Source organism: Streptomyces sp. NBC_01525, from assembly GCF_045040405.1.
Taxonomy (GTDB): Bacteria; Actinomycetota; Actinomycetes; order Streptomycetales; family Streptomycetaceae; genus Streptomyces; species Streptomyces benahoarensis.
This window is the reverse complement of record NZ_CP109397.1, coordinates 3105001-3162671: the sequence shown is the minus strand read 5'-3', so window position 1 is coordinate 3162671 and position 57671 is coordinate 3105001. Positions and strand designations below refer to the sequence as shown.

General features: G+C 72.7%; 40 protein-coding genes, 8 tRNA genes and 1 riboswitch. Of the genes, 26 read left to right on the top strand and 22 right to left on the bottom strand.

Annotated elements, in window-relative coordinates; all coding sequences use genetic code 11:
• Nucleotides 1–146 precede the first annotated feature (146 nt).
• Nucleotides 147–1625: a N,N-dimethylformamidase beta subunit family domain-containing protein gene (locus OG422_RS14065; protein ID WP_143944718.1), complete on the top strand. Its 1479-nt coding sequence runs from the start codon at nt 147–149 to the stop codon at nt 1623–1625.
• A 192-nt stretch (nt 1626–1817) separates the two neighbouring features.
• Here the strand turns inward: OG422_RS14065 and OG422_RS14060 are convergent, their stop codons facing one another.
• Complete coding sequence (locus tag OG422_RS14060) at nt 1818–2741, bottom strand: LysR family transcriptional regulator (protein WP_405743094.1); 924 nt, start codon at nt 2739–2741, stop codon at nt 1818–1820.
• A gap of 100 nt (nt 2742–2841) precedes the next feature.
• Between OG422_RS14060 and OG422_RS14055 the strand changes: the two genes are divergently transcribed.
• Nucleotides 2842–4083: an MFS transporter gene (locus tag OG422_RS14055; RefSeq protein WP_405743092.1), complete on the top strand. Its 1242-nt coding sequence runs from the start codon at nt 2842–2844 to the stop codon at nt 4081–4083.
• 81 nt (nt 4084–4164) lie between these two features.
• Nucleotides 4165–5064 (top strand): phosphoribosylaminoimidazolesuccinocarboxamide synthase, encoded by a 900-nt coding sequence (locus OG422_RS14050; RefSeq protein WP_405743090.1) that lies wholly within the window; start codon nt 4165–4167, stop codon nt 5062–5064.
• 51 nt (nt 5065–5115) lie between these two features.
• Here OG422_RS14050 and OG422_RS14045 read toward each other — a convergent pair.
• The 4 genes from OG422_RS14045 to OG422_RS14030 form a co-directional block, all read right to left on the bottom strand.
• Nucleotides 5116–5188, bottom strand: a tRNA-Gly gene (locus OG422_RS14045).
• Nucleotides 5189–5395: 207 nt separating this feature from the next.
• Nucleotides 5396–5468, bottom strand: a tRNA-Gly gene (locus OG422_RS14040).
• 89 nt (nt 5469–5557) lie between these two features.
• Nucleotides 5558–5629 (bottom strand) — tRNA-Gly (locus OG422_RS14035).
• Nucleotides 5630–5746: 117 nt separating this feature from the next.
• The gene (locus tag OG422_RS14030) at nt 5747–6067 is read right to left on the bottom strand and encodes an Lsr2 family protein (protein ID WP_143942054.1); all 321 of its coding nucleotides are present in this window, start codon (nt 6065–6067) and stop codon (nt 5747–5749) included.
• 300 nt (nt 6068–6367) lie between these two features.
• On the opposite strand from OG422_RS14030, the gene purS reads away from it, so the two are divergent.
• The 3 genes from purS to purL are packed head-to-tail and all read left to right on the top strand — an operon-like array spanning nt 6368 to nt 9566.
• Complete coding sequence (gene purS / locus OG422_RS14025) at nt 6368–6619, top strand: phosphoribosylformylglycinamidine synthase subunit PurS (RefSeq protein WP_030284318.1); 252 nt, start codon at nt 6368–6370, stop codon at nt 6617–6619.
• Nucleotides 6616–7320, top strand: a complete 705-nt coding sequence (purQ, locus tag OG422_RS14020; RefSeq protein WP_143942053.1) for a phosphoribosylformylglycinamidine synthase subunit PurQ — start codon at nt 6616–6618, stop codon at nt 7318–7320. The genes purS and purQ overlap by 4 nt, the downstream gene beginning before the upstream one ends.
• Nucleotides 7317–9566 (top strand): phosphoribosylformylglycinamidine synthase subunit PurL, encoded by a 2250-nt coding sequence (purL, locus tag OG422_RS14015; RefSeq protein ID WP_143942052.1) that lies wholly within the window; start codon nt 7317–7319, stop codon nt 9564–9566. The genes purQ and purL overlap by 4 nt, the downstream gene beginning before the upstream one ends.
• Nucleotides 9567–9690: 124 nt before the next feature.
• Here the strand turns inward: purL and OG422_RS14010 are convergent, their stop codons facing one another.
• Together OG422_RS14010 and OG422_RS14005 are read right to left on the bottom strand one after the other, a co-directional pair.
• On the bottom strand, nt 9691–10110 hold the full coding sequence (locus OG422_RS14010; protein WP_405743087.1) for a hypothetical protein: 420 nt from the start codon (nt 10108–10110) through the stop codon (nt 9691–9693).
• A 15-nt stretch (nt 10111–10125) separates the two neighbouring features.
• Nucleotides 10126–10503, bottom strand: coding sequence for a hypothetical protein (locus OG422_RS14005; RefSeq protein ID WP_405743085.1), 378 nt, complete (start codon nt 10501–10503; stop codon nt 10126–10128).
• A gap of 485 nt (nt 10504–10988) precedes the next feature.
• Here OG422_RS14005 and OG422_RS14000 point away from each other — a divergent pair, with 485 nt between their 5' ends.
• The 3 genes from OG422_RS14000 to purM all read left to right on the top strand — a co-directional run bounded on the left by OG422_RS14000 (nt 10989) and on the right by purM (nt 14767).
• The gene (locus OG422_RS14000; RefSeq protein WP_405743083.1) at nt 10989–11777 is read left to right on the top strand and encodes a sterol carrier family protein; all 789 of its coding nucleotides are present in this window, start codon (nt 10989–10991) and stop codon (nt 11775–11777) included.
• A gap of 309 nt (nt 11778–12086) precedes the next feature.
• A complete protein-coding gene (gene purF / locus OG422_RS13995; protein ID WP_405743081.1) occupies nt 12087–13646 on the top strand; it encodes an amidophosphoribosyltransferase in 1560 nt (519 codons plus the stop codon).
• Nucleotides 13647–13678: 32 nt separating this feature from the next.
• Nucleotides 13679–14767, top strand: coding sequence for a phosphoribosylformylglycinamidine cyclo-ligase (gene purM / locus OG422_RS13990; protein WP_143942048.1), 1089 nt, complete (start codon nt 13679–13681; stop codon nt 14765–14767).
• 151 nt (nt 14768–14918) lie between these two features.
• On the opposite strand, the gene OG422_RS13985 is transcribed toward purM, so the two are convergent.
• Both OG422_RS13985 and OG422_RS13980 read right to left on the bottom strand, forming a co-directional pair.
• Entirely contained in the window at nt 14919–15173 is a 255-nt protein-coding gene (locus OG422_RS13985; protein WP_143942047.1) for a DUF3073 domain-containing protein, read from the bottom strand.
• A gap of 407 nt (nt 15174–15580) precedes the next feature.
• On the bottom strand, nt 15581–16723 hold the full coding sequence (locus OG422_RS13980) for a Glu/Leu/Phe/Val dehydrogenase dimerization domain-containing protein (protein WP_143942046.1): 1143 nt from the start codon (nt 16721–16723) through the stop codon (nt 15581–15583).
• Between the two features lie 205 nt (nt 16724–16928).
• Between OG422_RS13980 and OG422_RS13975 the strand changes: the two genes are divergently transcribed.
• Nucleotides 16929–17768: a hypothetical protein gene (locus OG422_RS13975; protein WP_143942045.1), complete on the top strand. Its 840-nt coding sequence runs from the start codon at nt 16929–16931 to the stop codon at nt 17766–17768.
• A gap of 611 nt (nt 17769–18379) precedes the next feature.
• Complete coding sequence (gene bldC / locus OG422_RS13970) at nt 18380–18586, top strand: developmental transcriptional regulator BldC (protein WP_003980577.1); 207 nt, start codon at nt 18380–18382, stop codon at nt 18584–18586.
• A 917-nt stretch (nt 18587–19503) separates the two neighbouring features.
• On the opposite strand, the gene OG422_RS13965 is transcribed toward bldC, so the two are convergent.
• Together OG422_RS13965 and hrpA are read right to left on the bottom strand one after the other, a co-directional pair.
• Nucleotides 19504–19578 (bottom strand) — tRNA-Asp (locus OG422_RS13965).
• 225 nt (nt 19579–19803) lie between these two features.
• The gene (hrpA, locus tag OG422_RS13960) at nt 19804–23925 is read right to left on the bottom strand and encodes an ATP-dependent RNA helicase HrpA (protein ID WP_405743077.1); all 4122 of its coding nucleotides are present in this window, start codon (nt 23923–23925) and stop codon (nt 19804–19806) included.
• Nucleotides 23926–24153: 228 nt separating this feature from the next.
• Here hrpA and OG422_RS13955 point away from each other — a divergent pair, with 228 nt between their 5' ends.
• The gene (locus OG422_RS13955) at nt 24154–25227 is read left to right on the top strand and encodes an ABC transporter permease (protein ID WP_405743075.1); all 1074 of its coding nucleotides are present in this window, start codon (nt 24154–24156) and stop codon (nt 25225–25227) included.
• A gap of 75 nt (nt 25228–25302) precedes the next feature.
• Here the strand turns inward: OG422_RS13955 and OG422_RS13950 are convergent.
• The 3 genes from OG422_RS13950 to OG422_RS13940 all read right to left on the bottom strand — a co-directional run bounded on the left by OG422_RS13950 (nt 25303) and on the right by OG422_RS13940 (nt 25575).
• Nucleotides 25303–25376, bottom strand: a tRNA-Phe gene (locus OG422_RS13950).
• Between the two features lie 4 nt (nt 25377–25380).
• Nucleotides 25381–25455: transfer RNA gene (locus OG422_RS13945), tRNA-Asp, on the bottom strand.
• Nucleotides 25456–25502: 47 nt separating this feature from the next.
• Nucleotides 25503–25575: transfer RNA gene (locus OG422_RS13940), tRNA-Glu, on the bottom strand.
• A gap of 208 nt (nt 25576–25783) precedes the next feature.
• Here OG422_RS13940 and OG422_RS13935 point away from each other — a divergent pair.
• From OG422_RS13935 to OG422_RS13915, 5 genes are all read left to right on the top strand, one after another.
• Nucleotides 25784–26134 carry a metallopeptidase family protein gene (locus OG422_RS13935; protein WP_405743073.1) on the top strand — a complete coding sequence of 117 codons (351 nt, stop codon included), beginning with the start codon at nt 25784–25786 and terminating at the stop codon, nt 26132–26134.
• Between the two features lie 320 nt (nt 26135–26454).
• On the top strand, nt 26455–26982 hold the full coding sequence (locus tag OG422_RS13930; protein ID WP_405743071.1) for a hypothetical protein: 528 nt from the start codon (nt 26455–26457) through the stop codon (nt 26980–26982).
• Between the two features lie 226 nt (nt 26983–27208).
• The gene (locus OG422_RS13925) at nt 27209–29482 is read left to right on the top strand and encodes a DEAD/DEAH box helicase (RefSeq protein WP_405743069.1); all 2274 of its coding nucleotides are present in this window, start codon (nt 27209–27211) and stop codon (nt 29480–29482) included.
• Nucleotides 29483–29688: 206 nt separating this feature from the next.
• Nucleotides 29689–29761, top strand: a tRNA-Lys gene (locus OG422_RS13920).
• Between the two features lie 256 nt (nt 29762–30017).
• Nucleotides 30018–31160 (top strand): PP2C family protein-serine/threonine phosphatase, encoded by a 1143-nt coding sequence (locus OG422_RS13915; RefSeq protein WP_405747782.1) that lies wholly within the window; start codon nt 30018–30020, stop codon nt 31158–31160.
• A gap of 177 nt (nt 31161–31337) precedes the next feature.
• Here OG422_RS13915 and OG422_RS13910 read toward each other — a convergent pair whose 3' ends face one another.
• Complete coding sequence (locus OG422_RS13910; RefSeq protein WP_405743067.1) at nt 31338–32444, bottom strand: DUF2332 domain-containing protein; 1107 nt, start codon at nt 32442–32444, stop codon at nt 31338–31340.
• Between the two features lie 385 nt (nt 32445–32829).
• Nucleotides 32830–32983: riboswitch (cyclic di-AMP (ydaO/yuaA leader) on the top strand.
• Between the two features lie 12 nt (nt 32984–32995).
• On the opposite strand from OG422_RS13910, the gene OG422_RS13905 reads away from it, so the two are divergent.
• The 3 genes from OG422_RS13905 (at nt 32996) to OG422_RS13895 (ending at nt 36593) form a co-directional block, all read left to right on the top strand.
• Nucleotides 32996–34156, top strand: a complete 1161-nt coding sequence (locus OG422_RS13905) for a M23 family metallopeptidase (protein WP_405743065.1) — start codon at nt 32996–32998, stop codon at nt 34154–34156.
• Nucleotides 34157–34397: 241 nt separating this feature from the next.
• Complete coding sequence (locus OG422_RS13900; protein WP_405743063.1) at nt 34398–35339, top strand: aldo/keto reductase; 942 nt, start codon at nt 34398–34400, stop codon at nt 35337–35339.
• Nucleotides 35340–35468: 129 nt separating this feature from the next.
• Nucleotides 35469–36593, top strand: coding sequence for a protein kinase family protein (locus tag OG422_RS13895; RefSeq protein WP_405743061.1), 1125 nt, complete (start codon nt 35469–35471; stop codon nt 36591–36593).
• A gap of 348 nt (nt 36594–36941) precedes the next feature.
• On the opposite strand, the gene OG422_RS13890 is transcribed toward OG422_RS13895, so the two are convergent.
• Entirely contained in the window at nt 36942–37244 is a 303-nt protein-coding gene (locus tag OG422_RS13890) for a hypothetical protein (RefSeq protein ID WP_405743059.1), read from the bottom strand.
• Nucleotides 37245–37483: 239 nt separating this feature from the next.
• Between OG422_RS13890 and OG422_RS13885 the strand changes: the two genes are divergently transcribed.
• Nucleotides 37484–38434 (top strand): YDG/SRA domain-containing protein, encoded by a 951-nt coding sequence (locus tag OG422_RS13885; protein ID WP_405743057.1) that lies wholly within the window; start codon nt 37484–37486, stop codon nt 38432–38434.
• A gap of 71 nt (nt 38435–38505) precedes the next feature.
• Here the strand turns inward: OG422_RS13885 and trmB are convergent, their stop codons facing one another.
• Complete coding sequence (trmB, locus tag OG422_RS13880) at nt 38506–39411, bottom strand: tRNA (guanosine(46)-N7)-methyltransferase TrmB (protein WP_405743055.1); 906 nt, start codon at nt 39409–39411, stop codon at nt 38506–38508.
• A gap of 767 nt (nt 39412–40178) precedes the next feature.
• Between trmB and OG422_RS13875 the strand changes: the two genes are divergently transcribed.
• Nucleotides 40179–41915, top strand: a complete 1737-nt coding sequence (locus OG422_RS13875; protein WP_405743053.1) for a PQQ-binding-like beta-propeller repeat protein — start codon at nt 40179–40181, stop codon at nt 41913–41915.
• Between the two features lie 89 nt (nt 41916–42004).
• Here OG422_RS13875 and lhgO read toward each other — a convergent pair whose 3' ends face one another.
• The gene (gene lhgO / locus OG422_RS13870; protein WP_143944022.1) at nt 42005–43213 is read right to left on the bottom strand and encodes an L-2-hydroxyglutarate oxidase; all 1209 of its coding nucleotides are present in this window, start codon (nt 43211–43213) and stop codon (nt 42005–42007) included.
• A 326-nt stretch (nt 43214–43539) separates the two neighbouring features.
• Entirely contained in the window at nt 43540–44988 is a 1449-nt protein-coding gene (locus tag OG422_RS13865) for an MFS transporter (RefSeq protein WP_405743051.1), read from the bottom strand.
• Nucleotides 44989–45696: 708 nt separating this feature from the next.
• Here OG422_RS13865 and OG422_RS13860 point away from each other — a divergent pair.
• Nucleotides 45697–47778, top strand: coding sequence for an asparagine synthase-related protein (locus OG422_RS13860; RefSeq protein WP_405743049.1), 2082 nt, complete (start codon nt 45697–45699; stop codon nt 47776–47778).
• Between the two features lie 45 nt (nt 47779–47823).
• On the opposite strand, the gene OG422_RS13855 is transcribed toward OG422_RS13860, so the two are convergent.
• Together OG422_RS13855 and OG422_RS13850 are read right to left on the bottom strand one after the other, a co-directional pair.
• Nucleotides 47824–49773, bottom strand: coding sequence for a sigma-70 family RNA polymerase sigma factor (locus OG422_RS13855; RefSeq protein WP_405743047.1), 1950 nt, complete (start codon nt 49771–49773; stop codon nt 47824–47826).
• A gap of 223 nt (nt 49774–49996) precedes the next feature.
• Entirely contained in the window at nt 49997–50884 is an 888-nt protein-coding gene (locus tag OG422_RS13850) for a TetR/AcrR family transcriptional regulator (RefSeq protein WP_405743045.1), read from the bottom strand.
• A gap of 442 nt (nt 50885–51326) precedes the next feature.
• Here OG422_RS13850 and OG422_RS13845 point away from each other — a divergent pair, with 442 nt between their 5' ends.
• Nucleotides 51327–52706 carry an NAD(P)/FAD-dependent oxidoreductase gene (locus OG422_RS13845; protein WP_405747780.1) on the top strand — a complete coding sequence of 460 codons (1380 nt, stop codon included), beginning with the start codon at nt 51327–51329 and terminating at the stop codon, nt 52704–52706.
• Between the two features lie 323 nt (nt 52707–53029).
• On the top strand, nt 53030–54838 hold the full coding sequence (locus OG422_RS13840) for a SpoIIE family protein phosphatase (protein WP_405743043.1): 1809 nt from the start codon (nt 53030–53032) through the stop codon (nt 54836–54838).
• Between the two features lie 132 nt (nt 54839–54970).
• Here the strand turns inward: OG422_RS13840 and OG422_RS13835 are convergent, their stop codons facing one another.
• A complete protein-coding gene (locus OG422_RS13835) occupies nt 54971–56275 on the bottom strand; it encodes an MFS transporter (RefSeq protein WP_405743042.1) in 1305 nt (434 codons plus the stop codon).
• 215 nt (nt 56276–56490) lie between these two features.
• Here OG422_RS13835 and OG422_RS13830 point away from each other — a divergent pair, with 215 nt between their 5' ends.
• Nucleotides 56491–57048 carry a MarR family winged helix-turn-helix transcriptional regulator gene (locus tag OG422_RS13830; protein ID WP_405743040.1) on the top strand — a complete coding sequence of 186 codons (558 nt, stop codon included), beginning with the start codon at nt 56491–56493 and terminating at the stop codon, nt 57046–57048.
• The last annotated feature ends 623 nt before the right edge of the window (nt 57049–57671 follow it).

The window sequence follows — 57671 nt, the reverse complement described above, 5'->3', positions numbered from 1 at the left end:
TCGGTTCGGAGGAACTCCGCGGCGCCGGTCCCGCACGCCGTAGCGGCCCTGTGCGGGCGGCCCGTGACGCCGGCCCGCCGCAGGTGCCCGGCCGGCGGTGTACGGAACCAGGCCGGCCCACGGGGGACGCGGGAGGGGAGCTGATGGTGGGGACGGATCAGATCAGGCGCTGGGAATCGGGCGCCCTCGCCCACGCGGTGACGGACCCGTTCGGCCAGGGCCCACTGCCCTGGCTGCGCGGCAGCGAGACCTACTTCGACTCCGGCCACCTCGTGCCCTGGTACGTCGAGCAGGCCACCGTCCACGGCGACCCGCGGGTCCCGCCGCCCCGTAAGCACAACGGCCCGCGCACCGCCGACGACGTCCACCGGCAGATCAAGGGGTTCGCCACCACCGGCGCGGTCGCCCCGGGTGAGGCCATCGACTTCCGGGTCTCCGTCGACCCACCGCAGCCGTTCAGCATCGACATCTACCGCATCGGCCACTACGGCGGCGCCGGCGCCTTCAAGATCACCACCAGCCCGCGGCTCTCCGGCATCGTCCAGCCCGCCCCGCTCGCCGCCGAGCGCACCGTCTCCTGCCACCACTGGTGGCTCTCCTGGCGCCTCCAGGTCCCCACGTACTGGAATCTCGGCGCGTACGTCGCCGTCCTGACCACCGAGGACGGCTACCGCAGCCACATCCCCTTCACCGTCCGCGACGACCACCCCGCCGACCTGCTGCTTCTCCTGCCCGACATCACCTGGCAGGCGTACAACCTCTACCCGGAGGACGGCCGCACCGGCGCCAGCCTCTACCACGCCTGGGACGAGGACGGCGCGCTCCTCGGCGAGGGGCAGGCCGCCACCACCGTCTCCTTCGACCGCCCCTACGCCGGTGCCGGACTGCCCCTCCACGTCGGCCACGCCTACGACTTCATCCGCTGGGCCGAGCGATACGGCTACGACCTCGCCTACGCCGACGCCCGCGATCTGCACGCCGGACGCGTCGACCCGTCCCGCTACCGCGGCCTGATCTTCCCCGGCCACGACGAGTACTGGACGGCGCCGATGCGGCGCACCGTCGAGCGCGCCCGTGACCACGGCACCTCGCTGGTCTTCCTCTCCGCCAACACCATGTACTGGAAGGTCGACCTCTCCCCGTCGCCCTCCGGCCCCGGCGCGCTGCTCAGCTGCCGCAAACGCCAGGGCCCGGGCCGCCCCGCCCTCTGGCGCGAGGCCGGTGACCCGGAACAGCGGCTGATGGGCGTTCAGTACGCGGGCCGGGTGCCGGAGCCCGCGCCCCTCGTCGTCCGCAACGGCGCCCACTGGCTGTGGGAGGCCACCGGCGCGGGCGAGGGCGACGCGCTGCCCGGCCTGGTCGCGGGCGAGGCCGACCGCTACTTCCCGCGCACCAGCCTCCCCGAGCACACCGACCGCGTGCTGCTCGCCCACTCCCCGTACCGCGACGCCGAAGGCCACCGCCGCCACCAGGAGACCTCGCTCTACCGCGCCCCCAGCGGCGCCCTGGTCTTCGCCTCCGGCACCTTCGCCTGGTCACCGGCGCTGGATCGCCCCGGCCACGTCGACCCCCGCGTCCAACGCGCCACGGCCAACCTCCTGGACCGCATCTGCAAGCGGGACTGAATCCGCAACGGGACCGACGGCCGTCACGGGACCGACGGGACCGACGTCACGGGACCGGCGAATGCGGCCGGTGAACGGGACCGGGCCGAGGCCCGCGCCACCGGCCCCGGCGAGCCCACTCCGCGCTGCCTCCCCGGCGAGCCCCCGCCCGCGCAGCGCCCGCCCCTCCCGGAAGCCCCTCGGCCAGGGCTCTCACCCCACCCCCGGCCCCCGCTCCAGGAACGGCGCCATCTCCCGCGCCAGCGCCACCGTCAGCGCCCGGAAGATCCGCACGTCGGGATGGGGGTCCCCGGTCCGCGTCGCCAGCACGCTGTGCGCGGGCGCCGCGTCCAGCACCGGTACGTACACCGCCCCGGGCCACGGGTAGTACCGCGCGAACGACGCCAGCCCGGAGCCCGCCCCGCGCCCGGCGGCCACGCTGGTCAGCACGTCCTGAGGGGTCAGCGCGCAGTCCGGCGCGCGCCGCTCGCCCGCGTCGAAGTACAGGTAGTCCGTGAACGGCCGCGGGGTGTGGCGCGGCAGTCGCAGATACGGCAGATCCAGGACGTCGGCGACGCGCAGCCCCTCCCGCCGCGCGTCCGCGAACACCGAACCCGCCGGTACCGCCACGATCCGCCGCTCCGTCGTCAGCACGTCCACGTCGATGCCCTCGGCCTCGATCGCCGGGCGGACGAACGCGACGTCCACCCGGTCCTCGCGCAGCGCGCTGCAGTGCTCCGTGAAGTTCAGCTGGACCAGCCGCAGCGGCACCTCGGGCCGCGCCCGCCGGAAGGCGTTGACCGCGGCGGGCGTCACCTCCGCCGAGCCGTGGCCCATCACGCCGACGCGCAGCGCCCGCGCGGCCGGACCGTTGTCGAGGGCCGCCTCGGTGACGTCCTCGACCGCCGCGTTCACCGCCGCCAGCAGCGTCCGGGCGTGCGACACCAGCCGCCGCCCCGCCGCCGTCGGCACCACCGTGCCCCGGCCGCGCTCCAGCAGCCGGGCCCCGAACTCCCGCTCCAGCTGCTGGACGTGCCCGGTCACCGCGGCCGGTGACAGGAACAGCCGGGCCGCCGCCCGGCCGAAGTGGCCCTCCTCGACCACCGCCAGAAAAGAAGACAGCCGCCGCAGATCCATGGCGCAACGATACGGCCGACCACCCCCGGTGGCTCGTACGCATTCACGATTCCTGAACGCCTGCGGCGCCCGCCCCGGGGCCTCCCGTAGAACGGCCGGTATGACGACGCCTTCCCTCCGGACCGACGCGCCCGCCGCCCCGGCACCCCCGGCCGCCGGGCCCCGCCACTGGCTGCGCGCGGGCTGGCTGATGACCGCGTCCGGCTGGAGCGCCAACCAGTTCTCCGCCCTCCTCGGCGCCTACCGCACCGACCTGGGCCTGACCAACGCCACCACCACCGGCCTCTTCGCGGTCTACGTCCTCGGCCTGATCCCCGGCCTGCTGCTCGCCGGACCGGCCGCCGACCGCCGCGGGCGCCGCCCGGTCACCTTCGCCGCGCTCGCCCTGTCCGTTCTGGCAACCTGCCTGTTGATGGCCGGTCCGTCCGCCGCCTGGCTGCTGTGGCCCGGCCGCTTCCTCACCGGGCTCGGCGCCGGCACGCTGCTCACCGCGGGCAGCGTCTGGATCAAGGAGCTGTCCGCCGCCCCGTACGGCACCGCCCCCACCCCGGGCGCCGCCGCCCGCCGCTCCGGTCTCTTCCTCTCCGCCGGTTTCGCCTCCGGCGGCCTGGCCGCCGCCTGCATCGCCGAGTGGGCGCCGCACCCGATGGTGCTCGCCTACGTCCCGCACCTCGTCCTCGCCGCGGCCGCCGCCCTCGGCGCGGCCCGCACCCCGGAGACCGTCACCGCCCACCGCCCGTCAGGCCCCGCCGTACCGCCGCCCGCCGAGCCCGGCCCCGCCCCGTCCACCACGGCCTTCCGCCGCCTCGTCGCCCCCATGGCCCCCTGGGTCTTCGCCGCCCCGACCATCGCCTTCGCGACCCTCCCGGGGCTGGTCGACGCCGGCCTCGACGGCTGGCGCACCGTCTACGCGGGCCTCGCCACCGCCGTCACCCCCGGCACCGGCATCCTCGTCGCCCCGCTCGCCCGCCGCCTCGCCGCCCGGCACCGCATGGCCACCGCGTTCTGCGGCCTGGCCGCCATCGCCGCCGGTCTGCTCGTCGGCGCCCTCGCGGTGGCCCGCATCGACCCCGCGCTGGGCCTGCTCGCCGCGGTCCTCCTCGGCGGCGGCTACGGCCTCAGCGTCGCGTACGGCCTCACCGAGGTCGCCGCCCTCACCCCGCCCCACCGGCTGGCCCGCCGCACCGCCCGCTTCTGGGCCCTGTGCTACCTGGGCTTCTGCGCACCGTACGCGGTCACCCTGCTCACCGGCGCCTGGTCGCCGTCGGCCGTCCTGACCGGCGGCGCGGTGCTCGCCCTGCTGACGCTCGCCATCCTCGTCCGGAACGCCGCCCGCACCTGACCGGGCGGCCCCGGCACGGCGCCCTTCCTCCGCGTACGGGAGAATCGTCAGGACTCCTGGACCAACCTACGCGGAGGCAGCGTGTCCGGTTTTGTAGAAAAGCCCGAGCCCTTGCAGGTGCCCGGCCTCACCCACCTTCACACCGGCAAGGTGCGTGACCTCTACCAGAACGCCGACGGCGAACTGATCATGGTCGCCAGTGACCGCATCTCTGTGTACGACTGGGTGTTGCCCACCGAGATCCCGGACAAGGGCCGCGTCCTCACCCAGCTCTCCCTGTGGTGGTTCGACCAGCTCGCCGACCTCGCCCCGAACCACGTCCTCTCCACGGAGCTGCCGCCCGGCGCCCCCGCCGACTGGGAGGGCCGCACCCTCGTCTGCACCTCGCTGGAGATGGCCCCCGTCGAGTGCGTCGCCCGCGGCTACCTCACCGGCTCCGGCCTCGCCGAGTACCGGCAGTCCCGCACCGTCTGCGGTCTGGCGCTCCCCGAGGGCCTCGTCGACGGCTCCGAACTGCCCGCCCCGATCTTCACCCCGGCCACCAAGGCGGCCGTCGGCGACCACGACGAGAACGTCTCGTACGAGGAGGTCGCCCGCCAGGTCGGCCCGGAGACCGCCGCCCGGCTGCGCCGCGCCACCCTCGACATCTACGCCCGCGCCCGCGACATCGCCCGTGGCCGCGGCATCCTCCTCGCCGACACCAAGTTCGAGTTCGGCTTCAAGGACGGCGAAATGGTCCTGGCCGACGAGGTCCTGACGCCCGACTCGTCGCGCTTCTGGCCGGCCGACCTGTGGCGGCCGGGCCAGGCCCAGCCCTCCTTCGACAAGCAGTTCGTCCGCGACCATCTGACGTCCCCGGCGTCCGGCTGGGACCGCAACGGCGAACTCGCGCCCCCCGGCCTCCCGCAGGACGTCGTCGACGCCACCCGCGCCAAGTACATCGAGGCGTACGAGCGACTGACCGGCCTCACCTGGTCCTGACGCACGACAAAAGCCCCGGCCGGTGTTTCCACCGGCCGGGGCCTTTCGCTGAGCGGACGACGAGGCTCGAACTCGCGACCTCAACCTTGGCAAGGTTGCGCTCTACCAACTGAGCTACGTCCGCATGCTCCGTGCGAATCCGGCGACCGTTTCCGGCCCCGCCGCGCGGTGCGGGGACCACTATAGCCAATGAATGTGCCCCGGCGAACCACCCCGGGATCCGTGTCGCACGGCCCGCCGTTTTTCTGTGTCCGCCGCCACATCTCGACGGAGGCGGCGACCCATGACAAAGGCCCCGGCCGGTGTTTCCACCGGCCGGGGCCTTTCGCTGAGCGGACGACGAGGCTCGAACTCGCGACCTCAACCTTGGCAAGGTTGCGCTCTACCAACTGAGCTACGTCCGCAGGCATCCACCCGGCTTTCACCGAGCGGCGCGACAGCTACTCTACCTGATCGAAAAGACTGCTTGAGTCCAAAGACCGAGAACTGTCAGAGCGGGTGACAGGGATTGCACACTGCGCCTCCCTCTTGGAAAGAGGGCGCTCTACTACTGAGCTACACCCGCGTGACTCCTCGGGGCCCGGCCCTTCGGCCTCGCCCCTCGGCGCGCTCCAGACTCTAGCTGATCAATGGGGGTGCCGTGCAAGTCGGCTCCGCGCGGGCCCCGGGCCCGCGCGCGGCTTCAGTGGTTGGCCGCGCTGAACGCCTCGTAGACCTTCTTCGGGATGCGGCCGCGCGGCGGCACCTCCATCTGGTGCGAGCGGGCCCAGGCCCGGACCGCCGCCGGGTCGGGCGTCACCGACGTGCGGTGGTACGCCTTGCCGGACCTGGCCCGCTTGCGGCCCGCCTCGACGAACGGCTCCAGGGTGTCGCGCAGTTTCTTCGCATTGGCGGGATTGAGGTCGATCTCGTACGACTTCCCGTCCAATCCGAAGGCGACCGTCTCTGCGGCTTCTCCTCCGTCGATGTCGTCGGAGAGCGTTACCACTACGCGCTGCGCCACGGATATCGGTCCTTTCGTGCAGCAACCCCGTGTTGACGTGGGGTGTTGCTTCGGATCCTGTTGATAGGGATCAATGCTTTTTCATTTGTACAGCGGTGGGCAATGCATTGTGAAGCCCAGTTAATTTCTTCAGCGTGTCATGTCGCAATCCGGACGGTGGATCTTTTCGAGGATTTTCCCCGGTGTGTACGCCCGGCCGATACCGCACCGTGAGGGGACGATCACTTATCTATGCGCGTAGAATCTCGCACACGGTAGTGTGAGGGAACCGCCTTACGCACCACACCACCGGGAGTGCCAGTGGCACGCGTCGTAGTCGACGTCATGCTCAAGCCGGAGATCCTCGACCCGCAGGGGCAGGCGGTGCAGCGCGCACTGCCACGCCTGGGATTCGAGGGCATCGCCGACGTCCGTCAGGGCAAGCGTTTCGAACTTGAGGTGGAGGGTCCGGCCGACGACGCCGCCCTCGCCCGCATCCGCGAGATGGCCGAGACCTTCCTCGCCAACACCGTCATCGAGGACTTCACCGTCCGTGTCGAGGCCGGATCATGACTGCACGCATCGGCGTCGTGACGTTCCCCGGGACGCTCGACGACCGTGACACCCAGCGCGCCGTCCGGGTCGCCGGGGCCGAGGCGGTGCCGCTGTGGCACCGGGACAAGGACCTCAAGCAGGTCGACGCCGTGGTGCTGCCCGGCGGTTTCTCGTACGGCGACTACCTGCGGGCCGGGGCGATCTCCCGGTTCTCGCCGGTGATGGAGTCCGTCATCGCGCAGGCGAAGGACGGCATGCCCGTCCTCGGTATCTGCAACGGCTTCCAGGTGCTCACCGAGACGCATCTGCTGCCCGGCGCGATGCTGCGCAACGAGAGCCTGCACTTCGTCTGCCGTGAGCAGAAGCTGCGGGTGGAGAACGCGGACACCGCCTGGACCACCGACTACACCGCGGGCCAGGAGATCTCCATCCCGCTGAAGAACATCGACGGCCGCTACGTCGCCGATGCGCGCACGCTCGACATGCTGGAGGCCGAGGGCCGCGTCGCCTTCCGCTACCTGACCGACGGCGAAGCCGCCGACGGATACGGCAACCCCAACGGCTCGCTCCGCGACATTGCCGGAATCACCAACGAGGCGGGCAACGTCGTCGGCCTCATGCCGCACCCCGAGCACGCCGTGGAACCGCTGATCGGCACGGGCCGCACCGACGGCCTCGGGTTCTTCACCTCGATCCTGAAGAAGTTGGTCAACGCATGACGCTGGACACGGTCAAGCACGCCGCGGAGACCCCTGAGGCCGAGCAGCCCTGGGCCGAACTGGGGCTGAAGCAGGACGAGTACGCGCGCATCCGCGAGATCCTGGACCGCCGCCCGACCGGCGCCGAGCTCGCCATGTACTCCGTCATGTGGTCCGAGCACTGCTCCTACAAGAGCAGCAAGGTCCATCTGAAGCAGTTCGGTGAGAAGGTCCCCGAGAACGACGCGATGCTCGTCGGCATCGGTGAGAACGCCGGTGTCGTCGACGTCGGCCAGGGCTACGCCGTCACGTTCAAGGTGGAGTCGCACAACCACCCCAGCTACATCGAGCCGTACCAGGGCGCGGCCACCGGCATCGGCGGCATCGTCCGCGACATCCTCGCCATGGGCGCCCGTCCGGTCGCGGTCGTCGACCCGCTGCGGTTCGGCGCCGCCGACCACCCCGACACCAAGCGCGTCCTGCCGGGCGTCGTCGCGGGCATCGGCGGCTACGGCAACTGCCTGGGCCTGCCCAACATCGGCGGCGAGGTCGTCTTCGACGCCTGCTACCAGGGCAATCCGCTGGTCAACGCCGGTTGCATCGGCGTGATGAAGCACGAGGACATCCACCTGGCGAAGGCGTCGGGCGCCGGTAACAAGGTCATCCTCTACGGTGCCCGCACCGGCGGCGACGGCATCGGCGGCGTCTCCGTGCTCGCCTCCGAGACCTTCGACGACACGAAGCCCACGAAGCGCCCGGCAGTCCAGGTCGGTGACCCCTTCCAGGAGAAGCTGCTCATCGAGTGCACCCTGGAGGTCTTCAAGGAGCAGCTGGTCGCCGGTATCCAGGACCTCGGCGGCGCCGGTCTGTCCTGTGCCACCAGCGAGCTGGCGTCGGCCGGTTCCGGCGGTATGCGCGTCGAGCTGGACACCGTCCCGCTGCGTGACTCCTCCCTCTCGCCCGAGGAAATCCTCATGAGCGAGTCGCAGGAGCGCATGTGCGCGATCGTCGAGCCGGACAAGGTCGGCCGCTTCCTGGAGATCTGCGAGAAGTGGGACGTCATCGCCACCGTGATCGGTGAGGTGACGGACGGCACCCGGCTGGAGATCTTCTGGCACGGCGAGCAGATCGTGGACGTCCCGCCGCGCTCGGTCGCCCACGAGGGCCCGACCTACCACCGGCCGTACGCCCGCCCCGACTGGCAGGACGCCCTCCAGGCCGACGACGCGGGCAAGCTGGCCCGGCCCGCCACCCCGGAGGAGCTGCGCGCGCAGATCCTCCAGGTCGTGGCGTCGCCGAACCAGGCGTCGAAGGCGTGGATCACCGATCAGTACGACCGGTTCGTGCAGGGCAACACCGTCCTCGCGCAGCCGGAGGACTCCGGCATGATCCGCATCGACGCGGAGACCAACCTGGGTGTCGCCCTCGCGACGGACGGCAACGGCCGCTACGCCAAGCTCGACCCGTACGCGGGCGCGCAGCTGGCGCTGGCCGAGGCGTACCGCAACGTCGCCGCGACGGGCGCCAAGCCGCTGGCCGTCTCCGACTGCCTGAACTTCGGCTCGCCCGAGGACCCGGCGGTGATGTGGCAGTTCGCCGAGGCCACCCGCGGTCTCGCCGATGCCTGCCAGACCCTGGGCACCCCGGTGACCGGCGGCAACGTCTCGCTGTACAACCAGACCGGCGAGGTGGCGATCCACCCGACGCCGGTGGTCGCGGTGCTCGGCGTCATCGACGACGTGAACCGCCGGACGCCGGTGGCGTTCGCCGAGGAGGGGCAGCTGATCTACCTCTTGGGCGACACCGCCGAGGAGCTGGGCGGTTCGGCCTGGTCGCAGGTGGTCCACGACCATCTCGGCGGTCTGCCGCCCAAGGTCGACCTGGAGCGCGAGCGGCTGCTGGCGGAGATCTTGATCTCGGCCTCCCGCGACGGCATGGCCGACGCGGCGCACGACCTCTCCGACGGCGGTCTGATCCAGGCGCTGGTGGAGTCGTGCCTGCGCGGCGGCAAGGGCGCCCGGCTGGTCGTCCCGGAGGGCGTCGACCCGTTCGTCTTCCTCTTCTCCGAGTCCGCGGGCCGCGCCGTCGTCTCGGTGCCGCGGAGCGAGGAGCTGCGCTTCACCGACATGTGCGGGGCGCGCGGTCTGCCGGCCACCCGCATCGGTGTGGTCGACGGGGACGCGATCGACGTCCAGGGCCAGTTCAGCATCGCGCTGAGCGAGCTGCGGACGGCGCACGAGGCGACGATCCCGGGCCTGATCGCCTGATCGACGGCCCGGCCGCACAGCGCGGAACGGAAACGACGAGGGCGCCCGCCGGTCACCGGCGGGCGCCCTGTCGTGTGGCGCGGTGGCTCAGCCCTGCGCGGGCCTCACCGCCGCGCCGGGTGCCTCACTCCTTGTCGCAGTGCTTCCCCTCGCAGGGCTTGTCGCACTCCTTGTCCTTGCAGGGCTTCTCCGTGACCTGGACGGTGGCTTCGGCCGGTTCGGAGCGGACGCCGTCTGCGGTGGCCACCGCGGTGTTGGTGATCGTGCCGCGCTCCGCGTCCTCCTGGGTGACGGTGTAGCTGCCGGTGCAGGTGGTGGTCCCACCCGGGTCCAGCGTGGTCGCCAGGCAGGTGATCCCCGAGACCCGGTCGTCGGCGACGGTGACGCCGGTGATCGTGGTGTTCCCGGAGTTCCGGACGACGTAACGGTAGGTGACGGTGTCACCGGCCTGGTACGGGTGCGACGCGTCGACGACCTTCTCGATCTCCAGGCCGGGCTGGTTGGGAACGACGTCGATCACCGCGGTGTCCGGCGGCGATTCCACGGTCGTGCCGTCGGACTACTGCCACTGGTCGAACGAGGTCACCAGGCCCTGGTTGGCGGGGAGGGCGTGGTTGTAGAGCACCGCCGCGGACCGGTCGTTCCCGGCGTCGGTCAGGTTCAGATAGCCGTGCGGCGCGCCGTTGCTCGGCGGTACGGGACCGACCTGGTTCGGCGGGCAGCCGCCGAGCGGATGCGTCCCCGGGCCGGGGGCGGTGCCCGTGGGCGCGCCGGTCAGGCATGCGTTCCCGAAGCCCTCGAACTCCGGGTCCGCCGTGGCCCCGGTGAACGTCTCGTTCACCAGCGGTACGCCCACCCCCTGGGCCTGGGCGGCGGTGACGGGCATCCCGAGTACCGCGGCCACCATGCTGAGGACGCCCAGCACGGCCACGGCCATCGGCGGACCCGTCCGTTCCACCCGCCTTCGCCATATGCCCGATATCTGCGTTTCAGCATCATGCGGGGAACGTAGAGATTTCTCCCTTTTGCGGGCATCAGTACACACACTTACCTCTGCTTTATCCACGCCCATGGTGGTACGGACCCGCTTTTGTCGGACCGGTTCGCCGAGGCGCCGCGGCAGGGCATCGGGGCCTCCCGCTCGCCGCGGCGGCAGCGCCGAACGGCCCGCTGTTCGCATGGTGTTCGGGGCCCTCCGGTGCACCGGTGCCCGCACCGCCGGGGCGTTTCCGCGGGGCACGGCGGTCGTGGAGTTCCCGCTCCGCTCTTCCCGGTAGGGCGGCGGCACGCGATTCCCCAGACGTTTCTTCTCGGTGCTGCTCCGGCGAGCGGCGGATAAGGCCGAGCGCGGTTTTCCGCGGCGGGTCCGGGAGGGCGGAATCCCCCCGCCGATTGTCAGTGGTGCCGCCTACGCTGAAGCACATGTCACCCGCCGCCCGCGCCCGCCGGTACGACGGCAAGAAGACCCGCGCCGCCGTCATGGCCCAGCTCGATCACGTACGCGCCGCCGTACGCGCGCTCACGCCCGAGCAGTTCGCCCTGCCGACGCGCCTGGGGGAGTGGACGGTGCGCGAGCTGGTCGCGCATCTCTCCCTGGCCACCGGCAGCGTGGCGCGCGGCCTCGCGGAGCCGCCGCCCGCCCGGGCGGAGGCCGTCCCGGCACAGTGGCCCCACGCGTCCGCCGCCTTCGCCGCGTCGGTCGACGCACGCACCCGCGCCCTGGCCGCCGCCCACGACCCGGTGGAGCTGCTGGAGCGCACCGCCGAGGAGCTCGCCCGCGTCGTCCCGGCGGACCCCGCCGAGCGGGTGGTCGCCGTCCGGCCCGCCGCCATGCGGCTCGCCGATGTCCTGGCCACCCGCTGCGTCGAGCTGATCGTGCACACCGACGATCTGGCCGCGGCGACCGGCACCGAGATCCCGTACGACCGCCAGGCCCTCGCCACCGCCACCCGCCTGCTGGCCGACGCGCTGGCGGCCGCGGCGCCGGGCGGATCGGTCGAGGTCCGGGTGCCGCCGTTCGCCGTCGTGCAGTGCGTCGAAGGCCCCCGCCACACCCGGGGCACCCCGCCGAACGTCGTCGAGACCGACCCGCTGACATGGATACGCCTGGCCGCCGGCCGTACGTCCTGGGCCGAGGCGAGGGAAGCGGCCCGCGTCACCGCCAGCGGGGAGCGCGCCGACATCGGCGGATATCTGCCGATCCTGTCCTGAACGGCCGCTGCCGCCCCGGCGTAGCGCATCTCACACGGGCCCGCGGGAGCCCGCGCGGGCCGCGACGGCGGGGCGTATCCCGCGCGCGTACCGCGGCCGCGCCCCGGCCGGTGCGACCACCCGGGCCCGTACCGCCCGAGGCCATACGCCCCAAGGGCTCCGGCCCCCTCGTCGCCCGGTGCGCGGCCCCGGCGGACGGGCGGCGCACCGGCCTGGCGCGCAGGCATCTCGCACCGCTCCCGCGCGGGCATCCGGCCCACCGGCCGTCCCCGGTTCGGATGAATCAGCGACCTGCCCTAGACTGAAGGTGTGCCTCGTGGTGACGGACGACTCAGCCACGACCTGCTCCCCGGCGAGAAGGGCCCCCAGGACGCTTGCGGCGTCTTCGGGGTCTGGGCTCCGGGTGAAGAGGTCGCCAAACTCACCTATTTCGGGCTGTACGCGCTGCAGCACCGTGGACAGGAGTCCGCGGGCATCGCAGTGAGCAACGGCTCGCAGATCCTCGTTTTCAAGGACATGGGCCTGGTGTCCCAGGTCTTCGACGAGACCTCGCTCGGTTCCCTCCAGGGCCACATCGCCGTGGGCCATGCCCGCTACTCCACCACCGGTGCCTCGGTGTGGGAGAACGCCCAGCCGACGTTCCGTGCCACCGCGCACGGCTCGATCGCGCTCGGCCACAACGGCAACCTGGTGAACACCGCCGAGCTGGCGGATCTGGTCGCGGCGCTGCCCCGTGAGGGTGGCCGCGCGACTCAGGTCGCGGCCACCAACGACACCGACCTGGTCACGGCGCTGCTCGCCGGTCAGGTCGATGAGGACGGCAAGCCGCTGACCGTCGAGGAGGCCACGCCGCGCGTCCTCCCGCAGGTCAAGGGCGCCTTCTCGCTCTGCTTCATGGACGAGCACACGCTCTACGCCGCCCGTGACCCGCAGGGCATCCGCCCGCTGGTCCTCGGCCGTCTGGAGCGCGGCTGGGTGGTCGCCTCCGAGACCGCCGCGCTGGACATCTGCGGCGCGTCCTTCATCCGGGAGATCGAGCCCGGCGAGATGGTCGCCATCGACGAGAACGGCCTGCGCTCCACGCGCTTCGCCGAGGCCCGCCCCAAGGGCTGCGTCTTCGAGTACGTCTACCTCGCCCGCCCGGACACCGACATCGCCGGCCGCAACGTCTACCTCTCCCGCGTGGAGATGGGCCGCAAGCTGGCCGCCGAGGCGCCCGCCGAGGCCGATCTGGTCATAGCGACGCCCGAGTCCGGCACCCCGGCGGCCGTCGGCTACGCCGAGGCCAGCGGCATCCCGTACGGCTCCGGTCTGGTCAAGAACTCCTACGTCGGCCGGACCTTCATCCAGCCCTCGCAGACCATCCGGCAGCTCGGCATCCGCCTCAAGCTCAACCCGCTCAAGGAAGTCATCCGCGGCAAGCGCCTGGTGGTCGTCGACGACTCCATCGTCCGCGGCAACACCCAGCGTGCCCTGGTCCGCATGTTGCGCGAGGCGGGCGCCGAGGAGATCCACATCCGGATCTCCTCGCCGCCCATCAAGTGGCCGTGCTTCTTCGGTATCGACTTCGCCACCCGCGCCGAGCTGATCGCCAACGGCCTGACGGTCGACGAGATCGGCAAGTCGCTGGGCGCCGACTCCCTGGCGTACATCTCCATCGACGGCATGATCGAGGCGACCACCATCGCCAAGCCGAACCTCTGCCGCGCCTGCTTCGACGGCGAGTACCCGATGGAGCTGCCCGATCCGGAGTTGCTCGGCAAGCACCTCCTGGAATCGGAGACCGCGGGCGGGGCCAAGCCGGACCTCGACGGCGTCGGGACGCTGACGGCCGGTGTCGGTGGCGCCGATGCGCTGCGCCGCCCGTAGCCCGCACACCCACCACACGAAAGTTCTGGGCCATGCCTCCTGAGTCCTCCGAGCCCGCGCGCACCAGCGGGGCCAGCTACGCGGCCGCCGGTGTCGACATCGAAGCGGGCGACCGCGCCGTCGACCTCATGAAGGAGTGGGTGAAGAAGGCCACCCGCCCCGAGGTCGTCGGCGGGCTCGGCGGCTTCGCCGGCCTCTTCGACGCCTCCGCCCTCAAGCGGTACGAGCGCCCGCTGCTCGCCTCCGCCACCGACGGCGTCGGCACCAAGGTCGACATCGCCCGCAAGATGGGCGTCTACGACACCATCGGTCACGACCTCGTCGGCATGGTCGTCGACGACCTGGTCGTCTGCGGTGCCGAACCGCTCTTCATGACCGACTACATCTGCGTCGGCAAGGTCTACCCCGAGCGGGTCGCGGCGATCGTCAAGGGCATCGCCGAGGGCTGCGTCCTCGCCGGCTGTGCCCTGGTCGGCGGCGAGACCGCGGAGCACCCCGGTCTGCTCGGCGTGGACGAGTTCGACGTCGCGGGCGCCGGCACCGGCGTCGTCGAGGCCGATCAGGTCCTCGGCGCCGACCGCATCCGCAGCGGCGACGCGGTGATCGCGATGGCGTCCTCCGGACTCCACTCCAACGGCTACTCGCTCGTCCGCCACGTCCTCTTCGACCGCGCGGGTCTCGCTCTCGACCGTGAGATCCCCGAGTTCGGCCGCACCCTCGGTGAGGAGCTGCTGGAGCCCACCAAGATCTACTCGCTGGACTGCCTGGCCCTCACCCGCACGGCGCCGGTGCACGCCTTCTCGCACATCACCGGCGGCGGTCTGGCCAACAACCTCGCCCGCGTCATCCCCGACGGACTGCACGCCACCGTCGACCGCTCCACCTGGACCCCGGGCGCGGTCTTCGACCTGGTGGGCTCGGCCGGTGCGGTCGAGCGCCTGGAGCTGGAGAAGACCCTGAACATGGGCGTCGGCATGATCGCCGTCGTCCCCCAGGAGTCCGTGGACGTCGCCCTGACCACCCTCGCCGACCGCGGCCTGGACGCCTGGGTCAGCGGTGAGATCGTCGAGCGCGGCGACCACGCCGAAGCGGTGACCCTGACCGGTGACTACGCGGGCTGACGCGCAGGTCGCCGGGGCAGCACAGAACCCGGTCCGAGGTGAGATACCCCGGACCGGGTCCGTGGAGAAGCTGTGCGCGCCGTGAACGCATACACAGAGGCCCGCAGAACAACCGCGGGTGGATTCCCGCGGAAGTGTCTACGGTGCGTCGTCAGGCGCGGCGACGATGCTGGGACGAATCCTTCTCGTCCTCGTCATCGTCGTCGTTATACAGGTCGGCGTACCGCGCGTACGGGTCGTCGTCCTCGTCATCCTCGAACGGCTCGCCGTTCGGCGGCTGCTGTGCCGGTTGTTCCGGCGATGCACCCAGCTCTTCGGCCAGGCGTGAGAGATCAGTCCCACCGCTGTTGTACTTCAGCTGGCGGGCGACCTTCGTCTGCTTGGCCTTGGCCCGGCCGCGCCCCATGGCTCGACCCCCTCAACGACGGGGCTCGACGGCCCCAGAGTCTTGACACGCGTTCATGATTCAGAGCGGACTCTCGACAGAGAGACCGGTCCGTAGGGCTTCAACGGTACCTGCTTCTGCGGCCATACGGTACGTCGCCCGCATCACCCGCCGCTCGGCATGACCTGCGAGGCGCCCCGTCCGCGCTGGTCACCTGCGATTTTAACCCGTCCCTTGCGGCGACCCGCCGACGGGTGGTGAGAGAAGTCTCCCCGGGCCTCGTCGACGGGTCGCACAAGGGGTAATTTTCAGCCAGGTTTCGGGTGGCGTTGCGGTGCCCGGCCGCGCCAGACGACCTTCCGGCCCGGGGGAGGGTGTGTTTCCGGCCTTAGGCGCGGAAACACACCCGGGGCGGGCGGCCCCCGGCGTCAGCCGCGCCGGGCCTCCGCCATGCGCTGCTCCGCCAGCCGGTCCGCCGCGGCGACCGGCGGGATGCCGTCGGTCTTCGCACGAGCGAATATCGCCAGAGTGGTGTCGAAGATCTTCGCCGCCTTTGCCTTGCAGCGGTCGAAGTCGAAGCCGTGCAGCTCGTCGGCCACCTGGATGACGCCGCCGGCGTTCACGACGTAGTCCGGCGCGTAGAGGATGCCGCGGTCGGCGAGGTCCTTCTCGATACCGGTGTGGGCGAGCTGGTTGTTCGCGGCGCCGCAGACCACCGTGGCGGTCAGCGCGGGCACCGACACGTCGTTCAGCGCACCGCCCAGCGCACACGGCGCGTAGACGTCCAGACCCGGCGTACGGATCAGTGCATCGGTGTCGGCAACCGCGGTGACCTGCGGGTATTCCGCGAGTACCCGCTCCACGGAGGCGTCCCGCACATCCGTGACGACCACCTCTGCGCCGTCCTCGACCAGATGTCCGACGAGGTGGTACCCCACCTTGCCGACCCCGGCCACGCCGATCTTGCGGCCGCGCAGCGTCGGGTCGCCCCACAGGTGCTGCGCCGAGGCGCGCATCCCCTGGAACACGCCGTACGCGGTCAGCACCGAGGAGTCACCGGCGCCGCCGTTCTCCGGGGAGCGGCCGGTGGTCCACTTGTTGGTGCGCGCCACGACGTCCATGTCCGCGACGTAGGTGCCGACGTCGCAGGCGGTGACGTACCGGCCGCCGAGCGAGGCGACCGCGCGCCCGTAGGCGAGCAGCAGCTCCTCGGTCTTGACGGTCTCCGGGTCACCGATGATCACGGCCTTGCCGCCGCCGTGGTCCAGCCCGGCGAGGGCGTTCTTGTACGACATCCCGCGCGAGAGGTTGAGCGCGTCGCGCACCGCCTCCTCCTCGGAGGCGTATGCATGGAAGCGGGTGCCGCCGAGGGCCGGGCCCAGGGCGGTGTTGTGCAGCGCGATGACGGCCTTGAGGCCGCTGGCGCGGTCCTGGCAGAGCACGACTTGTTCATGGCCGCCCTGCTCGGACCGGAACAGGGTGTGCAGGACGCCGGCGTCGCCGGGGGGGACCCCCGGCGCGTACTGCTCGGCGGAGGAAGGACGGACGTCGGTCACGGTGGTGACTCCCATAGGCCGCGGAGAACGCCCTCCTGTGGGGGTGGGGAGGGCCGGTCGGGAAGAGCGTAAGACCTCGGGGACCCGAAGATCGGCCGGGTCCACGGGATCACCCACTCGTGGGGGGGCGGACGTGCGACGATTTGCCGTGTCCCGGGCCCGCCGGTGGCCCTGACCCCCGGTAACTCCCGGTGGCGGACTTCCCTTTGAAGGAGTGTGCGTGGCCTTGGCGTCGTCGGTGACGGTCCCGTATGGGGCATACCTACGGGTCTACGAGCCGCTGGCGGCATTCCCGGAGCCGGAGCGCTCCCACTGGGCGCGGTACGCCCGGCGCGACGACACCCCGACCGCCCAGGACGAGCAGCGCAAGGCCCTCGCCGACCTGCTGCCCACTCCGCCGGTCCCGGTCCCCGTCCACGAGAGCGCCGACGCGTTCATCGCCCACATCGACGACGTGCCCTGCATCTGTCCGTGGCGCACCCGGCTGCGCGGCTGGCAGGCGCTCCAGGGCCTGCCGGAGCTGCTGCCCGCGCCGGTGCTGGACGCCGCGCTGCCCCCGGTGGTGCGCCTCCAGGCCGCTACCGACTACGAGGAGTGGCAGGAGCGCAACCCGGACGCCCGCCCCTGGATCCGCGGCGCCACCTGGCACGTCCCGGTCCGCTGGTTCGTCCTCTTCGACGACGCCGAGCGCGAGTACGCGCCCAAGGGCGTCGACGGGCCGCTGCTGCGCTATCGCACCCCGATGGTCGAGGCCCGGCGCCGGGTCGCGCGCGGGCTGCGGACGCTGCGCGACACCCTGGAGGAGGGCCCGCTGATCGACGGCCTGCTGGACGTGGGCCGCTGGCTGGAGGAGTTCCACCCGCGCTCCCTGGTGGAGCTGGACTACGGCGGGCTGGTCCACGCGGTCTCCGAGCGGCAGCTCGCGGAGGACCGGTCGGCCGCCGAGGTGGCGGAGGGACTTGCCGCACTTCGCGACGGCGACGGCGAGCGCGCGGGCGCCGCGTACGAGAAGTTGAGCGACCGGTGGCGGGCGGTGCGGGACCGGCAGTTCTCCAGCTGATCTCCGGGCGGCCGTGGAGCGCCGACCGGAGCGGGGGAGCGGGCTCACGGGCTGGCCGCCGCGGTGTTCGCGCCGTCGCGGCCGGATCCCGGCGGCCGTCCGGGCGATGCTTCCGGGACGCGAGATGATCTTGAAAGCGGGCGTCGTCGCGTAGGCTGGTGCCCTCCAGGACGTAGGTCCCGATCCGGGCGTTTGCCTCAGCAGTGACCTAAAGCACTGACAACGGGCCTTGCGCCCAAGCCATCTCCTCGTGCCAAAATAGGACAAGGAGTCTGACTTGGGCTCCTCCATCCAACTATGGGTGGATAGATCGGTATTGCGCTCCTTGAGGGGTCTAGTGACGCGTGATCACCCTGTGACTGATCGTCACGGTGGCGTGACTGTCCGCTATGACATGGTCCATCGGCTTCCGTCGAGGTTGAACACCTGAGAGGGCAATTCCATCGGTTTGGCCGACATGGCTGGACGGATGGTGTAGTTGTAGTGCCGAGGACAAGCCGTTCGTCCTATAACCGACTCGGCCCGCGTCCGCCATTTCGGGCAACGCGGGTCAAGGTGCAGAATTTAGAGGAAAGAACCGTGATGGTTCGGTTCTCCCGAGGAGGCCGCTCATGACCGCTCGCACCCCTGACGCCGAGCCGCTGCTTACCCCCGCCGAGGTCGCCACGATGTTCCGCGTGGACCCGAAGACGGTGACCCGTTGGGCCAAGGCAGGCAAGCTCACGTCCATCCGCACGCTCGGAGGACACCGGCGTTACCGCGAGGCTGAGGTCCGCGCACTGCTCGCGGGCATTCCGCAGCAGCGCAGCGAGTCCTGAATAACCGCATAGCCGGGCTGTTTTCGGGGCCCCCAACCCGAAAAGCGCCCACGCAGTACCCCTAGCTTCACCATGCTCCACACAGCTCCATACGACGCGGCGCCCGCCCCAACGGGCCCACACCCGTAGCAGCCGGGTGCGTCATCGATCGCGCTGGACTCCGCCGGGTCCAGCGCGATCTTTTTTGTGCGCGCACTCCGGAGCCTCCCGGCGGCGCGGACTGCGGTCGTTACGCCGCGCCTGCCGGCGCCCTCGCAGGGGCCCCTCGCGGGCTCTCCGGGCCACTCTGCGGACAGACCCTGCGGTCTCCTTTGAAAGGCCCCGAAGGGTAGTGCAATTGCACATATTAAATGGACTAGTTGTAGGACGGGGGTAAGTTCCCCACTTCTGGAAACTTGTACGGTGACACCCGTCACATGGTGGAGAGGTTGAAGCTCCGCTTGCCTCTGCGGTAAGGGCTGGGTTCATCCGACGCTCTGTCACCAGCCCCCCACCGCAAGGGAGATGGATGAGCCTTCTTCGGCCATCGGCCATCGGGCGGCGGGGCTTTCGGCCTTCGGCGCCAGCGGCCCGTGAGCGGCCCGTGACGGGCTCGGGGCGGACGGCGGGCGCCGAGGCATCCGAACGGCCCGCACGCGGCCGCTGAGCGGCTCGACGTCGCCGACGACGGAGGGAGGGCGGGCCGGGCGCCGTCATCGGCCAAGGAGCCCGGCGGTCGCGTCGAAACCGACCGCGGTACGGAAAGCGGTACCGGAACGGGTCGGTGACGCGGTGGAAGAGCCGGTGGCCTGCCCGTGTGGTGGGGAGGTGGCGCCTCGGCGGTGCCGTCCGGCGTCGCGTCCGCGCGGTGCGGTGGGCCCGTCGGCGCGGGAACGAGAAACGGCCCGCATCCTTGTCGGATACGGGCCGTTCGACTGCGGTCCTGACGGGATTTGAACCCGCGGCCTCCACCTTGACAGGGTGGCGAGCACTCCAAACTGCTCCACAGGACCTTGCTGCCGCTTCCGCTTGCGCGGTCGCTGCGAAGCAAGACTCTACAGCAGGTCAGGGGGTGCGGTCGAACCAGGCTCCGGGTGATGCCCCGCCCGGCGTACGAGGTGCGTCCCGCGCCCCCGTATGTGCCGGTGTGCGCCGCCCGGGGCGCGTCCCGGAGCCGGCCCCGGCCCGGCGGGAGTCCGGTGGCGGCGCACACCGCCGCGCGCACCGGGCCGCCCGGGCTACGGCGCCGCCGCGTCCACGGCCTTGACGATGCGCTTGTCGGACACCGGATACGCCGTGCCCAGCGCATGCGCGAAGTAGCTGACCCGCAGCTCCTCGATCATCCAACGGATCTCCAGGGCCGCCGCCGGAGCCGGGCGGCCCTGGGGGAACTGCTCCAGCAGCCAGGCGTACTCGTCCTGCATCTCCTTGACCTTCGCCATCCGCGCGCGGTCGCGCTCGGCGTTGGTGGGGAGCTGCTGGAGGCGGCGGTCGGCGGCCACCAGATAGCGCATCAGATCCGGCAGCCGCTTCGCGCCGTGCGCGGTGACGAAGCCGGGCTTGATGAGCGCCGCCAGCTGCTCCTTGATGTCGGTCAGCGACGGCAGCAGCGAGGGGAACGAGGTGTCCTTCAGGCGGCGTTCGCACGCCTGCCAGGCGGCCAGCACCTCCTGGACCTGCCCGATGGTCTTCATCGTCGCGTCCACCAGATCGGCCCGGACGCCGTCGAACAGCTTCCGGAACGACTCCTCGTCCCAAGCGGGGCCGCCGCGCGCCGCCATCAGCCGGTCCGCGGCGGCGGTCACGCAGTCGTCGAAGAGCGCCGGGATGGAGCCGTGCGGATTGCGGGACAGGGCGAGCTTCTGTTGGTTGCTCAGCTTCGACTGGGCGAACTTGGCGGGGTTCGAGGGGATGTTGAGCAGGATGAGGCGACGGGTGCCGGCCCACATCGCCGTCAGCTGCTCGGCCTCGGTGTCGAAGAGCCGTACGGCGACGCTGGTGCCCTCGTCGACCAGCGCCGGGTACGCCTTCAACGGCTGGCCGGCGAATGGGGCATCCCCTGCTCGAACGGAGCTGAGAGCTTGGGGACGCGTCTCGAAAGTGCGCGGCAGGGCGCCGAGCGTCCAGGACGTCAGGCCCGTGCGCTGCTCCAGGCCGGGCAGGGCCGGGCCGTCGCCCTTGGCGTCCCGGGCGGGGCGGTCGGCGGCCTGCTCGAACGCCTTGGAGATCGCGGCGCGGGTCTTCGGCTTGAGCTGCAGCCGCAGCGCCTCCAGGTCCTTCGCCTCGGCCAGCTTGCGGCGCCGCTCGTCCACCACCCGGAAGGTGATCTTGAGGTGGTCGGGCACCTTGGCGGTGTCGAAGTCGTCGGCGGACACCGGGACGCCCACCATCCGCTGCAACCCCGCGGCCAGCGACGCCGTCAGCGGGCCCTGGAGCGGGACGGTGGTGTCGAGGAAACGGGCCGCGAAGTTCGGCGCGGGCACGTAGTTGCGCCGGATCGGCTTGGGCAGCGAGCGGATCAGCTCCGTCACCAGCTGCTCGCGCAGGCCCGGGATCTGCCAGTCGAACCCCTCGGACGCGACCTGGTTGAGCACCTGGAGCGGGATGTGGACGGTGACGCCGTCCGCGTCCGCGCCGGGCTCGAACTGGTACGTGACCTTGAACTTCAGCTTTCCCTGCCGCCAGGAATCGGGATAGTCGTCCTTGGTGACGGCTTCGGCCGATTCGTTGATGAGCATCGAATGCTCGAAGTTGAGGAGTTCCGGCTCCTCCTGGCGCTTCTTCTTCCACCAGGCGTCGAAATGCGCACCGGAGACGATGTCCGCCGGAATGCGCTGGTCGTAGAAGTCGAAGAGGGTTTCGTCGTCGACGAGGATGTCGCGGCGGCGGGCGCGGTGTTCCAACTCCTCGACCTCGCCGAGGAGTTTGCGGTTGTCGTGGAAGAACTGGTGGTGCGTGCGCCAGTCGCCCTCCACCAGGGCGTTACGGATGAACAGATCGCGGGAGGTCTCCGGATCGATACGGCCGTAGGCGACCTTGCGCTGCGCGACGATCGGGACGCCGTAGAGCGTCACCCGCTCGTACGCCACCACCGCGGCCTGCTTCTGCTCCCAGTGCGGCTCGCTGTATGTGCGTTTGACCAGGTGCTGGGCGAGCGGCTCGATCCACTCCGGCTCGATCTTCGCGTTGACGCGGGCCCACAGCCGGGAGGTCTCGACCAGCTCGGCGGACATGATCCAGCGCGGTGGCTTCTTGAACAGTGCGGAGCCCGGGAAGACCGCGAATTTGGCGCTGCGGGCGCCCAGATATTCGTTCTTCGCGTCGGTGTCCTTCAGCCCGATGTGCGAGAGCAGACCGGCCAGCAGCGACGTATGGATGTGGTCGGGTGCCGCGTCCTGTTCGCTCAGATGAATTCCCATGGTCTTGGCGACCGAACGCATCTGGGAGTAGATGTCCTGCCATTCGCGTATACGCAGGTAGTTCAGGAATTCATTGCGGCACATGCGGCGGAAGGCCGAGGAGGAGAGGGCCTTCTGCTGTTCGCGCACATAGCGCCAGAGATGCAGATACGCGAGGAAATCGCCGGTCTCGTCCTTGAACCGGGCGTGCTGCTGATCGGCCTGCTGCTGCTTGTCCGCGGGCCGCTCGCGAGGGTCCTGGATGGAGAGCGCCGCGGCGATGACCATGACCTCGCGGACGCAGTTGTTCCGGTCGGCCTCCAGCACCATCCGCGCCAGCCGCGGGTCGACCGGCAGCTGGGAGAGCTGGCGGCCCATCGGGGTGAGCCGGGGGCCCGCGCCCTTCGCCGCGCCGCCGGAGCCGCCCTTCGTACGGGCCTCCAGCGCGCCCAGCTCGTGCAGCAGGTCGACGCCGTCCTTGATGTTGCGGCGGTCCGGCGGGTCGATGAACGGGAACTTCTCGATGTCGCCGAGACCGGCGGCGGTCATCTGGAGGATGACGGAGGCGAGGTTGGTCCGCAGGATCTCCGCATCGGTGAACTCGGGACGGGTGAGGAAATCGTCCTCGGAGTAGAGGCGGATGCAGATGCCGTCGCTGGTACGGCCGCAGCGGCCCTTGCGCTGGTTGGCGCTGGCCTGCGAAACCGGCTCGATCGGCAGCCGCTGCACCTTGGTGCGGAAGCTGTAGCGCGAGATCCGGGCCATACCGGGGTCGATGACGTACCGGATACCGGGCACCGTCAGGGACGTCTCGGCGACGTTGGTGGCGAGGACGATGCGGCGGCCGGTGTGGCGCTGGAAGACGCGGTGCTGCTCGGCGTGGGAGAGGCGGGCGTAGAGCGGCAGCACCTCGGTGGCGCGGAGGTTCTTCTTGTTGAGCGCGTCCGCCGTGTCGCGGATCTCGCGCTCGCCGGAGAGGAAGACCAGGATGTCGCCGGGACCCTCGGCCTGGAGTTCGTCGACGGCGTCGCAGATCGCGGTGATCTGGTCGCGGTCGCCGTCGCTACCGCCCTCCTCAAGGAGCGGGCGGTAGCGGACCTCGACCGGGTACGTCCGGCCGGAGACCTCGACGATCGGGGCGCTCGGCGCCTCCTCGCCCCCGGCCGGGCGCCGCGCACCCGGGCCGACCGCCGCGAAGCTGCCGAAGTGCCGGGCGAAGCGTTCCGGGTCGATCGTCGCGGAGGTGATGACGACCTTGAGGTCCGGCCGCTTGGGCAGCAGCTGGGCGAGGTAGCCGAGGAGGAAGTCGATGTTGAGGCTGCGCTCGTGCGCCTCGTCGATGATGAGCGTGTCGTACTGGTGCAGCTCGCGGTCGGTCTGGATCTCGGCGAGCAGGATGCCGTCGGTCATCAGCTTGACGAGGGTCTCGCCGCCGACCTGGTCGGTGAAGCGGACCTTCCAGCCCACCGCGTCGCCCAGCGGCGTGTTCAGCTCCTCGGCGACCCGCTCGGCGACCGTACGGGCCGCGATCCGCCGCGGCTGGGTGTGCCCGATCAGCCCACGGACGCCGCGCCCCAGCTCCAGGCAGATCTTGGGGATCTGGGTGGTCTTGCCGGAGCCCGTCTCACCGGCGACGATCACGATCTGGTGGTCGCGGATCGCCTCCAGGATCTCGTCCTTCTTCTGGCTGACCGGCAGCTGCTCGGGATAGCTGATCGCGGGCACGGCGGCGCGGCGCCGCGCGACGCGCTCCTCCGCGTCCGCCACACCTTCGGCGATCTCGGCGAGCACGGCGGCACGGGCCTCGGGCTTACGGATCCGCCGGGCACCGTCGAGCCGCCGCCCCAGCCGCTGCTGGTCGCGCAGCATCAGCTCGGGCAGCCGCTCCAGCAGGGCGGGGAGCGTGGATGCGGCCGCGGCGGAGGCGCCGTCGGACAGGGCGGAGGCAGGCTGACTGGACATACGCGTCCCAGGATCTCACCTCCCCGATTCGACTGGCGAACGATTTGCCGGAGCGGGCGGGGCGCGGCGCGGGCGCGGCGGGGCGGGCGCGGCGGTTCGTACGGGCGGGCCCTGCGCGACGGCCGGGTGGCGGACGCCCTGGGATGCCGGTCCGGGGCGCCCGGCCGCCGCCCGCGCCGCGCCCCACCCGCAGAGGTATGTCCGCATTCTGTGCTTTAGCGTGTGCGCATGGCTGATCAGCACGGCGCCCACGGCAGACCCCCGACCGGCGCGCAGCGCTGGCACGCCTTCAAGGCGTCACCGTTCTTCCCCGCCTGCGTCCTCCTCGTCATCCTCACGGCGGCCGCCGGGCTCTTCGCCGGTTCGTACACGTACACCATGGCCAATCCGACGCCGCGCCATGTGCCGACGGCGATCGTCGGGCAGGGGCCCGCTCCGGGCGGCGGGCCCTCGCGCGAGAAGGTCTTCGCCGACGGCATGGAGAAGGCGCTGAACGCCTCGCTGCGGCTGACCGCGTACCCGACGTATGCGCAGGCCAGGAAGGCGGTCGAGGAGCAGCGGGAGTTCGCGATCGTACGGCCGCGGGGGGCGGGCGTGGAACTGGACGTGGCGGGCGCCGCGGGCGCGTCGGTGGCGGAGCTGCTGGCCACGACGGGGCCGCGGGTCGGGGAGGCGGTCGGGGTACCGGTCCGCGTCCAGGACATCAAGCCGCTCCAGAAGGGCGACCCGCGGGGTCTGGCGCTCTTCTACATCTCGCTCGCCGCGGTGGTCGTCGGTTTTGTCGGCGCGATCCAGCTCAGCGTGCACGCCCGCGCCCTCAACCCGGCCGAACGGATCGCCTTCACCGCCGCGTACGCGCTGCTCGGCGGCTTCGCCATCGCCGCCGTCGTCGACTGGTGGCTGGGCGCGATCCGTCTGCCGTTCGTGCACTCCTGGCTGATCCTGGCTTTCACGATGTTCACGTCCGGCATGGTCTTCACGATGTTCAACACCCTGATGGGCCGTTGGGCGATGATCCCCACCTGGGGCCTGATGGTGCTGCTCGGCAACCCGTCCTCGGGCGGCGCGGTCTCCTGGCCGTTGCTGCCGTCGGTGCTCGGCCACATCGGCCGGTGGCTGCCCCCGGGCGCGTCGGTCAATGCCCAGCACACCACGGTCTACTTCGCCGGCTCCCAGCACCTCTTCCCGTATCTGGTGCTCGCCGGCTGGGCGGTGGTGTCCGGCACGGTCTTCTGGGTGTGGCGCCACCGCCATCCGGGCGGCCGGGAGACGGAGAAGCCCCCGGCGCACGCGACGGAGTGAGCGGGGCCCCGCCGGGCGGGGGCCGGACACGAAGAAGGCCCCGATCCGAGGATCGGGGCCTTCTTCCAATGGGTGTGGCTGGGGCCGGGGTCGAACCGGCGACCTATCGCTTTTCAGGCGATCGCTCGTACCAACTGAGCTACCCAGCCGCAGCGGTCCTGACGGGATTTGAACCCGCGGCCTCCACCTTGACAGGGTGGCGAGCACTCCAAACTGCTCCACAGGACCTTGCATTGTGCGGAACGACGTGAGTCATTCTCGCACACTGTTTTGCGTGCCCCCAACGGGATTCGAACCCGTGCTACCGCCTTGAAAGGGCGGCGTCCTGGGCCACTAGACGATGAGGGCTGATGGCCCGCCTTGGCGTCGTTACCGGCGCCTTCGGGGACGTGAGAAGCATATGGGATGGGGGGACCGTTCGCCAAAACGGTTGACCTGGCGTCGCCGCGACGACCTGTGGCGGGGTACCGGGCGGCCTCCCATGCGGCGGGCCCGGGGCGTGCCGGGGGCGTGCCGGGGGCGGCGCGATACGGCGCTGGGGGCGGACAATGGCCCTGTGCTGGAAATGACGCGCGAGGAGTTCGAGGAACTGGTCGCCGAGGCGCTCGACCGGATCCCGCCGGAGCTGACCCGGCTGATGGACAACGTGGCGGTCTTCGTCGAGGACGAGCCGCCGTCCGGCGATCCCGATCTGCTCGGGCTCTACGAGGGGACGCCGCTCACCGAGCGCGGTGAGTGGTACGCGGGCGTGCTGCCGGACCGGATCACCGTCTACCGGGGGCCGGCGCTGCGGATGTGCGACACCCGGGAGGACGTCGTCGCCGAGACCGAGGTGACGGTGGTCCACGAGGTCGCCCACCACTTCGGCATCGACGACGAGCGGCTGCACGCGCTCGGGTACGGGTGAGGGGTGCGGGCGCGCGGCGCGCGTGAGTGACGGTGCCCTCGTGGCGGGTGGCGGGCTGTGGCCGGGGCGGTTGCGCGGGCGTGCCCGGGATCGGGGCGGTCCGGCGCGTGTCCTCGGGCGGGGCGCGGGAGTTGGGCAGGGCGTCCCCCGCTTTTCCAGCCGGCCGCGCCGACGCCTGCCGCCGTCCGCGCCCCGGACACGGAGGTCCGCCCGTGCGACCGAACCCCGCGACTCCCGTGCTTCCGGCGGGCGCCGTCCCGCCGCTTTCCGGAGCGCCCCGCGCCGCGTCAACACCCGCCTCCCGTAAGGACGGTGGGCCCGTGCGCCGGGCCGTGGCCGCGGTGGCCGTCGCCGCGTCGCTGACCGCCTCGCTCGCCGGGTGCGTGAGCGTGACCGGCCCCGGCCATGCGCCGCGGCCGGCGGGCGGCACCGCCCCGCGCGGCGGTACGGACGACCGGGCGCCGCGTGCGCCGGGCGGGCTCACGGTCGACGGCAGCGGCTCGGGGCCGCACCGTATGGGGCGGCCCGCGGCCACCCCCGGGGCGGGGGAGCAGGGCATGGGCCGTACCGCGGCGCCCGGGGCCGGACGCGCGCCGGGGCCGGGTGTCACCGCGCCGCCCGCGCCGTCCCGTACCGCCGGGAGTCCGGAGAGTGGGCCGGGCTCCCCGGTGGGCCCGCGGCCGTCGCCGTCGGGTCCGGCCTCCGGGCCCGCCTCGCCCGCCGGGCCGACGCCTCCGGCCACGCCGGGGAGCCCCGTACCGCCGTCCGGCGACGTCGGGACGCCGACCGCCGGGGCGTCCGGGCCCACGCCGCAGGCGCCGGGGCCGCTGCCGGAGGTGCTGGGCTGACGCCCGCGGGGCCCGGTGCTGCACCGGGAGGGGGCCGCCATTTGCCTTACCGGGGTGGAGGTGCGTATGGTGGCAGATCGTTTGATCCCATTTGCCCGGCGCCAGAAAAGAAGCGCGCCGCGTGGCGCGTTCTCTCCCTTGCCGTGGCTGACCGCATTGAGGCGGTCTCTGTGAAATACACGGAGTTTGGGCGCGTGCCGAGACTCCGGAAGGTTTCGCATTTCGCATGTCCATTTCCACTGAACAGTCCGTCCTGCCCGCAGACGACGAGCAGGCCGTGACGGCGCTTCCCGTCGAGGACGCCGAGCAGGCCCCCGAGGCCCCCGAGGCCCCCGAGGCCGTCGAGGAGGCCGCCGCCGACGAGGAGCCGCAGATCACCTTCGCGGACCTCGGTCTCGACGAGAAGATCGTCCGCAAGCTGGCGCAGAACGGTGTCACCACGCCGTTCCCGATCCAGGCGGCGACCATCCCGGACGCCATCGCCGGGCGCGACATCCTCGGCCGCGGCCGTACCGGCTCCGGCAAGACCCTCTCCTTCGGTCTGCCGCTGCTGACCCGCCTGTCCGGCGGCCGCACCGAGAAGAAGCGCCCCCGCGGCGTCATCCTCACCCCCACCCGCGAGCTGGCCATGCAGGTCAGCGACGCGCTGCAGCCCTACGGCGACGTCCTCGGCCTGAAGCTCAAGGTCGTCTGCGGCGGTACGTCCATGGGTAACCAGATCTACGCCCTGGAGCGCGGCGTCGACGTCCTCGTCGCCACCCCGGGCCGCCTGCGCGACATCATCAACCGCGGCGCCTGCTCGCTGGACGAGGTCGAGGTCGCCGTCCTCGACGAGGCCGACCAGATGGCCGACCTGGGCTTCCTGCCCGAGGTCACCGAGCTGCTCGACCTGGTGCCGACCGGCGGCCAGCGGATGCTCTTCTCCGCCACGATGGAGAACGAGATCGGCACGCTGGTCAAGCGTTACCTGAACGAGCCGGTCAGCCACGAGGTCGACAGCGCTCAGGGCAACGTCACGACCATGACCCACCACGTCCTCGTCGTGAAGCCGAAGGACAAGGCGCCGGTTACCGCCGCCATCGCCGCCCGTAAGGGCCGCACGATCATCTTCGTCCGCACCCAGCTCGGCGCCGACCGCGTCGCCGAGCAGCTGCGGGACGCCGGGGTGAAGTCCGACGCGCTGCACGGCGGTATGACGCAGGGCGCGCGGACCCGCACCCTGGCGGACTTCAAGGACGGCTACGTCAACTGCCTGGTCGCCACCGACGTCGCCGCGCGCGGTATCCACGTCGACGGCATCGACCTGGTCCTCAACGTCGACCCGGCCGGTGACCACAAGGACTACCTGCACCGTTCCGGCCGTACGGCCCGTGCGGGCCGCTCCGGCACCGTCGTCTCGCTGTCCCTGCCGCACCAGCGCCGGCAGATCTTCCGCCTGATGGAGGACGCGGGCGTGGACGCCTCGCGCCACATCGTCGGCGGTGCGGGCGCCTTCGACGAGGACGTCGCCCAGATCACCGGCGCGCGGTCGCTCACCGAGGTCCAGGCCGAGTCGGCCGCGAACTCCGCCAAGCAGGCCGAGCGCGAGGTCCAGGAGCTGACCCGGGAGCTGGAGCGCGTGCAGCGCCGCGCCACCGAACTGCGCGAGGACGCGGACCGGCTGACCACCCGCGCCGCCCGTGAGCGCGGCGAGGACCCGGCCGAGGCGCTCGCCGCCGTCGCCGCGACCGTGGAGGCCGCGGCCGCCGAGGCCCCGGCCCAGGCCGACGCCCCCGAGGAGCGCCGCCCCGCACAGCGTGACGAGCGCGGGAACTACGAGCGCCGCGACCGTCGCGACGAGCGTTCCGGTGGCCGTTCTTTCGAGCGCCGTGATGACCGTCGTGACGACCGGTCGGGTGGCCGTTCTTTCGAGCGCCGTGATGACCGTCGTGACGACCGGTCGGGTGGCCGTTCTTTCGAGCGCCGTGACGACCGCCGCGACGACCGTTCCGGTGGGCGTTCCTTCGACCGTCGCGATGACCGGTCGGGTGGCCGTTCTTTCGAGCGCCGTGACGACCGTCGCGATGACCGTTCCGGTGGCCGTTCTTTCGAGCGCCGTGATGACCGTCGTGACGACCGGTCGGGTGGCCGTTCTTTCGACCGTCGTGACGACCGCCGCGACGACCGTTCCGGTGGGCGTTCCTTCGACCGTCGTGACGACCGCTCCGGTTCCGGCTCCAGCTCCGGCTTCGGCCGCGACCGCGGTGACCGTCCCAGCCGTCCGTTCAACCGTGACGACCGTTCCGGCAGCCGTCCGGCCTCCGGCGGCTACCGTTCCGGTGGCGGCGACCGTCCGTTCAACCGTGACGACCGTTCCGGTGGCCGCCCGTCCGGTGGCTACCGCTCCGGTGCCAGCGACCGTCCCTACGGCCGCCGTGACGACCACCGTGGCTCGGGTGCGGGTGCCGCCGGTTCCTTCGGCCGCCGCGACGACAAGCCGCGCTGGAAGCGCAACGGCTGACCACAGCTGACCCCGGACACCGCGACGCCGTGACCCGGCGTCGCCACTCCGGCCGCAGGGCCCGTACCGCACACAAGTGCCGTACGGGCCCTGCGCGTTGAGGCCCCGAAACCGCCACGGGCGCGCCCGCCCGGCGCCGCCGCGGAGCGCCTGGGGCGGCAATGCCTTCGGGGCGCGGGAGGGTGTCGGGCTATGCTGCTCGGAGCGGGCCATTAGCTCAATTGGCAGAGCAGTGGACTTTTAATCCATTGGTTCAGGGTTCGAGCCCCTGATGGCCCACCGGATTCCTCGCAGGGATGCTCTTCTGACCTGCGGTTCAGCGCCCCGGCCGGGGGTATCGGCCGGGGCGCTTCGTGTTTCCGGTGCCTTGGGTGAGCCGTCGGGCCGTCAGACGTTCCGTCCGCCCGAGGGTGACCCGTCCGGCCGCCGTCGGCTCGCGCACCGGGGGCGGGGCGGAAAGTCTTGAGGGGCCGAGGAGCGGGCGGGTGTGGTGACGGCCCGTGGACGGGCGAGGCGTGGGAAGAGGCCGGTGCGGATGGCGCGAGGCGGGCGGGTCCGCCCGGGGGACCGGGAGCGGCGGGCGCGGCGGGCGCAGCTGCCGCCCCTCGGCCGTCGGGTGGCGCGCTGGTTGCCCGCCCTGCTGATCGTCGTCGGCATCGTCTTCGACCTCGTCACCCCCGCCCGCTTCACCGCCTCGCCGTTCTTCTCGGCGGCGCCGCTGGTCGCCGCGCCCCTGTACTCGCTGCGGAACACGGCGCTCACCGCGCTCGCGGCGCTGCTCGGCGAACTGGGCGCGGCGCTCTTCACCGGTGCCCCCCATGACGCCAACCTCTCCGCCACCGAGATCTCCACCGTCTTCGTCGTCGCCGTCCTCGCCCTCGGCATCAACCGCGTCGTACAGCTCTCCGACGCCCGGCTCGCCTCCGTACGCGATGTCTCCGAGGCCGCCCAGCGGGCCGTGCTGCCGACGCCGCCGGAGCGGGTCGGGGGGCTGGCGGTCGCCGCCCGTTACGTGGGGGCGCAGGCCGACGCGCGGATCGGCGGGGATCTCTACGCGGTGCAGGAGACGCCGCACGGCGTACGGCTGATCGTCGGCGACGTCCGGGGGAAGGGGCTGGAGGCGGTGGAGGCGGCGGTGATCGTCATCGGGGCGTTCCGGGAGGCGGCGGAGCAGGAGGCGACGCTGGAGGCGGTGGCCGGCCGGCTGGAGCGGGCGCTCCAGCGGGAGGGGCGGCGGCGCGAGGGGCTGGACCAGTACGAGGGGTTCACCACGGCCGTGCTCGCGGAGATCCCGTCCGGGGAGCGGGCCGTGCTGCGGGTCCTGAACCGGGGGCATCCGCCGCCGCTGCTGCTCGCCCCGGACGGTGGGCTGCGGACGGTGGTGCCCGCGGTGCACGCGCTGCCGCTGGGGATGAGCGAGGTGGCCGGGTGGCCGGACCGGGCGGACGAGATGTTCTTCCCCGCCGGTGCGGTCCTGTTGCTCTACACGGACGGGCTGACGGAGGCGCGCAACCGGGCGGGCGAGTTCTACGACCCGGTGGCCCGGCTGCGCGGCCGGGCCTTCCCTGATCCTGACCGGCTGCTGGACACGCTGGTCGCCGAGGTCGCCCGGCACACCGGCGGGGCGGGCGCGGACGACATGGCGTTGCTGGCGGTGCAGCGGCCGTTGGAGGAGTAGGAGGAGCAGGCCCGGTCGGTGCGCGGAGGAGTGGCGGGGCGCGGGCGGGTCGTCGCGGGGCGTGCGGGGCTACGGGGCACGCCGGGCACGCCGGGCACGCCGGGCGTGCGGGGCCGCACCGGCGCGCGGGGCGTGCGGCCGGGCCCCGCGCGCCGGTGCGGCCCCGAGGGCGGCCCCCTACGCCACCCAGTGGACGCTCTGGCCGTGCGCTCCCGTCAGGGCCACCGGGCGGTCGTCGAGCGCGAGGGTCAGCAGCCGCTCCTGGTCGGCCGGGGTGAGGCGGCCGGCGGTCGGGGCGGGCCGCCACGGGGTGACGGAGTGGTGCTCCTGGGAGATCCAGTGGCCGCCGCCCGGCCGCGCGGCGAGCACCGTGCGCACCCGGTCGGCGAACCGTTCCCGGTGCGTGGGCGGCAGATAGGGCAGCACGGCGGTGTGAAAGACGACGAGCGTGGCGTCTTCCGGGACCCGTGCCGCCAGCGCGGGCAGCTCCTCGACCAGGTCGCCGCGGACGATCTCGGGCCGCGGCGCCGTCCGTACCGCGTCCACGGCGGCCGTCAGGCGCTGTGCGCGCTCCGGGGTGCCCGGCCACACCAGGGACCGCAGCCAGCGCAGCGCCTCGGGGTCGTCCACCGGGTCGAGCGGGGCGAGATCGATGCCGCCGCGCCACACGATCTCCGGCAGCCGCGTGGGCGGTGCCGCGTCCTCCTCGGCCACCCGGTCCTCCCGCCCGACGCGGCACCGGAAGGTGACCGGACTGTCCGGGGCCCCGAGGGTGGACGCCTCCGGGTGCGCCGCCGTTCCGGGCGTCCCCAGGGCGGCGTCCGGCTCGTACGCGTACCGGTAGCGATCCGGGTGGAGGCAGAGACCGGCCGAGGTGCCCACCTCCAGGAGGGCCAACGGGCCGCGGAGGCGGGCCAGGACGGGCAGCAGGGCGGCGCAGCGGGCCGGTTCGTTGGTCTGGGTGGAGCGGCTCATGACGACCGCGCGGACCTCGTCCCAGTGCCGGATCGTCCACTCGCGCCAGCGGCCGTACGCCAGCTCACCGCGCGGGCCCTGCTCGGCGTGCGGGCCGTCGAGGTGGCGGACGGCCGCCAGCAGGAGGTTGGGCTGCTGCTTGTTGCCCACCGGGAGGGAGGCGGCGAGGAGTTCGCACAGCTCCGGGTCCTGCCCGATCCGCGCCGTCAGCTCCTCGTGGGCCGCACACCGGCCCCGCGCCTCCCACCAGGAGAAGTCCCGGTAGCGCGCTGCCAGGGCCGGTGCGTTGTTGACGAAGTCGACGACCATGATCAGACGCTACTGCCCTCACGGAGAGTGAAGGGTGCGCACCCCTCCGCATAACAAGTGATGCACAATCACGCGGAGGCCGTTTCGTGAAAGGCGATCAACTCGCCCGGCTTCACCGTTCGTTGTCCCGAAAAGTCTTGGCCAATGACTGTAGTCGGATGGAGCGGATTCGCGGGATCGCTTGGAAATCGGCCCCGATCTCTATTACTGTCCGATAACGGAGCGCGGTCGTCCCAGCCGTCGCCGAGGCGGCACCGTGCCCCCACGCCGAATCCCGTACGCGCTCTTCAGGTATGCCGGGCATCCAGGCACACCGGTGGTCACTTCCGTATACGGCGCCTCCTTGCACGCCGATGCGCCGATATTTCGTGAACTGCCGTGACGTGTCCTGAATTTGCCTCGGGCGGCCCGAGCGGCGCGGAGGGAACCGGGGAACCACCACCATGGGGTGAATCGGACGCCTCGGCCAGAGGCCGCCCGTAGGAGACCTTCCTGCTCCGAACCCGTCAGCTAACCCGGTAGGCGCGAAGGAAGGAAAGGAGTGCGCCCCCGTGGCGTCCAACAGGCTTGCCCCCGAGGCCGCGTCCGCCCGCCCCCTCCCCCAGGATCTGCCAGGGTCCCTTACCGATACGGCCACCTTCGCCCCGGGCGCGTTCGCCCCGGAGGGCCCCGGTCCGTACGGCGCGGCGGACGACGGGCCCGGTGAGTGGAACCCGACCGAGGAGTCCGTGCGGTCGGCCCGTGGCCGCCACCGCGTCGCCAAGCAGCGCGGCGGTCTGGCCCGGGGCGGCACGGTCCTCGGCGTCGGCGTGATCGCGGCGGTCGGCGCCGGCGGCATGGCGACCGCCGAGGAGAAGCCGCCGGTCCCGATCTCCATGCCGGACATCGGCTCCCTCGCCGCCGACGTCACCGGAGCGCTGCCGGACGCCGAATCGCTGCCCGGCATCGGGTCGTTGCTCGGCTCCTCCGACGACGCGGGCGACGCGCCCGGGGCGGTCACCGCCGCGGCGCCGCTGTCGTCCGCCGGGATCACCACCGAGGACGGGCAGGGGGCCGGCGCCGGAGAGGCGCTGCGCAGCCGCATCCTCCAGCAGGCCGACACCCAGCAGGCGGCCGCCGAGCGCGACGCCCGGGACGCCGCCGAACACACCGCCCTCGTCCAGGCGGAGAAGACCGCGGCGACGGACCACAAGGAGGCCGTGGCCGACGCGAAGGCGGAGCGGGCCGAGGCCGCGCGCAAGGAGGCCGCCGCCCGGGCGAAGCGCGAGGCCGAGGCCCGCGCGAAGGCGGAGGCGGCGCGCCTGGCCGAGCTGGCCAAGAGCTATCTGCTGCCGGTCACCTCGTACACCCTCACCGCGAGCTTCGGCCAGCCGGGCGACCGCTGGGCTGCCGACCACACCGGCCAGGACTTCGCCGCCCCTACGGGCACGCCGGTCAAGGCCGTGCACTCCGGGACCATCACCCAGGCGGGCTGGGCCGGTGCGTACGGCTACCGCATCCTCCTCACCCTCGACGACGGGACGGAGCTGTGGTTCTGCCACCTCTCGTCGATGGTGAAGACCGGCGGCAAGGTCTCCACCGGCGAGGTCATCGGCCGCGTCGGCGCCACCGGAAACGTCACGGGCCCCCACCTCCACCTGGAGGTCCGCCCCGGTGGCGGCGATCCCATCGACCCGATGCCGTGGCTGCGTGGGCGGGGCCTGAACGTCTGAGGACGGGGAGCGCGAGGGGCGGCCCGGGGCGTGCGCGGTGGTGCCGCGCGCCGGGCAGGACCCCGGGCGGGCCGGGCGCGTGGCCGGGGCGTGCGCGGCGCGCGGCGTGCGCCGGTCGTGGCTCCGGCGGCGCGCGCGGGCAGCGCTCGGCCCGGGGCGGGCAGTTGGGGCGGCACTCCGGGTGGGCACCCGGATGCCGCGCCCCGGAATGCCCCCGCCCTACCGCGTGTTGAAGTGACGCATGACCACCACACGTAGGCCGCTCGGTTCGCTCTCCGTCTCCCCGCTCTGCCTCGGCGGCAACGTCTTCGGCTGGACCGCCGACGAGGCCGAGTCGTTCGCCGTGCTCGACGCGTACGTCACCGGCGGCGGCAACTTCATCGACACCGCCGACGCCTACTCGGCCTGGGTGCCGGGCAACAAGGGCGGCGAATCCGAGACCGTCATCGGCGACTGGCTCGCCGCCCGCGGCAACCGCGACGACGTCGTCATCGCCACCAAGGTCGGCGCCCACCCCGACCTCAAGGGCCTCTCTGCCGACACGATCAAGAAGGCCGTCGAGGGTTCGCTGCGCCGCCTGCGCACCGACCACATCGACCTCTACTACACCCACTACGACGACGAATCGCTGGAGGTCGGTGAGTTCCTGACCGTCCTCGACGACCTCGTCCGGGCCGGAAAGGTCCGCGAGATCGCCGCCTCCAACATCTCGGCGCGGCGCCTGGAGGAGGCCCTGACCTTCTCCGAGCGCGAGGGCCTCGCCCGTTACGTCGCGGTCCAGCCGCAGTACAACCTGGTCTCCCGCGACACCTACGAGGGCGAACTGGCCGATGTCGTCGCCCGCCACGGTCTGGGCGCCGTCCCGTACTACGCGCTCGCCTCCGGTTTCCTGACGGGCAAGTACCGCCCCGGTACGGACGTTGACAGCGCCCGGTCCGGCGAGGCGGCCGCGTACCTCGCCACCGAGCGCGGCGTCCGCGTCCTCGCCGCCCTCGACGCCGTCGCCGCTGCCCATGGTGCGGAGGTGGCCACCGTCGCCCTCGCCTGGCTCGCCGCCCGCCCCACGGTCACCGCCCCGATCGCCAGCGCCCGCACCACCGCCCAACTCCCCGCCCTGCTGGCCGTACAGGGCCTCCGGCTCAGCGCCGAGGAACTGACGTCGCTGGATGAGGCTTCGGCGTAAGTTGGCGTAAGGCGGCGTGAACGGTGGGCCCGCCTTGGTCGTTGAGCGCCTGAGGTGGGCCTGCCCGGTGCATGGGTAGACGCGGGGTACGGGTCGGGAGGTCGGATGTGCCGGGAGGCGGAGTCGCCCATGGATGAGCCCCGCGTATCAGGTACGAGGCCCGCGGCGGAGACCGAGCCGCTTCCCGCCGCGCGCCTGTCGGCGTACGCGGACGTGGGCGCGCGGCTCTCCCTGCTGAGCGACCGCGGGCTCACCGATGCGGTGGCCGCCGCTCCGGCGCGCGGTTCGGGCATCGGCGGCCGGCGGGCGGAGATGGAGGTCGAGGGGCGGCGGGTCTTCGTCAAACGCGTCCCGCTGACCGACCTCGAACTGCGGCCGGAGCACGTCCGCTCGACCGCCAACCTCTTCGGCCTCCCCCTCTACTACCAGTACGGGGTGGGCTCGGCGGGGTTCGGCGCCTGGCGGGAACTGGCCGCGCACCTCATGACCACCGCCTGGGTCCTGCGGAACGCGTACGCGGGTTTCCCGCTGCTGTACCACTGGCGCGTCCTGCCGGACCGGCCCCCGGGCGACTTCGCCGACGCGTTCGGCGGCGTCGAGGGGGCCGTCGCCCACTGGGAGGGTTCCTCCGCGGTACGCCGTCGGCTGGAGGCGATCGGCAGCTCCTCCTTCAGCCTGGTGCTCTTCCTGGAGCACGTGCCCCGGACGCTCGCGGACCGGCTCTCCGACCTCCGGAACGGCGCCTGGGCGGAGCCCGGCGGCAGCGCGCCCTACCGCTGGGCGGAGAACGAGCTGCTGCGCGGCACCGAGTTCATGAGCGCCCACGGGCTGGTCCACTTCGACACCCACTTCGCCAACCTGCTCACCGACGGCCACCGGGTCTACTTCACGGACTTCGGCCTCGCCCTCAGCCGCGACTTCGACCTCTCCGCCGAGGAGAGCGCCTTCCTCACCGACCACCTGGTGTACGACCGCTCGTACGCGCCGGGGCATCTGCTCCGCCACCATCTGCCGGAAGCGGTGCGCGGCGGCATCGATCAGGGAGCCTTCCTGAGAGCTTGGATCGCGGGTCGTCGGCCCGAGGGCGTTCCCGCTGAGATCGGCGCGCTCATCGATCGGCATGCTCCGCATGCGGTGGTGCTGGATGAGTTCCACCGGCGGCTGCTCGGGGTGAGTAAGCGGACGCCGTTTCCGGGGCGCGAGGTGCGGAGGGCGTGGGGTGGGGGCGGAGTGTCGGGCGCGGGGCCGGCCTGAAGGACCGGCCTGGCGGCTCGGCCCGGCGCTAAGCCCGGCCTCGGCCCGGCCTCGGCTTCGACGCCCGCTGAGCCGTCTGTTCGGGGCCAGCCTGGGCCGGCCAGCCGCTGGCAGGGCCGGGGCAGGCTGACGGCTGCCGGGGCCGGGCCCGTGTCCGGCTTCGTCGCGCTCGGCGTGGAGGAGGGTGAGGGGTGAGAGGTGAGAGACGAGGGGCGAGGGGCGACCGGCCGGTCCTGGTCCGGTCGGCCTCCGGCTGCGCCGGGGCGGCACGGTCCCGCCTCGGGCTGGGGCGACCGGTCCGGCCCCGGCCTCGGGCCTGCCGACCGTCCCGGTCCCGCCCCGGCCGGGTCACCCGCGCCGGTCCGCCACCACCCATGACGCCAGCGCCATGCCACCGGCCACCGTGAACACCGACGGCCACGCCCCGATCTTCTTCGCCAGCGGATGCGACCCGGCGAACGCCGCCACATACGCCCCGCCCAGCGCCGCCGCGGCCTTCCCGCCGGCCTTCTCCTGCCACCCCTTGGCCGCCACCGCCCCGGCAGCGGCCAACGCCACCCCGCCCAGGGGCCGCTTCTTCGTCCACCGAGCCACGGCGTAACCACCCACGAGGCCGGTCGCGGCCACTGCTGCTGTCGGAATTCCTGCCATCACTCATGCCTCTCGTTCACGGGTTGGATAAACGTCTCGCTGCTGGACTTTACGCCCATCCCGTCGGCTCTGGAGGGGCTGCCCGGCGAGCTATGGCGTCCGGGAGAGTGCTGCCTGCCAGCAGCCGCAAAGCAGTTGAGCGTTACGGGGGTTGTGCCGTAGGAGGCGAGCAACTGTGGCTCTGCGCACATCGCTCGTAGACGCGTGCCATTTCTCTGGCGGGTTGGCAAGATCAACCCATGGCGAAGGCGAAGTCGGCACCCGTTTGTTTTGGCACCCCTGATGGGGTAGTCGAGGGACAGTGGTTCAAAGGGCATCGGGAATTGCATCGAGCGGGGGTGCACCGCACCTCTGGCAAAGGAATCGCGGGAACCGCTTCGAAGGGCGTAGATTCCATCGTTCTCTCCGGTGGATACGTAGACGATGTCTACGGTGAAGAAGAGATCATCTATACCGGAGAAGGGTGTCGAGACAGGGACACCGGGCGCCTTTACGCGGACCAGAGCATGGAAAGCACAGGCAACGCTGGATTGCTACTCAATGAGGCACGTGGCGACGCGGTCCGTGTCATTCGCGGCCTGAAGATCGAGGGTAAGAAGCGGCGCAGGACAATGGGTGGGTATGAGTATTGCGGCTTGTTCCGGGTGGCCGATCACTGGATGACCGTCGGGAAAGAGGGCTTTCGCGTCTGTCAATTCAAGCTAGTGAAGTTGGCGCCCGGCGAAGTTCCCACGCCGAAGCCGATTGCGCTGCCGCAGGGCGATGGCACCCCTATTGAGGAGCAGGTGCGTCGCGCCGTGGAGTACGAGCTTCTGGTGCGAGACTCCAAGGTGGTTCGTACCGTGAAGAAAATGTACGACAACACATGTCAGATATGTGAGAGTCGCCTACAGGTCTCCCCCGAAGGCGAGGCATATAGCGAAGCCGCGCACATTCAGGCACTGGGTAAGCCGCATAACGGCCCAGATGTGCTGGAAAACGCTCTCTGTCTGTGTGCTAACTGCCATGCGTTGTTTGACCGCGGTGCACTTCAACTATCCGATCATCTTGACGTGCTCAACGGGTTGACGCGGGAAATGAAATGGAAGCTGAAGAAGGTTCGGGAGCATGACATAAAGGTCGAGTACGTGCGCCAACACCGGCGGCGTTGGGACGATCGATTTAGTGCGCCCATCGATCGCGAAAACTGAGGGGCGAAGGCGAAAGAAAGCTGCCGCGCCGCCACCTCAGACGCCACACCATGACGGGCGCCCCTCTCCCCCTACTCACCCCGCCGGAACATCAAGTCATGCACCACATGCCCCTTGTCCAGGCCCTGGCCCTCGAACTTGGTGAGGGGGCGGAAGGACGGGCGGGGGGCATAGTCCGGGTAGAGGTTGTGGAGGGTGGGCTCGGCGGTGAGGACGGCGAGCATCTGCTCGGCGTAGGGCTCCCAGTCGGTGGCGCAGTGGACGAGGGCGCCCGGGGCGAGGCGGGTGGTGGCGAGGCTGATGAAGTCCGGCTGGATGAGGCGGCGCTTGTGGTGGCGCTTCTTCGGCCAGGGGTCGGGGAAGAAGACGCGCAGACCGGCCAGGGAGCCGGGGGCGAGCATCTCGCGCAGCAGGATGATCGCGTCGCCGTTCGCCACACGGATGTTGGTCAGGCCGTTCCGTTCGGCGAGGGCGAGGAGGTTGCCCTGGCCCGGGGTGTGGACGTCGCAGGCGAGGATCCCGGTGTCCGGGTCGGCCGCGGCCATCTGCGCGGTGGCCTCGCCCATACCGAAGCCGATCTCCAGGACGACCGGGCGGCCGTCGAAGAACGTGTCGAGGTCGATACGGGAGAGCCCGTCGATGTCCCGCCCCCACACCGGCCACAGGCGGCGCAGCGCGGCGGCCTGAGTCGGCGAGACGCGGCTGCGGCGGGGCTGGAAGGAACGGATCCGGCGCTCGTGGTGATCGCCGGCCGGGTCGGCGGCGGGCCCGCTCCCGTCGGGGAACATCGGGCCGTCACGACGGATCCGCGTCGCGCCGGTCGCCCCGGCGTCGCCGGACTCCGGGGCGCCGTCGATCGCGTTGCCGTGGCGCGCAGTGACGTCGGCCGGGATGCCGTCCGCCGGGGACGGGCCGGCGCCTTCCGGGACGCTGATTTCCTGGCTGCCGGACTCGGGGGTGCGGGGGTTCTCGGACACAGTGCGGAGATTCTACGGGCCGGGGGAGGGAACGGCGGGGGCGTGGGGACGACCTGAAGTGACGGAAGTGGCCGAAGTGGCTGGAGTTGCTTGAGTGGGTGAAGTTGCTTGAGTTGCTTTGACCGGGGCTGAGCGGGCCCGAGCCGGCCTTGCCACGGCCGCGACCGGGATACGGACCTGACCTGGGCCTTTGGGGTCAGCCCCGACCTTGCCCCAACCGACCTTGCCCCGACCGGCATCGGCTACGTCCGGCTGCGGGCTGCCCCGCAGCCTTCGCGCACCAGCCGCGCTGCCGAACGCCGCCCTCGTACGCCCCCTCCCCTCCCGCCTCCCGGGGGGCGACCCTGCCCGGGGGCGGTTGGCGCGCTGTGCAGTGGGCTGCATACGATGCGTGGCCGCCACACGAACACAACAGGGGGTCGGCCGGAATGACGCAGGACCAGGGGAACGCGGCTCATCCGCAGGGAGAGCCACCGGGCTCCGGGCCCGGCCGGCCCACCGAAGCGGATCAGGGGCAGGGGCAGGGCGCCGCCCCGGGCGCCACGCCTGCACAGGGCACGCCCGCCCCGGGCATTCCCGCCCCGGGCACCGTTCCCGGCACGCCCACCCCGGGCGCGCCCGCGCCCATACCGGGCGCCACCCCCGCAACCCCCCAGCCCGGGACAGCCCAACCGCCCCCGGACCAGCCCCAGCCGCAGGCCCCGGGCCAGCCGCAGGCTCAGGGCCAGGCCCCGGGCCAGCCCGCCCCCGCGCGTCCCGCCGGGACCATGAAGCTGGCCGCCGTCCAGCAGCCCCCCGCGGCTCCGCCGCAGGCCCCGGACCAGCAGCCCCCGGCTCCTCCCGCCGGAACCATGCAGCTCTCCGTCGCCAAGGCCCCCCAGCAGCCCGCGCCCGGCGCCCCGCCGGCGCCGCCGCAGGGCCGGCCCGGCGCGCAGCAGCCCCCGGCGCCCCAGGGCCACCCGGGACCGTACGGCGCACCGCAGGCCGCGCCCGGCCAGCCCGCTCCGCAGCCCGGAGCGCCCGGCCCCCAGCCCGGAGCGCCGGGACCGTACCTTCCCCCCGGCCAGGGCGTACCAGGGGCGTACGGCCAGCAGGCCGGGGCGCCGGGGTACGCCTATCCGCCCGCACCGCCCGGGGGAGGGCCGCAGGGCCCGGGGTTCGGGCAGCAGTACATGGCCGGGCAGCCGCCGGTTGCCGGGGGCCCCGTGCCGTACCCGGGCGCTCCGGGGCAGCCCGCGCGGCCGTCCCGTGGTGGGCTGCCCGTCGTGGCGATCATCGCCCTCGTGCTGGTCCTGCTGGTCGGCTTGGGTGTCGGTGGGTACTTCGCGCTGACGAGCGGCAACCACGACACTCCGACCGAGGCGAAGCCGGCGAACGCGATGGCCCGCTTGTGGGAGACGGCCCTCCCGGACACCCAGCGGCAGACCGACGACGACAACGGCCTGCGGTCGATGTGGTTCAACGACGACGAGCTCGTCTTCGGGGACGCCGGCGGCGTCAGCGCGTACAACCGCAAGACCGGGAAGAAGACCTGGACGGTCAAAACGCCCAAGCACGCGGGCGAGGTCTGCGCCATGTCGCAGGACACGAGTGAGGACGGTGTGGGCGCCGTCGTCTTCGACGCGGGCGGCGACGACTGCTCGTACCTCTCCGTGGTGGACGCCGACACCGGGCACACCCTCTGGTCCAAGAACCTCAAGGGGGACTCTTCGGAGGACCACCCGCAGGTCGTGGTGAACCGCAAGGTTGTCGCCGTGGCGATCGGCCAGACCTACGCCGGATTCTCCATCAGCGGGGGCGCCGAACTCTGGCACCTGACGTCCCGTGGCCACGACTGCACCGACGGGACCGCCTTCAGCCCCGACTACCTGGTGTGGAGCAGTGAGTGCGACGACAAGAAGCCCAAGCAGCTGCTGACGGTCCAGGACCTGCAGTTCGGCAGCCTGAACTCCCGGACCAAGGGTGACTCGCGGGTGGCGAGCCAGATCCTCTCCGACCGGCCGCTGACGGTGCTGATGGCCTCCGAGGCGAATCTCGTGGACCCCGACCTGTCCATCCAGACCTTCGACAAGGATCTGAAGCCGGCCCACACGTTCAAGATCGAGGGCGAGCTCAAGGACCTGGACCTGCATCCGCGCACCACCTTCGTCGACGAGGACGCGCAGGTGCTGGTGGCGGGCTACGGGAACCTGGGCGGCATCGCGGCGGTCGACCTCAAGACCGGAAAGCTCCTGTGGAAGAAGCAGGGCACGCCCGTCGCGGAGGGGGACGGTGAGGTGATCGGTGTCGCCAACGGCCCGCAGCAGGACCCGGTGCTGGTCTCGTTCGACGTCCGCGACGGCACGCAGACGGTGAAGGGGACGCTCTACGACCCCAAGCACGAACTGGCCTCGCCGCACCTCATGTCGCTCACCTGGAGCGAGAACGAGCAGACGCTCTATCTGGAGGACAAGCGGCTGAGTGACGACCAGCCCATCCTGCGGGCGTACGAGCTGAACGGCTGACCTCCCCGCAGCGTCACACCCTCGCGCACCGGCTCCCCAGCCCTCCCGGACACCGGGGGCGGCCGGGGAGCCGGTGTTCTGCTGTCCCCTTACCCCAGCACCTCCCGAACCCGCCCCGCGATCTCCCGCCCGATGGGCAGCGACGCCGTGGCCGCCGGGGACGGGGCGTTGAGGACGTGGACGATGCCGGGGGACTCGGCGAAGAGGAAGTCGTCGACGAGGGTGCCGTCGGGGAGGACGGCCTGGGCGCGGACACCGGCGGGGGCCGGGCGCAGGTCCGCCTCGGTGACGGCGGGCAGGAGGCGGCGCACGGCGGTGGTGAAGGCGCGGCGGGAGAGCGAGCGGTGCAGCTCGCCCGCGCCGTACCGCCAGTGGCGGCGGGCTATCCGCCACGAGCCGCGGTAGGCGAGGGTGGCGGCCAGCTCGGCGGGGCGGACGGTGCGCCAGTCGTAGCCCTCGCGGGCCAGGGCCGGGACGGCGTTCGGGCCGAGGTGGACGGCGCCGTCGATGCCGCGGGTCAGATGGACGCCGAGGAACGGGAACGCCGGATCGGGGACGGGGTAGACCAGGCCCCGGACGAGCCCGGCGCGCTCCGGGGCGAGGAGGTGGTACTCGCCGCGGAACGGCACGATCCGCATGCCCGGGTCGTCGCCGGCCAGCCGCGCGATGCGGTCGCTGTGCAGACCGGCGCAGTTCACCAGGGCGCGGGCGCGGTGGACCGTGCCGTCCGCCGTGGCGACGGCGACCCGGCCCGCGCGGCGCCCGATGCGGGTCACCTCGGCGCCGTACGCGATCTCGGCCCCGGCCTCCTGGGCGAGGCGGGCGAAGGTGCGGGCGACGGCGCCGAAGTCGCAGATGCCGGTGGTGCCGACGTGGATGGCGGCGAGGCCGCGGACCTCCGGCTCGTGGTCGGTGATCTGGGCGGGGCCCAGCTCGCGTACGGGCAGGCCGTGCTCGCGCCCGCGCTGGATGAGGGCGTGCAGCCGGGGCAGCTCCGCGCGGTCGGTGGCGACGATCAGCTTGCCGGTGACCTCGTGCGGGATGCCGTGCTCGGCGCAGAACGCGACCATCTCGGCCGACCCCTGGAGGGCGTAGTGGGCCTTGAGGGAACCGGGCGGGTAGTAGATACCGCTGTGGATCACGCCGCTGTTGCGGCCGGTCTGGTGCCGGGCCGGGCCGGACTCCTTCTCCAGGACCTTCACGCGCAGCCCCGGCACGGCGCGGGTGAGGGCATGGGCCGTCGAGAGTCCGACGATGCCCGCACCGATCACCAGCACGTCGCAGTCGTACGCCGCCACTGCACCTCCCCAACCGCGAGAACGCGGGAACCGCCCCCGACGCGGACCGCCCCTGACCGCGGCCCGCTCGCCGTCGCCCGACGACCTACCCCATCATGACGCGAGGTACTGACAACGCGGCGTGACCAGGGCGGGAACTCTCGCAGAGCCTGCGAAACCGCGGCGGAAGCGGGCAACCCCGACGGAACCGCCGGGCAGGCCGACCGCTCTCGGCCCCGGTCGAAGCGGCACCCGACGGAGCCCGGAGACCGCGTCCGGCCCGGCGCCACGCGCCCGGCGCGAGCCGCACGCGCCCGGTCGGCCATGCCTTCGCGACCCGACGCCCCCTACGCCGGCGCCGCCAGCAACGGCCGTGCCCGCTCGCGCAGTTCCACCACCCGCGGCTCGTCCCCGTACGGCTCCAGGCGGTGCAGCAGGTCGCGGACGTACTCGGTGGTGCGGGCCGAGGAGATGCGGCCGGCGACCTCGACGGCGCGGGTGCCCGCGGCGCAGGCGGCGTCGAGGTTGCCGGACTCCAGCTCGGCCACGGCGGAGACCACCAGGCGCAGGCCGTGCGAGCGGACGAACTCCTCGGTGGGCCGGGAGAGGGCCTGTTCGGTGAAGCGGCGCACCTGACGGGGCAGTCGCAGGTCGCGGTAGCACTCGGCGGCGTCGGCGGCGAACCGCTCGTAGGAGTAGAAGTCCAGCCAGGGCGGGTCGGCGTCGCCGCCGCGGGAGCGCTCCAGCCAGCCCTCGGCGGCCTTCAGCGCCACCTCGCAGGCGCGGGCCTCACCGGCCTTCGCCTGCGCGCGCGCCTCCACCAGGCGGAAGAAGCTCATGGTGCGCGCGGTGGCCAGTCCGCGGTTGCGCTCCAGCGCGGCCTGGGCGAGGTCGACGCCCTCGTCGGCGAAGCCGCGGTACGTCGCCTGCAGGGACATCGAGGCGAGGACGTAGCCGCCCAGGGGAACATCGGCCGCGGCGCGGGCCAGCCGCAGCGCCTGGATGTAGTAGCGCTGGGCGGCCTCCTGCTGCCCGGTGTCGAAGGCCATCCACCCGGCGAGACGGGTGAGTTCGGAGGTCGCGCCGAAGAGGGCGCGCCCCACCTCGTCGCTGTACGAGGCGAGGAGCAGCGGGGCCGCGTCCACCCGCAGGCACTCCGGCACCATGGACGAACGCCAGTCGCCGCCGCCGTATTTGGAGTCCCAGCGGCGCGCGTCCTCCGCCGCCTCGCGGAGTTTGCTGACATCGCTGTGGCCGACATGCTGGGGTATCGCCGCGTCGGCGGCCGAGGCGGCGTCCTTCTCGCCCGCCTCGACGGCGTCCCGCGCCACCGAGCTGTCGGCCGGGGATATCAGCCACCGGGAGGCGGGGGTGGCGTACGCGCTGACGGCGAAGGATCCGGCCAGGCTCTGCCAGATGCCCCCGCCCCCGGCCCGCCGTCCGGCCAGATCCAGTCGGTAGAGATCGGTGGCGGAACGCACCGCTGCGCCCACATCGCGGGGAAATGTCAGCCCGACCTCGGGCGCCGGATCGGCGTCGCCCAGGCCGATCTCGTGCAGCGGGACCGGCCTCCCGAGCTTGCTGCCGATCGCCGACGCGATCAGATGGGGCGCGGCGCCCTGCGGCACCATCCCCTTGGAGACCCAGCGGGCGACCGACGTCTTGTCATAACGAAGCGTCAGCCCGCGCTGTGCGCCGAGGTCGTTCACCCGGCGCGCCAGACCGGCGTTGCTGATGCCCGCGAGGGCGAGAACGGTGCCGAGCTTCTCGTTCGGCCCGCGTATATCCCTGGACATGCGCACCCCTCGACACTGCGACGGCAGCCCCGGTGCCCCGGGGCGTGCGTCCACCCAGAGTAGTTCGCCGGATCCCGACCGTTAAGGGCCGGTGTCCCGGATGGCGAGATTCATCTTGGGCCGGGGGAGCGGAAGTTGGCATGTGCTCCGGGTACGTGTTGCCGTGCGCCCACATGTGCGCGCTGCCTCCCGGGGAGCGCCGCCGATTCCATGGGTGCCGCGTGGGTCGGCCCGCTGTACTGGATCCGGTGGGCTGGGGGATACCGCCGTTCCATTCCCCGCGGGCGGTGGTCCGGTCCGGGAGGCGCAGCCCGCTTCCCGGACCGTCGCGCGAGCCGGACGCGGCCTCGCGCGACGGTCCGCGCGAGGCGCCGCGGCGCGCCGCCGACTGAACGGAGTTCAGCAGACTTTGGCCGAATAACGCCGGGCGGCGGAAACGCGCCGCGGGTCCGGGCGGCGTCCCCCGGAACGGCGCGGCGCGCCCCGCAGCACGCCCCCGACGCCCGCCGTGCGCCCCGGCCGCGCTCCACCGCGCGCCGCTAGGAGGAGCCCCGCCCGCGACGTCAACTCCCCGCCCCCGGGCGGCGCTCCGCCGCTTCGCTCGGCCCCTGTACGCCCCCGCCGTGGCAGCATGGACCGCACAACGGCTGAAATCCGCGGTACGGGACGGTGGCGCGCCCCCGCGGCACGGGGATGCGGGGAGGCGGCATGCGCTGGTTGGTGGGGTGGAGCAGTGCCACCACGGGCCCGGCCGCCACCGGGGGGAGCCGCACGGTCCTCCCCGTGGGCGCCCAACTCCTGTGGGACGGACCGGATCCGCTGTGGGCGGTCGGCGACTGGCGGCCCGACGAGGTGCGCGTCGTCCGCGTCGACCCGGAGACCGCGCTCGCCGTCTTCGGCGTCTGCGGCGCCACCGACGACCAGCTGCGCGTCGGCCTCTTCGCGGCCCGCGGCGGCGCGCTGCGCCACCTCACCGCCTGGCCCGGCAGCTACACCGCCGTCGTCCGCATGGGCCGCCGCCTCACCGTCACCGGCGATCTCGCCGGGGCCCGCCCCGTCTTCCACACCCCCTGGGAGGGCGGCACCGCCTTCGCCACCGCCGCCCTGCCGCTCGCCGACCTCATCGAGGCCGGACTCGACATCGGCCACCTCGGTGCCCTCCTGGCCTGCCCGGACTCCCCCGAGGCGCTCGGCTCCGGCACGCCCTACGAAGGGGTGCGCCGCGTCCCGCCCGGCCACGCCCTGGTACTGCGCGGCGGCGCCCACGAGACCACCTCGTACGAACCGGCCGCCTCCCTGGCCGTCGCCGCCCCCCAAATCGCCCCGGAGCAGGCGGTGGACGGCGTCCGCGAGGCCCTGGTCGACGCGGTCCGGGCCCGGCTGTCGAGCCCCCGGCACGCCCCCGCCCCGGATGGCCCCGACGGCCTGGACCCGGGTCCGGTGCCGGGCATGGGCCCCGCCGAACGGCGCGCGGCCCGCGGCGCCCCCGCCCCCGGGGTCGGCGCCGACCTTTCCGGCGGCAGCGCCTCCGGCACCCTCGCGCTGCTGGCCGCCGGGCTGCCCGGTGCACCGGGGGCGCTCACCGGCCGCGGTGAGCGCCTCCTCGCCGTCACCTTCACCGACCACACCACCCAGGGGGGCCGCGCCCACCGCGACGCCGAGCTGGAGCGGGCCCGCGCCCTGGCCGACAACCCCCGCCTGCACCACCGCGTCGTCACCGGTGGCGAGGAGGCCCTGCCGTTCGCCGGGCTCGGCACCCTCCCGCTCACCGACGAGCCGGGCCCGTCCCTCGTCACCGCGTTCCGCCACCGCAGCCGGCTGCTCGCCGGGGGCGCCGACCACTTCACCGGCCACGGCGCCCGCCAGGTCCTCGACGCCCACCCGGCCCGCCTCGCCGACCTCCTCCTGGACCGCCGCAGGCGCCATCTGCTGCGCCCGGTCACCGCCCTGGCCAGGGCCGACGGCCCCTCCGCGCACTCCGTCCTGGTGCCCTTCACCGTCTACCGCGCCGCCCGCAAGCTCGCCCGTACGCCCTACGGGACCGGGGTCGCCGAGACGGCGCGGCGCCTGGTGGAGCGGCAGGTCGGCGGCGCCGGTGACCCGGGCGCCGTGGACGCCTCCCTGGCCGCGCTGTTCTGGTGCCGCCCGGGGCCCGCCGCCCGCTGGCTCACCGGCGAGGCGTTGGCCGAGGTGGCGGTGCGGCTGGGCGCGGCGGCGACGCGCGCCCCCGGCGCGGGCAGGCCGGGCGAGCGCCGGGCGCGCGCCGCGCTGGCCCGCCGCGCCACCGACCATCGCGTCTTCGAACAGGCCGCGGAGGTCCGCAGCCAGCGCCTGCACGCGCCGTTCCTCGACAACCAGGTGGTCCTCGCCTGCCGCGCACTGCCCGACACCCTCCGCGTCCAGCCCGGCGCCCGCGCCGCCGTCCTCCGCTCGGTCCTCGCCGGAGCGGGCGTGCGGGACCTGCCGCCGGGCTGGGGCGCCACCGCACACCTCCCGCACACCGCCGCCCTGCGGACCGGGCTGCGCGCCGCCGTCGACGGTCTGGTGCAGCTCTTCGACGCGCCGCTGCTCGCCGACGCCGGGCTGGTGGAGGCGCGGGTCGTCCGCAAGGCGCTGCGCGCCGCCGCCGAGGGCGCCGCGCTGCCCCTGGACGGCCTGGCCGAGCTGGTCTCCACGGAGCTGTGGCTGCGCCGCCTGGTACTGCGGCGCGGCAGCTGCTGGACCGACGCGGCCACGTCTCCGCGCCGCCGCGCGGTCGCCGCCGGGGTGCCGCCCCGGGCCCGCCTCTGAGCGAAGCCGCCGACGGGCCCCGTCAACGCTGTCAATGCTTCCGGGTCAGCGGCAGTTGATCTGCGACTGCGCCCAGTCCGCGAGCGCCAGCGTGTCCACCGGCGTCCGCGGCACCACGCTCAGCCGCAGCGTCTTCACGCCGGTCAGCGGGACGTGCACCGGCACCGCGGGCCGCCCGCCGCGCACCACGCCGGAGCTCCACAGCGGCTCGCCGTCGCCCGCCACGGAGAACCGCACCGCCACCGGCCCCAGGCTGAGATCGTCCACCCCGGCGACCGCGTCGTACGAGGTGCAGGGACGGTTCAGATCGATGACGACGGTGGACGTGCCGTGGACCGTCACGCCGTGCGGGTACGCCCGGCCGTCGATCTCCGGCACGCCCCGCCGCCATATCCAGCTGCTGCCCTGGAGGCGGACCTCCGGCTCCGTACCGTCCCCGCCGAGATCCATCCCCAGGTTGCTGAGGAGGTACGGCGTCGGTTCCGGCGACGGAGTGGGTGTCGGTTCCGGCGACGGAGTGGGCGTCGGCGTCGGCGTCGGGGTCGGCGTAGGCGTCGGCTTCGGCGGGGTGGGCGTCGGCGTCGGCGTCGGCGTCGGCGGAGGCGGAGGCGCCGGACGGGTGGCGGGCGTCGGCGTGGGCTCCGGCGCGGGCGGCGGGGGCGCGGGCGTCCGCGGCGCCACGGCGGGCGTCGGCTCCCTCCTCGCCTCCGGCTTCGGCGGCTCCTGCGCCCCGGTCATCGCCATCGCCAGCGCCGCCCCGGCCACGACCATCACCCCGGCGCAGATCGCGACCTTCACGGGCAGGCCCAGCGCCTCCCCGGCCGCGGCGCCGCCCGCCGCACCGCCCGAGGAGCCGCCACCGGCCGCTGCCGCCGCGGCGCCCGCCCCGGCCACCGCGCCGACCCCGGCCGCCCCGGCGACCACCGCCGCGGCCTTGACCGCGTACGAGGCGGCGAACCAGCCGATGACGGCGACCGGGAGCAGCGCGCCGATCCGCTGGTTGACATCGGCGACCTCGCGCGCCGCCAACCGGCACTGCGCACACGCGTCGAGATGCTTGCGCAGCCCGCGCTCCGCCCGCATCCGCAGCCCGCCACGGGCGTACGCGCCGAGCCGGTCGGCGTACCGCGCGCAGTCGCCACCCGCGGTCAGCGACTGGCTGACATGAGCCTGCAAATAGGCTTGCTTCAGCCCTTCCCGGGCGCGGTGCGCCAGCACCGCCGTGGCGTTGGCGGTCAGCCCGAGCAGCGGCGCGACCTGGCTCGGTGTCTCCTCCTCGACGGTGGTGTGCCACAGCACCGTCTGATAGCGCTCCGGCAGACTGCGGAACGCCCGCATGGCCAGCGTCCGTTCGGCCTCCTGCATCGCCCGGACGTCGGCGCCGAGATCGACCCCGCTGCCCGGACCGCCACCGGCGTCCATCGACGTCCCGGCCGCGGAGACCGCGAACACCGCGAAATCCTCGACCAGCTGCTCCCGCTTCGCGGTCTTCGCCCAGGCGGCCGCCACCCGCCGGACCGTCGTCAGCAGATACGCCCGCACCGCGGTGTCCGGGCCCGCACCACCCCGCACCGCCTGCAGCGTGCGGGCGAACACCTCGCCGGTCAGGTCCTCCGCGGTGTGCGCGTCCCGGCAGCAGTTGCGTGCGTAGCGGCGTACGGCCTCGGCGTGGCGGCGGTACAGCTCCTCGTACGCGCCGTCGTCACCGGCCCGCATGGCGATGATCAGCGCGGCATCGGACGGCGGGGCGCCCTCGGCGCCCTCCGCGTCCACGGGCGGCTCGGGCGCGGCGGACACCGCCTCGGTGCGGTCGCGCTGCGGCGGTACACCGGCGAGCGGCGGCGCCTCGGCGCGGTCGTGACGCGCCGTCGGCCCGGTGGCCGGGGGAGTGGCACCCAGCGGCCTCGTCTGTCCCGTGATCTGCCCGGCCCGTTCGTCCGGATCCGTGGTGGTGTGGTCGCCGCCGCGTCGTTCGTCCCGCCCGTCAAGAGTCATCGCCAAGGCCCCCGAACACGCCGTCATACCGGAACACCGCGCAAGCGTGTCACACGACACGCCCGGGCCGAGGAGTCCGTCCCCTCAACCACTCATCCGGGGCGCGCTGCCCGGAGAGGGCCCCTTCGGCCGCCGTTCCGGGGCACAATGTGCGCGCCCCGGCCCCGGCCACCACCGGAGTCCCGGCCGGGACGCGCCGCCCCGGCCGGAGCCCTCCGGACCGTCAGCCCTGCGGCCGCGACCGCAGCCCCTCCAGCAGGATGTCCAGCAGCCGCGCGGACGCCGCCTGCTGATGCCCCGGATCGGGCAGCGTCGGCGCGCTCGTGGCGATCACCAGCAGAACGTCGCCGACCGTGACGTCCGGCCGCAGCGCCCCCGCCGACCTGGCGCGCTCCACGAGCCGCCCCACCACGTCCAGCAGCGCGGGCACACCCCCGGACCGCTCCTCGGCGCCGTACGCGTCCGCGGCAGGCTCCCCGCCCGCCACGGGCAGCCGTTGCTGCGGCACCCGGGCGCCGGCGGCCGCACCGGCGGAATCGGCCGCACCGGCGGAATCGGCCGCACCGGCGGAATCGGCCGCACCGGCGGAATCGGCCGCACTCTCGGGCGCCTCCGCCGCCTCCGCCGCCCGCTCCGTACCGGCGCCGACGCGCAGGACGTTCGGCGGCAGCAGCCGCCCGGCGCCCGAGGCGACCGACGTCCGCAGGAAGCGGGAGAGTGCCGACCAGGGGTCCTCCTCCTGGCCCAGCGCGGTGCGCGCCTGCTCGGTCAGCCGGGAGGTCTCCTCCTCCGCTATCCGCCGCACCAGCACGTCCTTGCTGGGGAAGCGGCGGTAGACCGTCCCGACGCCGACCCGCGCCCGCCGCGCGACGTCCTCCATGGGCGCGCCGTATCCCAGCTCGCCGAAGACCTCGCGCGCGGCGCGCAGCACGTGCTCCAGATTGCGCTGGGCGTCCACCCGCAGCGGTGCGCTGCGGGAGCCTCCTCCCGCGGGCCGCCCGGCAGGCCCGGTGCGGCCGTCGGCGTCGTTGCCGTGCGCCGTGGCGGCCCGGCCGCCGTTACCGGGCGCCGTGGTGACGGTGCCCGACCAATGTGTGCCCTGAATATGCATCTGTGATCCCCCGGTCATGACGTCTCCCCCCGGAGACTCCCCGCCCTGACGGAAAGGGGCGCGCCGATGAGTGGGCCCGCCCCCATGAACTACCGAACATAGTTGAGCCCCGGTCAAGATTGAAGGGTCAGTTCCGGGCACACCGCACCCCCGATCGGCCTACACCGGCACCACCTTCTCCACGGCGTTCGCCCGCCGCACCGTCGCTGCCCGTCTGACCTGCGCGCCTCGTCCGCACAACGCGGAAGCCGACCCTCCGTCCGGGCCCGTGCGACCGCCCGCGCATTTCGTCGAGCCTGTGGACAAAGCGCGGCCGGGAAGGCGTCATGGAACAGTGCTGTGCCTTCCCGGGGGCACAGTGCCTCCTGGGGCTGCCGTGCCGTCGGCCGGCCCGGGGGCCTGCCGGGACCGGTCCACCGCGAGGAGAAGCTCTGTGAAGGCTGTGTCTTCGAACGATGTGGCGCGCATCCTGATCGTCGGCGGCGGCTACGTGGGCATGTACACCGCCCTGCGGCTGCAGCGGAATCTCAAGCAGGAGCTGCGGCAGGGCTCTGCCCGGATCACCGTGGTCGACCCCGAGCCGTACATGACCTACCAGCCGTTCCTCCCCGAGGCCGCGGCCGGATCCATCTCCCCCCGCCATGTCGTCGTGCCGCTGCGCCGCGTGCTGCCGCAGTGCCAGGTCGTCATCGGCGAGGTCACCGCCCTCGACCACGACGCGCGCACCGCCACCGTCGAGACCCTCGCCACCGAGGCGGCGGGCGCCGCCGACACCGAGATCGCCTACGACGAGCTGATCCTCGCGCCCGGCTCCGTCTCCCGCACCCTCCCGATCCCCGGACTCGCCGACCACGGCATCGGCTTCAAGACCGTCGAGGAGGCCATCGGCCTGCGCAACCACGTCCTCGAACAGCTCGACATCGCCTCCTCCACCCGCGACCCGGCGGTCCGCGACGCCGCGCTCACCTTCGTCTTCGTCGGCGGCGGCTACGCGGGCGTCGAGGCCCTCGCCGAGCTGGAGGACATGGCCCGCTACGCCGTCCGCTACTACCACAACGTCGAGGCCACCGACCTGAAGTGGATCCTCGTCGAGGCGACCGGAAAGATCCTTCCCGAAGTGGGCCCCGAGATGGGCCGCTACGCCGTACGCGAGCTGCGCGCCCGCAACATCGACGTCCGCCTCGACACCCGCCTCGACTCCTGCGAGGACCGGATCGCCGTCCTCAGCGACGGCTCCCGCTTCCCCACCCGCACCCTGGTGTGGACCGCGGGCGTCAAACCGCACCCGGTACTCGCCGCCACCGGCCTCCCCCTCAACGGCCGCGGCCGCCTCAAGTGCACCGCAGCCCTCCAGGTGGACGGCGTCGACCACGCCTGGGCCGCCGGTGACGCCGCCGCCATCCCCGACCTCACGGCCCCCGAACCCGCCACCCCGGACGACCCGCCCGCCCTCTGCGCCCCCAACGCCCAGCACGCGCTACGCCAGGCCCGCACCCTCGCCGAGAATGTCGCCGCCGCCGTCCGCGGCGGCCCGCTCCTCGACTACCGGCACAAGTACGCCGGATCCGTCGCCTCCCTCGGCCTCCACAAGGGCGTCGCCCACGTCTACGGCCGCAAGCTCAAGGGCTACCCGGCGTGGTTCATGCACCGCGCCTACCACCTAAGCCGCATCCCCACCTTCAACCGCAAGGCCCGGGTGCTCGCCGAGTGGACCCTTTCCGGCCTGTTCAAACGCGAGATCGTCTCGCTCGGCTCGCTGGAGAATCCCCGCGCCGAATTCGAACTGGCCGCCGGAACGGGCCGCCACAACGAGACCAGCTGACCGGCCGCCCCCGGGACGCGCCGCGCCCCACCGGTGCGGCCCAGCGCCACCGGGTCCGGCCGGGCGAAACGGAGTCCGGAACTCCACCCCGGTGCCCAGACGTCTGACGGATACCGCCCGGGTCGGCCACACTGGTCGTGTGACCATGGGTGGGCTCGTCTCCGCGAAGAGTAATAATCACGAGGAAATCGGACGTTTGCCGCATCACGTCAGAGGGCGCCACGCAGGGCCCCGGCCGACCGCCCGCCGGTCCCCCGGCGGGCACTTCCCCCGCGCCGACGGCCCGAGCCCGCGCGACGAAGCGAAGTAAGAGGTACCCCTCCGTGATCTTCACGCGCTGGAGCGCCAAGCTCCCCCAGCGGCGCACCGCCCGCCCCGGCCGGACCGCACGCCCGGCCGCCGCCACGCCGAACGGCCAGCAGGCGCCCGCCGCCCGCCCCACCGCGGCCGAGCCCCCGGCAGGCGGCGCCGTCCCGGCCGCCCGCGCCGAGGCGTCCGGCCCCACCGCCCCCGACGGCGACACCCCGCCCGGCGCCCCCGAAGGCACCGCCCACCCCGGCGCCGCCACCCCGCCCACCGTCGACGCCCTCTCCGTCCACGACATCCTCGGCACCATCCCCGCCCTGGTCGCCGTCGTCTACGGCCCCGAGCACCGCCTCGCCTACGTCAACGCCGCCTACGCCACCGTCTTCGGCCCCCGCCCGGCCGGCCGCACCGCCCGCGAGGCCCTGCCCGAGCTGGACGAACTGGGCCTGCTGCCCCTGATGGACCAGGTCCTGCGCAGCGGCCGCCCCCGAACGGTCAAGTCCCGCCGGGTCCGCGCCGGAGCCGGCCGCGCCCGCGACACCTACTACACCTTCACCTGCACCCCCATCGAGGTCGCCGCCAACGGCCCGGCCCCCGACCCGGAGGTCGCCTGCGTCGCCCCGCACAAGGGCGTCCTCGTCTTCGGCGCCGAGGTCACCGACCAGATCGAATCGGCCGAACGGCTGCGCGCCAGCGAGGCCCGCCAGCGCGCCGCCGCCGTCACCCTCCAGCGCTCCCTCCTCCCGCAGGAGCTGGAGCAGCCCGACGACCTCCGCGTCGCCGCCACCTACCGCCCCGGCGGCACCGACGCCGCGGTCGGCGGCGACTGGTACGACGTCATCACCCTCGGCGGCGGCCGTACCGCCCTCGTCATCGGCGACGTCATGGGCCGCGGGGTCCGCGCCGCCGCCGTCATGGGCCAGCTGCGCACCGCCGTCCGCGCCTACGCCCGCCTCGACCTGCCGCCCCACGAGGTCCTCCAGCTCCTCGACGGCCTCGCCGCCGAGATCGACGCCAGCCAGATCGCCACCTGCGTCTACGCCGTCCACGACCCGAACGAGGGCCGCCTGGTCTACGCCTCCGCCGGGCATCTGCCGATCCTCGTCCGTGACGCCGACGGCACCGTCCACCGCACCGCCGAGCCGACCGGCCCGCCCCTGGGCACCCTGGGCACCGGCGGCTGGCTGCACACCTCCGGCACCGTTCCGCTCGGCCCCGGCGCCGCCGCCGTCCTCTACACCGACGGCCTCGTCGAGCGCCGCGACAAGGACATCGACCACGGCGTCGAGGCGCTGGCCGCGGCCTTCGCCGGGGCGGACGACGACCCCGCCGTCGTCTGCGACCGCCTGCTGCGTTCCATGGGCATCACCGACGCCCACGACGACGACGTCGCGATCCTCGTCGTCCAGCACCCCGAGCGCACCGGCCACGACGCCGAGCTGTTCCACAACGCCGTCCTGGAGCTGCACGGCGGCACGGAGGCGGCGCCGCGCGCCCGCGCCTTCGCCTCCGGGGTGCTCGCCTCCTGGCGCTTCGCCCCCGAGCTGCACGACCTCGGCGTCCTCGCCGCCAGCGAGCTGGTCGCCAACTCCCTCCAGCACGGCACCCCGCCGATGCGCCTGCGGCTGCGCCGTACGGACCGCCGCCTGATCGTGGAGGTCACCGACGGCGACGACCACCTCCCGCGCCGCCGCACCGCCGAGCCCGCGGACGAGGCGGGCCGCGGCATCTCCATCGTCGCGACCATCGCCTCCAACTGGGGCTCCCGCCGCACCCCCGACGGCGGCAAGGCCGTCTGGTGCGAATTCGCCCTCCCGTCCCCGTGACCCCGTGACACCGGGGGCCGCAGGCCCGCACGTACGACGAACGGCCCGGCGCACATCGCCGGGCCGTTCCACGAACCACTCACCCCGTACGGGACCTCCCTACGGGCACGGGCCACCGCCCGCCGGGACCGCTCAGGCCACCGCCACCGCGGCCTCCGCACCGTCCACCGCGTCCTCCGCCGGACGGGCCGGAACCGCCGCTGTGCGGTGCGGATTGTCCTGCGCCGGGGTCAGCATCCGCCCCAGCCGCAGCGACAGCACGGTGATCCCCAGCGCGCACACCACCAGCATCCCGATGTACGCCACCGACATCCCGTGGCCCACCATCAGCGCACCCACGGCCGGACCGATCGCCAGCGCCAACTGCTTGACGAGCGCGAACGCCGAGTTGTACTGCCCGATCAGCGACGCCGGGGCCAGATCGGCCACCAGCGGCGCCACCGTCGGCGACAGCAGCGACTCCCCGATGCCGAACAGCGCGTACGTCGAGATCAGCAGCGCCGTCGCCACCACCTGCGCGCCGTGCACCAGCCCGGACAGACCGGCCGCGATCCATGCCACCGTCCAGATCAGCCCGACCACCGCCATCACCCGGCTGCGGCGCCGCCGCTCCACGAGCTTCAGCACCACGAACTGCGCCACCACGATCGCCGCCGTGTTGGCCGCCAGCGCGATACCCAGCGTGGCCGGCGCGATCCGGGTGACCTCGGTGGCGTACGCCGCCAGACCCGACTCGAACTGCCCGTAGCAGGCGAAGAAGAGCACGAACCCCAGCACGCACAGCCACACCATCCGCCGGTCGGCCAGCAGCGCACGCCAGGCACCCTGCGGCCGCTCACCGGTCGGCACCGCATCCTCGACCTTCGGCGCCCGCGGCAGCCGTACGGTCGCCACCGCCGCGCCGAGCACCAGGAACATCGCCGCCTCGATGGCGAAGAGCCGCACGAAGCTCGACGCATGCGTCTCGTCGACGAGCAGCCCGCCGACGAGCCCGCCGATGCCGAGCCCGAGGTTGTTCAGGAAGAACTGCGTGGCGAACGCCCGCGAGCGGGTGACCGTCGTCGAGCACCACACGATCATCGTGGCGAGCGCCGGCTGGATCACCGCGATACCGGCACCGAGTGCCACCGCCGACGCGATGACCTGCGCCTCGCTGCTGGACAGCCCGAGCCCCAGCGCACCGAGCGCCGCCGAGACCGTACCGACGACGATCACCGGAAGGGGCCCGCGCCGGTCGATGGCCCGACCGGTCAGCGGCAGCACGGCCAGCGCCGAGATCGCCAGCATCGCCAGCACCACACCGGCGGTACTCGCGCCCAGGTCCCGCACCTTCGCCACATAGACGTAGAGATACGGAACCGTGAAGCCGTTGCCGAACGCGCTCAGCGCGTTCCCCAGCTGGATCCGGCGCAGCGCGGCGCCCATTGCGGTGGTCACACTCACCTACCTAGGTCAGGTCGGAAGACGGTCAGGAAGTACGGGACGAACTGCGGAGGAAGCCCGGCGGACGGGCGCGCGGACACACGAAAAGCCCCCGCCTCTCCAGGGGACCGGACGATCACACCCTGAAGACTTCAACTCTAAAGTTCGAAGCTAAACAGTACATGGCGAAGGACTTCAACGCCAATGAGTTCCATGCCATACTGCGGCGCATGCCTGAGACCTCAGATACGGCCGGTGGCGCCGAGCCGAGCCTTGAGGAACAGATCGCGGCCTATCAGCGAGAGTTCCAAGACCTCGACCCCCAGGTGGAACAGGTCGTCTCCGCACTCCAGCGGCTCAACCGGCGGATGAATGTCGCCTACGGACGCCAGACCGCCACCCTCGGTATGAGCAACGCCGAATGGGAGGTCCTCAAGGCCCTCGTCGTCTCGGGCGCCCCGTACCGCCTCGGCCCCGGCGAACTCGCCAAGCGCCTCGGCCTCACCCCCGCCGCGATGACCCACCGCATCGACCGCATGGCCGCCGAAGGGCTGGTCAACCGCGAACGGGACGAGAACAACCGGGTCCGCGTGATCGTCGAGCTGACCCACGAGGGCCGCGAGAAGTGGCTGGAGGCCATGCGCATGGCCTCCGTTTTCGAGGAGGACCTTCTCCAGGACCTCGACGGCGAGGAGCGCCGCATCCTCGGCGCAGTCCTCACCCGCCTCCTGCGCCGCGTCGAGGAGGCCCAGCCCGACGCCGAGGGCCGCCTCAGCGACCTCGACTGACCCGAGTTGACACGGCCCTGGCCGATACGTAGTGTTCTCCGAGTTGCCACACAGCCGGAACGGTTCTGTGGCAGCCATCCGCCGCATCGCGGCACACCACTACCGCACGACTCCTCACCGGGACGAATTTCGGCATGCCCGAATTTCACACCGCGACGTGATTATGCGTCACCGAGGAATTCCGCTAAAGTAGTGACCACGCCAAGGCGCCGCAAACGAAAGTAAGCGGACCGAGGCAAACCCCTCCGACGGGTAATCGGAAACGAATTCGGACCGGAAACGGCAGCGAATCGGATCTGATAGAGTCGGAAAGGCCGGAAAGCGAAAGCGAGAAGGCCAACCCCGCTCCGACAGGGGGCCGGAAACGCCCAGCGGATCTGGTAAGGTTGGAACCGCGGAAAAGCCGAAAGGCCGGACCGCACCGGCGAAAATCAGGGCCGAAAGGATCTGATAGAGTCGGAAACGCAAGACCGAAGGGAAGCGCCCGGAGGGCCTGGTGAAACAGGCACAAAGGAAGCGTCCGTTCCTTGAGAACTCAACAGCGTGCCAAAAGTCAACGCCAAATATGTTGATACCCCGTCTCCAGCATCACGCTGGGACGAGGTTCCTTTGAAAGCCCACCG

Excerpts from the sequence above, each read along its gene's own strand:
- OG422_RS14060 (WP_405743094.1), bottom strand. The coding sequence starts at position 2,741 with ATGGATCTGCGGCGGCTGTCTTCTTTTCTGGCGGTGGTCGAGGAGGGC.
- OG422_RS14055 (WP_405743092.1), top strand. The coding sequence starts at position 2,842 with ATGACGACGCCTTCCCTCCGGACCGACGCGCCCGCCGCCCCGGCACCC.
- purQ (WP_143942053.1), top strand. The coding sequence starts at position 6,616 with ATGACTGCACGCATCGGCGTCGTGACGTTCCCCGGGACGCTCGACGAC.
- purL (WP_143942052.1), top strand. The coding sequence starts at position 7,317 with ATGACGCTGGACACGGTCAAGCACGCCGCGGAGACCCCTGAGGCCGAG.
- OG422_RS14005 (WP_405743085.1), bottom strand. The coding sequence starts at position 10,503 with ATGGCCGTGGCCGTGCTGGGCGTCCTCAGCATGGTGGCCGCGGTACTC.
- OG422_RS14000 (WP_405743083.1), top strand. The coding sequence starts at position 10,989 with ATGTCACCCGCCGCCCGCGCCCGCCGGTACGACGGCAAGAAGACCCGC.
- purM (WP_143942048.1), top strand. The coding sequence starts at position 13,679 with ATGCCTCCTGAGTCCTCCGAGCCCGCGCGCACCAGCGGGGCCAGCTAC.
- OG422_RS13985 (WP_143942047.1), bottom strand. The coding sequence starts at position 15,173 with ATGGGGCGCGGCCGGGCCAAGGCCAAGCAGACGAAGGTCGCCCGCCAG.
- OG422_RS13980 (WP_143942046.1), bottom strand. The coding sequence starts at position 16,723 with ATGGGAGTCACCACCGTGACCGACGTCCGTCCTTCCTCCGCCGAGCAG.
- bldC (WP_003980577.1), top strand. The coding sequence starts at position 18,380 with ATGACCGCTCGCACCCCTGACGCCGAGCCGCTGCTTACCCCCGCCGAG.
- hrpA (WP_405743077.1), bottom strand. The coding sequence starts at position 23,925 with ATGTCCAGTCAGCCTGCCTCCGCCCTGTCCGACGGCGCCTCCGCCGCG.
- OG422_RS13955 (WP_405743075.1), top strand. The coding sequence starts at position 24,154 with ATGGCTGATCAGCACGGCGCCCACGGCAGACCCCCGACCGGCGCGCAG.
- OG422_RS13925 (WP_405743069.1), top strand. The coding sequence starts at position 27,209 with ATGTCCATTTCCACTGAACAGTCCGTCCTGCCCGCAGACGACGAGCAG.
- OG422_RS13915 (WP_405747782.1), top strand. The coding sequence starts at position 30,018 with ATGGCGCGAGGCGGGCGGGTCCGCCCGGGGGACCGGGAGCGGCGGGCG.
- OG422_RS13910 (WP_405743067.1), bottom strand. The coding sequence starts at position 32,444 with ATGGTCGTCGACTTCGTCAACAACGCACCGGCCCTGGCAGCGCGCTAC.
- OG422_RS13900 (WP_405743063.1), top strand. The coding sequence starts at position 34,398 with ATGACCACCACACGTAGGCCGCTCGGTTCGCTCTCCGTCTCCCCGCTC.
- OG422_RS13895 (WP_405743061.1), top strand. The coding sequence starts at position 35,469 with ATGGATGAGCCCCGCGTATCAGGTACGAGGCCCGCGGCGGAGACCGAG.
- OG422_RS13890 (WP_405743059.1), bottom strand. The coding sequence starts at position 37,244 with ATGGCAGGAATTCCGACAGCAGCAGTGGCCGCGACCGGCCTCGTGGGT.
- OG422_RS13885 (WP_405743057.1), top strand. The coding sequence starts at position 37,484 with ATGGCGAAGGCGAAGTCGGCACCCGTTTGTTTTGGCACCCCTGATGGG.
- OG422_RS13875 (WP_405743053.1), top strand. The coding sequence starts at position 40,179 with ATGAAGCTGGCCGCCGTCCAGCAGCCCCCCGCGGCTCCGCCGCAGGCC.
- OG422_RS13865 (WP_405743051.1), bottom strand. The coding sequence starts at position 44,988 with ATGTCCAGGGATATACGCGGGCCGAACGAGAAGCTCGGCACCGTTCTC.
- OG422_RS13860 (WP_405743049.1), top strand. The coding sequence starts at position 45,697 with ATGCGCTGGTTGGTGGGGTGGAGCAGTGCCACCACGGGCCCGGCCGCC.
- OG422_RS13855 (WP_405743047.1), bottom strand. The coding sequence starts at position 49,773 with ATGACTCTTGACGGGCGGGACGAACGACGCGGCGGCGACCACACCACC.
- OG422_RS13850 (WP_405743045.1), bottom strand. The coding sequence starts at position 50,884 with ATGCATATTCAGGGCACACATTGGTCGGGCACCGTCACCACGGCGCCC.
- OG422_RS13830 (WP_405743040.1), top strand. The coding sequence starts at position 56,491 with ATGCCTGAGACCTCAGATACGGCCGGTGGCGCCGAGCCGAGCCTTGAG.